General features: G+C 74.9%; 60 protein-coding genes (2 of these 60 cut by a window edge). 32 read left to right on the top strand and 28 right to left on the bottom strand.

Going from position 1 to position 53,592, the window contains the following annotated elements:
* Together ACFQ8Y_RS01145 and ACFQ8Y_RS01140 are read right to left on the bottom strand one after the other, a co-directional pair.
* Positions 1-6, bottom strand: partial view of an MFS transporter gene (locus ACFQ8Y_RS01145; protein WP_430584328.1) — the 5' portion only. The gene continues 1,269 nt to the left of window position 1, outside the view; 6 of the gene's 1,275 nt are visible here — the first part of the coding sequence; its start codon is at positions 4-6; the stop codon falls past the left edge of the window.
* Positions 7-67: 61 nt separating this feature from the next.
* The gene (locus tag ACFQ8Y_RS01140) at positions 68-1,603 is read right to left on the bottom strand and encodes an alpha-N-arabinofuranosidase (protein ID WP_430584538.1); all 1,536 of its coding nucleotides are present in this window, start codon (positions 1,601-1,603) and stop codon (positions 68-70) included.
* Between the two features lie 84 nt (positions 1,604-1,687).
* Between ACFQ8Y_RS01140 and ACFQ8Y_RS01135 the strand changes: the two genes are divergently transcribed.
* Entirely contained in the window at positions 1,688-2,647 is a 960-nt protein-coding gene (locus tag ACFQ8Y_RS01135; RefSeq protein WP_430584327.1) for an alpha/beta hydrolase, read from the top strand.
* A gap of 32 nt (positions 2,648-2,679) precedes the next feature.
* Here ACFQ8Y_RS01135 and ACFQ8Y_RS01130 read toward each other — a convergent pair whose 3' ends face one another.
* Both ACFQ8Y_RS01130 and hpaD read right to left on the bottom strand, forming a co-directional pair.
* Entirely contained in the window at positions 2,680-3,381 is a 702-nt protein-coding gene (locus ACFQ8Y_RS01130; protein WP_430549204.1) for an aldolase/citrate lyase family protein, read from the bottom strand.
* Entirely contained in the window at positions 3,381-4,385 is a 1,005-nt protein-coding gene (hpaD, locus tag ACFQ8Y_RS01125) for a 3,4-dihydroxyphenylacetate 2,3-dioxygenase (protein ID WP_430564775.1), read from the bottom strand. The genes ACFQ8Y_RS01130 and hpaD overlap by 1 nt, the downstream gene beginning before the upstream one ends.
* Positions 4,386-4,487: 102 nt before the next feature.
* Here hpaD and ACFQ8Y_RS01120 point away from each other — a divergent pair, with 102 nt between their 5' ends.
* The 4 genes from ACFQ8Y_RS01120 (at position 4,488) to ACFQ8Y_RS01105 (ending at position 7,137) form a co-directional block, all read left to right on the top strand.
* Positions 4,488-5,417 (top strand): LysR family transcriptional regulator, encoded by a 930-nt coding sequence (locus ACFQ8Y_RS01120; RefSeq protein WP_430549202.1) that lies wholly within the window; start codon positions 4,488-4,490, stop codon positions 5,415-5,417.
* 92 nt (positions 5,418-5,509) lie between these two features.
* Positions 5,510-6,190, top strand: coding sequence for a GntR family transcriptional regulator (locus ACFQ8Y_RS01115; RefSeq protein ID WP_430549201.1), 681 nt, complete (start codon positions 5,510-5,512; stop codon positions 6,188-6,190).
* A gap of 83 nt (positions 6,191-6,273) precedes the next feature.
* Positions 6,274-6,567 carry a hypothetical protein gene (locus tag ACFQ8Y_RS01110; RefSeq protein WP_430584326.1) on the top strand — a complete coding sequence of 98 codons (294 nt, stop codon included), beginning with the start codon at positions 6,274-6,276 and terminating at the stop codon, positions 6,565-6,567.
* 9 nt (positions 6,568-6,576) lie between these two features.
* Positions 6,577-7,137, top strand: coding sequence for a phosphotransferase family protein (locus tag ACFQ8Y_RS01105; RefSeq protein WP_430584325.1), 561 nt, complete (start codon positions 6,577-6,579; stop codon positions 7,135-7,137).
* A gap of 7 nt (positions 7,138-7,144) precedes the next feature.
* On the opposite strand, the gene ACFQ8Y_RS01100 is transcribed toward ACFQ8Y_RS01105, so the two are convergent.
* The 6 genes from ACFQ8Y_RS01100 to ACFQ8Y_RS01075 all read right to left on the bottom strand — a co-directional run bounded on the left by ACFQ8Y_RS01100 (position 7,145) and on the right by ACFQ8Y_RS01075 (position 14,863).
* Positions 7,145-8,422 carry a DUF3500 domain-containing protein gene (locus ACFQ8Y_RS01100; protein WP_430584324.1) on the bottom strand — a complete coding sequence of 426 codons (1,278 nt, stop codon included), beginning with the start codon at positions 8,420-8,422 and terminating at the stop codon, positions 7,145-7,147.
* A complete protein-coding gene (locus tag ACFQ8Y_RS01095; RefSeq protein WP_430584323.1) occupies positions 8,419-9,294 on the bottom strand; it encodes an ATP-binding cassette domain-containing protein in 876 nt (291 codons plus the stop codon). Before ACFQ8Y_RS01095 ends, ACFQ8Y_RS01100 begins: the two co-directional genes overlap by 4 nt.
* Positions 9,291-11,165 carry a dipeptide/oligopeptide/nickel ABC transporter permease/ATP-binding protein gene (locus ACFQ8Y_RS01090; protein ID WP_430549197.1) on the bottom strand — a complete coding sequence of 625 codons (1,875 nt, stop codon included), beginning with the start codon at positions 11,163-11,165 and terminating at the stop codon, positions 9,291-9,293. The genes ACFQ8Y_RS01095 and ACFQ8Y_RS01090 overlap by 4 nt, the downstream gene beginning before the upstream one ends.
* Entirely contained in the window at positions 11,162-12,106 is a 945-nt protein-coding gene (locus ACFQ8Y_RS01085; protein WP_430584322.1) for an ABC transporter permease, read from the bottom strand. Before ACFQ8Y_RS01085 ends, ACFQ8Y_RS01090 begins: the two co-directional genes overlap by 4 nt.
* 1 nt (position 12,107) lies before the next feature.
* Complete coding sequence (locus ACFQ8Y_RS01080) at positions 12,108-13,706, bottom strand: ABC transporter substrate-binding protein (protein WP_430584321.1); 1,599 nt, start codon at positions 13,704-13,706, stop codon at positions 12,108-12,110.
* 110 nt (positions 13,707-13,816) lie between these two features.
* Positions 13,817-14,863 carry an amidohydrolase family protein gene (locus ACFQ8Y_RS01075; protein WP_430584320.1) on the bottom strand — a complete coding sequence of 349 codons (1,047 nt, stop codon included), beginning with the start codon at positions 14,861-14,863 and terminating at the stop codon, positions 13,817-13,819.
* 445 nt (positions 14,864-15,308) lie between these two features.
* On the opposite strand from ACFQ8Y_RS01075, the gene ACFQ8Y_RS01070 reads away from it, so the two are divergent.
* From ACFQ8Y_RS01070 to ACFQ8Y_RS01050, 5 genes are read left to right on the top strand one after another with little or no spacing between them, the layout of a single operon-like run.
* Positions 15,309-16,067: a dienelactone hydrolase family protein gene (locus ACFQ8Y_RS01070; protein WP_430549193.1), complete on the top strand. Its 759-nt coding sequence runs from the start codon at positions 15,309-15,311 to the stop codon at positions 16,065-16,067.
* Between the two features lie 41 nt (positions 16,068-16,108).
* A complete protein-coding gene (locus ACFQ8Y_RS01065) occupies positions 16,109-17,404 on the top strand; it encodes an FAD-dependent monooxygenase (RefSeq protein WP_430549192.1) in 1,296 nt (431 codons plus the stop codon).
* An 11-nt stretch (positions 17,405-17,415) separates the two neighbouring features.
* Positions 17,416-17,931: a nuclear transport factor 2 family protein gene (locus ACFQ8Y_RS01060; protein ID WP_430584319.1), complete on the top strand. Its 516-nt coding sequence runs from the start codon at positions 17,416-17,418 to the stop codon at positions 17,929-17,931.
* Positions 17,928-18,809: a fumarylacetoacetate hydrolase family protein gene (locus ACFQ8Y_RS01055; RefSeq protein ID WP_430584318.1), complete on the top strand. Its 882-nt coding sequence runs from the start codon at positions 17,928-17,930 to the stop codon at positions 18,807-18,809. The genes ACFQ8Y_RS01060 and ACFQ8Y_RS01055 overlap by 4 nt, the downstream gene beginning before the upstream one ends.
* Positions 18,810-18,811: 2 nt before the next feature.
* Complete coding sequence (locus tag ACFQ8Y_RS01050; protein WP_430584317.1) at positions 18,812-19,198, top strand: RidA family protein; 387 nt, start codon at positions 18,812-18,814, stop codon at positions 19,196-19,198.
* 1 nt (position 19,199) lies between these two features.
* On the opposite strand, the gene ACFQ8Y_RS01045 is transcribed toward ACFQ8Y_RS01050, so the two are convergent.
* The 6 genes from ACFQ8Y_RS01045 to ACFQ8Y_RS01020 all read right to left on the bottom strand — a co-directional run bounded on the left by ACFQ8Y_RS01045 (position 19,200) and on the right by ACFQ8Y_RS01020 (position 24,385).
* Entirely contained in the window at positions 19,200-19,490 is a 291-nt protein-coding gene (locus ACFQ8Y_RS01045) for a DUF1905 domain-containing protein (RefSeq protein ID WP_430549188.1), read from the bottom strand.
* A gap of 37 nt (positions 19,491-19,527) precedes the next feature.
* Entirely contained in the window at positions 19,528-21,144 is a 1,617-nt protein-coding gene (locus ACFQ8Y_RS01040) for an alpha-amylase family glycosyl hydrolase (RefSeq protein WP_430584316.1), read from the bottom strand.
* 39 nt (positions 21,145-21,183) lie between these two features.
* The gene (locus ACFQ8Y_RS01035; protein WP_430584315.1) at positions 21,184-21,933 is read right to left on the bottom strand and encodes a VIT family protein; all 750 of its coding nucleotides are present in this window, start codon (positions 21,931-21,933) and stop codon (positions 21,184-21,186) included.
* A gap of 71 nt (positions 21,934-22,004) precedes the next feature.
* Positions 22,005-22,922: a cation diffusion facilitator family transporter gene (locus ACFQ8Y_RS01030; RefSeq protein ID WP_430549185.1), complete on the bottom strand. Its 918-nt coding sequence runs from the start codon at positions 22,920-22,922 to the stop codon at positions 22,005-22,007.
* The gene (locus tag ACFQ8Y_RS01025; protein WP_430549184.1) at positions 22,919-23,290 is read right to left on the bottom strand and encodes an ArsR/SmtB family transcription factor; all 372 of its coding nucleotides are present in this window, start codon (positions 23,288-23,290) and stop codon (positions 22,919-22,921) included. The genes ACFQ8Y_RS01030 and ACFQ8Y_RS01025 overlap by 4 nt, the downstream gene beginning before the upstream one ends.
* A 132-nt stretch (positions 23,291-23,422) precedes the next feature.
* On the bottom strand, positions 23,423-24,385 hold the full coding sequence (locus ACFQ8Y_RS01020) for an oxidoreductase (RefSeq protein ID WP_430584314.1): 963 nt from the start codon (positions 24,383-24,385) through the stop codon (positions 23,423-23,425).
* A gap of 98 nt (positions 24,386-24,483) precedes the next feature.
* Between ACFQ8Y_RS01020 and ACFQ8Y_RS01015 the strand changes: the two genes are divergently transcribed.
* Positions 24,484-25,137, top strand: coding sequence for a DNA-binding response regulator (locus ACFQ8Y_RS01015; RefSeq protein WP_430564709.1), 654 nt, complete (start codon positions 24,484-24,486; stop codon positions 25,135-25,137).
* Between the two features lie 7 nt (positions 25,138-25,144).
* On the opposite strand, the gene ACFQ8Y_RS01010 is transcribed toward ACFQ8Y_RS01015, so the two are convergent.
* The 3 genes from ACFQ8Y_RS01010 to ACFQ8Y_RS01000 form a co-directional block, all read right to left on the bottom strand.
* The gene (locus tag ACFQ8Y_RS01010; RefSeq protein ID WP_430549181.1) at positions 25,145-25,726 is read right to left on the bottom strand and encodes a dihydrofolate reductase family protein; all 582 of its coding nucleotides are present in this window, start codon (positions 25,724-25,726) and stop codon (positions 25,145-25,147) included.
* Between the two features lie 62 nt (positions 25,727-25,788).
* The gene (locus tag ACFQ8Y_RS01005; protein WP_430584313.1) at positions 25,789-26,445 is read right to left on the bottom strand and encodes a response regulator; all 657 of its coding nucleotides are present in this window, start codon (positions 26,443-26,445) and stop codon (positions 25,789-25,791) included.
* Positions 26,442-27,608 (bottom strand): sensor histidine kinase, encoded by a 1,167-nt coding sequence (locus ACFQ8Y_RS01000; RefSeq protein ID WP_430584312.1) that lies wholly within the window; start codon positions 27,606-27,608, stop codon positions 26,442-26,444. The genes ACFQ8Y_RS01005 and ACFQ8Y_RS01000 overlap by 4 nt, the downstream gene beginning before the upstream one ends.
* A gap of 136 nt (positions 27,609-27,744) precedes the next feature.
* Here ACFQ8Y_RS01000 and ACFQ8Y_RS00995 point away from each other — a divergent pair, with 136 nt between their 5' ends.
* The 15 genes from ACFQ8Y_RS00995 (at position 27,745) to ACFQ8Y_RS00925 (ending at position 39,751) form a co-directional block, all read left to right on the top strand.
* Positions 27,745-28,209, top strand: a complete 465-nt coding sequence (locus ACFQ8Y_RS00995; RefSeq protein ID WP_430584311.1) for a hypothetical protein — start codon at positions 27,745-27,747, stop codon at positions 28,207-28,209.
* Positions 28,206-29,816: a multicopper oxidase family protein gene (locus tag ACFQ8Y_RS00990; protein ID WP_430584310.1), complete on the top strand. Its 1,611-nt coding sequence runs from the start codon at positions 28,206-28,208 to the stop codon at positions 29,814-29,816. The genes ACFQ8Y_RS00995 and ACFQ8Y_RS00990 overlap by 4 nt, the downstream gene beginning before the upstream one ends.
* Positions 29,817-29,833: 17 nt before the next feature.
* On the top strand, positions 29,834-30,745 hold the full coding sequence (locus tag ACFQ8Y_RS00985) for an arginase family protein (RefSeq protein WP_430549176.1): 912 nt from the start codon (positions 29,834-29,836) through the stop codon (positions 30,743-30,745).
* Between the two features lie 51 nt (positions 30,746-30,796).
* Positions 30,797-31,369, top strand: a complete 573-nt coding sequence (locus tag ACFQ8Y_RS00980) for a GNAT family N-acetyltransferase (protein WP_430584309.1) — start codon at positions 30,797-30,799, stop codon at positions 31,367-31,369.
* A 52-nt stretch (positions 31,370-31,421) separates the two neighbouring features.
* Positions 31,422-31,868, top strand: coding sequence for a helix-turn-helix transcriptional regulator (locus tag ACFQ8Y_RS00975; RefSeq protein WP_430549174.1), 447 nt, complete (start codon positions 31,422-31,424; stop codon positions 31,866-31,868).
* A 14-nt stretch (positions 31,869-31,882) separates the two neighbouring features.
* On the top strand, positions 31,883-32,293 hold the full coding sequence (locus ACFQ8Y_RS00970; RefSeq protein WP_429763216.1) for a VOC family protein: 411 nt from the start codon (positions 31,883-31,885) through the stop codon (positions 32,291-32,293).
* Positions 32,290-32,766 (top strand): nitroreductase family deazaflavin-dependent oxidoreductase, encoded by a 477-nt coding sequence (locus tag ACFQ8Y_RS00965; RefSeq protein ID WP_430584308.1) that lies wholly within the window; start codon positions 32,290-32,292, stop codon positions 32,764-32,766. The genes ACFQ8Y_RS00970 and ACFQ8Y_RS00965 overlap by 4 nt, the downstream gene beginning before the upstream one ends.
* Positions 32,767-32,839: 73 nt before the next feature.
* The gene (locus tag ACFQ8Y_RS00960; RefSeq protein WP_430549172.1) at positions 32,840-33,274 is read left to right on the top strand and encodes a YdeI/OmpD-associated family protein; all 435 of its coding nucleotides are present in this window, start codon (positions 32,840-32,842) and stop codon (positions 33,272-33,274) included.
* Positions 33,275-33,313: 39 nt separating this feature from the next.
* On the top strand, positions 33,314-33,901 hold the full coding sequence (locus ACFQ8Y_RS00955) for an MOSC domain-containing protein (RefSeq protein WP_430584307.1): 588 nt from the start codon (positions 33,314-33,316) through the stop codon (positions 33,899-33,901).
* A 67-nt stretch (positions 33,902-33,968) separates the two neighbouring features.
* Entirely contained in the window at positions 33,969-36,371 is a 2,403-nt protein-coding gene (locus tag ACFQ8Y_RS00950) for an ATP-binding cassette domain-containing protein (protein WP_430549170.1), read from the top strand.
* 24 nt (positions 36,372-36,395) lie between these two features.
* Positions 36,396-37,175, top strand: coding sequence for an SDR family NAD(P)-dependent oxidoreductase (locus ACFQ8Y_RS00945; protein WP_430584306.1), 780 nt, complete (start codon positions 36,396-36,398; stop codon positions 37,173-37,175).
* Between the two features lie 57 nt (positions 37,176-37,232).
* Positions 37,233-37,517 (top strand): DUF6412 domain-containing protein, encoded by a 285-nt coding sequence (locus tag ACFQ8Y_RS00940; protein ID WP_430584305.1) that lies wholly within the window; start codon positions 37,233-37,235, stop codon positions 37,515-37,517.
* 133 nt (positions 37,518-37,650) lie between these two features.
* A complete protein-coding gene (locus tag ACFQ8Y_RS00935) occupies positions 37,651-38,439 on the top strand; it encodes a YidC/Oxa1 family membrane protein insertase (RefSeq protein ID WP_430584304.1) in 789 nt (262 codons plus the stop codon).
* Positions 38,440-38,443: 4 nt separating this feature from the next.
* On the top strand, positions 38,444-39,124 hold the full coding sequence (locus tag ACFQ8Y_RS00930) for a helix-turn-helix domain-containing protein (RefSeq protein ID WP_430584303.1): 681 nt from the start codon (positions 38,444-38,446) through the stop codon (positions 39,122-39,124).
* A gap of 63 nt (positions 39,125-39,187) precedes the next feature.
* Positions 39,188-39,751 (top strand): VOC family protein, encoded by a 564-nt coding sequence (locus tag ACFQ8Y_RS00925; RefSeq protein ID WP_430584302.1) that lies wholly within the window; start codon positions 39,188-39,190, stop codon positions 39,749-39,751.
* A 27-nt stretch (positions 39,752-39,778) separates the two neighbouring features.
* Here the strand turns inward: ACFQ8Y_RS00925 and ACFQ8Y_RS00920 are convergent, their stop codons facing one another.
* Positions 39,779-40,207, bottom strand: coding sequence for a GNAT family N-acetyltransferase (locus ACFQ8Y_RS00920; RefSeq protein WP_430584301.1), 429 nt, complete (start codon positions 40,205-40,207; stop codon positions 39,779-39,781).
* Between the two features lie 106 nt (positions 40,208-40,313).
* Between ACFQ8Y_RS00920 and ACFQ8Y_RS00915 the strand changes: the two genes are divergently transcribed.
* Positions 40,314-41,105 carry an SDR family oxidoreductase gene (locus ACFQ8Y_RS00915; RefSeq protein WP_430584300.1) on the top strand — a complete coding sequence of 264 codons (792 nt, stop codon included), beginning with the start codon at positions 40,314-40,316 and terminating at the stop codon, positions 41,103-41,105.
* A gap of 12 nt (positions 41,106-41,117) precedes the next feature.
* Here the strand turns inward: ACFQ8Y_RS00915 and ACFQ8Y_RS00910 are convergent, their stop codons facing one another.
* The gene (locus ACFQ8Y_RS00910; RefSeq protein ID WP_430564694.1) at positions 41,118-41,717 is read right to left on the bottom strand and encodes a GNAT family N-acetyltransferase; all 600 of its coding nucleotides are present in this window, start codon (positions 41,715-41,717) and stop codon (positions 41,118-41,120) included.
* 60 nt (positions 41,718-41,777) lie between these two features.
* Here ACFQ8Y_RS00910 and ACFQ8Y_RS00905 point away from each other — a divergent pair, with 60 nt between their 5' ends.
* Complete coding sequence (locus tag ACFQ8Y_RS00905) at positions 41,778-42,215, top strand: YybH family protein (protein WP_430549161.1); 438 nt, start codon at positions 41,778-41,780, stop codon at positions 42,213-42,215.
* 4 nt (positions 42,216-42,219) lie between these two features.
* Here ACFQ8Y_RS00905 and ACFQ8Y_RS00900 read toward each other — a convergent pair whose 3' ends face one another.
* The 3 genes from ACFQ8Y_RS00900 to ACFQ8Y_RS00890 all read right to left on the bottom strand — a co-directional run bounded on the left by ACFQ8Y_RS00900 (position 42,220) and on the right by ACFQ8Y_RS00890 (position 44,976).
* Positions 42,220-43,740, bottom strand: a complete 1,521-nt coding sequence (locus ACFQ8Y_RS00900; protein WP_430584299.1) for a hypothetical protein — start codon at positions 43,738-43,740, stop codon at positions 42,220-42,222.
* The gene (locus tag ACFQ8Y_RS00895; RefSeq protein ID WP_430564692.1) at positions 43,737-44,339 is read right to left on the bottom strand and encodes a SigE family RNA polymerase sigma factor; all 603 of its coding nucleotides are present in this window, start codon (positions 44,337-44,339) and stop codon (positions 43,737-43,739) included. Before ACFQ8Y_RS00895 ends, ACFQ8Y_RS00900 begins: the two co-directional genes overlap by 4 nt.
* An 85-nt stretch (positions 44,340-44,424) precedes the next feature.
* Positions 44,425-44,976: a GNAT family N-acetyltransferase gene (locus tag ACFQ8Y_RS00890; RefSeq protein WP_430584298.1), complete on the bottom strand. Its 552-nt coding sequence runs from the start codon at positions 44,974-44,976 to the stop codon at positions 44,425-44,427.
* 94 nt (positions 44,977-45,070) lie between these two features.
* Here ACFQ8Y_RS00890 and ACFQ8Y_RS00885 point away from each other — a divergent pair, with 94 nt between their 5' ends.
* Positions 45,071-46,216: a GNAT family N-acetyltransferase gene (locus tag ACFQ8Y_RS00885; protein ID WP_430584297.1), complete on the top strand. Its 1,146-nt coding sequence runs from the start codon at positions 45,071-45,073 to the stop codon at positions 46,214-46,216.
* Between the two features lie 15 nt (positions 46,217-46,231).
* Here ACFQ8Y_RS00885 and ACFQ8Y_RS00880 read toward each other — a convergent pair whose 3' ends face one another.
* From ACFQ8Y_RS00880 to ACFQ8Y_RS00870, 3 genes are read right to left on the bottom strand one after another with little or no spacing between them, the layout of a single operon-like run.
* The gene (locus ACFQ8Y_RS00880; protein ID WP_430584296.1) at positions 46,232-46,894 is read right to left on the bottom strand and encodes an MBL fold metallo-hydrolase; all 663 of its coding nucleotides are present in this window, start codon (positions 46,892-46,894) and stop codon (positions 46,232-46,234) included.
* 48 nt (positions 46,895-46,942) lie between these two features.
* Positions 46,943-47,845: an alpha/beta fold hydrolase gene (locus ACFQ8Y_RS00875; RefSeq protein WP_430549155.1), complete on the bottom strand. Its 903-nt coding sequence runs from the start codon at positions 47,843-47,845 to the stop codon at positions 46,943-46,945.
* Between the two features lie 45 nt (positions 47,846-47,890).
* The gene (locus ACFQ8Y_RS00870) at positions 47,891-48,853 is read right to left on the bottom strand and encodes an endonuclease/exonuclease/phosphatase family protein (RefSeq protein WP_430584295.1); all 963 of its coding nucleotides are present in this window, start codon (positions 48,851-48,853) and stop codon (positions 47,891-47,893) included.
* Positions 48,854-49,017: 164 nt separating this feature from the next.
* On the opposite strand from ACFQ8Y_RS00870, the gene ACFQ8Y_RS00865 reads away from it, so the two are divergent.
* The 3 genes from ACFQ8Y_RS00865 (at position 49,018) to ACFQ8Y_RS00855 (ending at position 52,527) form a co-directional block, all read left to right on the top strand.
* Complete coding sequence (locus ACFQ8Y_RS00865) at positions 49,018-49,566, top strand: hemerythrin domain-containing protein (protein WP_430584294.1); 549 nt, start codon at positions 49,018-49,020, stop codon at positions 49,564-49,566.
* 85 nt (positions 49,567-49,651) lie between these two features.
* The gene (locus tag ACFQ8Y_RS00860; protein WP_430584293.1) at positions 49,652-50,044 is read left to right on the top strand and encodes a DUF3817 domain-containing protein; all 393 of its coding nucleotides are present in this window, start codon (positions 49,652-49,654) and stop codon (positions 50,042-50,044) included.
* Positions 50,045-50,199: 155 nt separating this feature from the next.
* Complete coding sequence (locus ACFQ8Y_RS00855) at positions 50,200-52,527, top strand: bifunctional metallophosphatase/5'-nucleotidase (RefSeq protein ID WP_430584292.1); 2,328 nt, start codon at positions 50,200-50,202, stop codon at positions 52,525-52,527.
* An 84-nt stretch (positions 52,528-52,611) separates the two neighbouring features.
* Here ACFQ8Y_RS00855 and ACFQ8Y_RS00850 read toward each other — a convergent pair whose 3' ends face one another.
* On the bottom strand, positions 52,612-53,592 hold the final stretch of the coding sequence (locus tag ACFQ8Y_RS00850; RefSeq protein ID WP_430584291.1) for a hypothetical protein. Its footprint extends 1,323 nt past the window's final position; only the last 981 of its 2,304 coding nucleotides appear in the window; its start codon lies off the right edge, out of view; the stop codon is at positions 52,612-52,614.

The raw sequence follows: 53,592 nt of genomic DNA, 5'->3' as shown, positions 1-53,592 counted from the left end.
GGTCATGCCCCAGGTCTACACCCGTCGTCCGGTCAGTGGGACCGTCTGTCTCAGATAGTGGCACGCGCTACGACGCGAGCGTGAGGCGCACCGTCGCGAACGCCGCCGGCGGCAGCTCCGCCGTGAGCACGCCGTCGGTCACCGTCACCCCGTCGAGCGGGCGCGGCGCGACGGCGTCGGGCGCGTCGAAGGTGTTGTGCGCGGCCGGGTCGTCGGCGGCGAGCACGGTGGCGACGGGGTCGCTCACCGCCCGCCCGCGCAGGTCGACGCGCACCGTGGCCGGGGCGTCCGGGTCGAGGTTGGTCAGCGAGACCAGCACCGCGCCGTCCTTCGTGGACGCCGAGGCCGACACCGTGCCGACGGGTGTGCCGTCGACGTCGTGCGTGGCGCGCGCGACGCGCTCGCGCACCGGGAGGCTCGCGGCGTCGTGGTGGCCCGCGCTCATCGCGAAGGCGTGGAACGTGGGGGTCTTGATCATCTTCGCGCCGTCCGTGAGGAGCATGGACTGCAGCACGTTGACCGTCTGGGCGATGTTCGCCAGGCGCAGCCGGCGGGCGTGGTCGTGGAAGGCGTCGAAGTGCACCGACGCGACGAGGGCGTCGCGCATGGCGTTCTGCTGGTACAGGAAGCCGGGGTTGGTGTCCCGCTCCACGTTCCACCAGGTGCCCCACTCGTCGAGCGCGAGCCCGAGCCTGGCCTCCGGGTCGTAGGCGTCCATCACGGCCGAGTGGCCGGCGATGATGCGGCGCACGTCGAGCGCCTTGCGCATCGTGGCCCAGTACTCGTCGCGCGTGAACTCGGTGGCGGCGCCCTTGTCCCCCCACGTCCCGGCGAACGTGTAGAAGTGGAACGAGACCATCTGCCACAGGTCGCGCGGCTCCGCGTCGCCGAGCTTCGCCACCTGCTGCATGAGCGTCTCGGTCCACGCGTAGTCGTCGTCCGACGCGCCCGCCGCCACCCGCACGAGGCGGTTGCCGCCGTGGTCGCGGGCGTACGTCGCGTGCTGGCGGGCGAGCGACGCGAACTGGTCGGCGCGCAGGTTGCCGCCGCAGCCCCACGGCTCGTTGCCGATGCCGAAGAACGACACGCCCCACGGCTCGTCACGACCGTGCTCGCGGCGCAGGCGTGCCATCGGCGAGTCGTCGCCGCGGGTCAGGTACTCGACCCAGTCCGCCGTCTCCTGCACCGTGCCGGAGCCGACGTTCCCCGAGATGTACGGGGCCGTGCCCAGCAGGTCGCACAGCGCCATGAACTCGTGCGTGCCGAACGCGTTGTCCTCGACGACGTCGCCCCAGTGCGTGTTGACGATGCGGGGGCGGTCGGCCGCCGGGCCCACGCCGTCGCGCCAGTGGTACGTGTCGGCGAAGCAGCCGCCCGGCCAGCGCAGGTTGGGGATCGCCAGCTCGCGCAGCGCCTCCACCACGTCGGTGCGGATGCCGCCGACGTTCGGGATGTCGGAGTCCTCGCCCACCCAGAAGCCCTCGTAGATGCACCGGCCGAGGTGCTCGGCGAAGTGGCCGTACAGGTGGCGGCTGATCGTGGGGCCGGGGACGTCGAGGTCGACGACGGCGTCGAGGGCGAGGTCGGGCGTGGTCGTGGACAGGTCGGTCACGGGGGAATCCTCCAACGTTGCAGGTGGCGGTCAGACGATACCTGCGGAGTCCCGCGCGGATGCCAGACTCCTCACGTGCCGAACACCCCGGATCCCGCCCCCGCCTGGCTGCGCGTCGCGACGCTCGCCGTCGCGGCTGCCGCCACGGTCGTCGTCGTGTGGGCGTGCGCGACGGCGTGGGGGGCGGTGGTGCACGGGCACCCGGCGTACGCGGTGCTGCTGGCACTGACCCTGGTCGGCGCGGTCGGCGTCGGGGTGCGGGCGCTGCGCCGTCGCCCCTCGCGACCCGGCTGGCGGCGCGCGGGACGGGTGGCGCTGCTCGTCCTCGGGGCCGTGGGGGTCGTGCTGGTCGCGTGGCTGCGCCCCTTCGGCGCGGTCGAGCCGGCGCTCGCGGCGATGCGCTCGGACGACACGGTGACGGTGACCGAGGGCGCCACCCGGTACGCGCTGGCCCCGGCGGACGGCGGGGACGGCACGGCCGTGTTCTTCCAGCCGGGCGCGCGGGTCGACGCCCGCGCGTACGCGGCGGTGCTGCGGCCGCTGGCCGAGGCGGGGCACACCGTCGTCGTCGCGAAGCAGCCGCTCGGCATCGCCTTCCTCGCCACGGGGGCGTTCGACGACGCCCGCGCGGCGTTGGACGCGGACCGCTGGGTCGTGGGCGGCCACTCGCTCGGCGGCACCGTCGCGGCCATGGCGGCGGACGCCGCGGACGACGACGCCGAGGCGCCCGCGGCCGGGCTGCTGCTGTTCGCCTCCTACCCGGCGGACGACATGAGCGGGACGCTCACGGCCGCCGTCGCGTCCGTCTCCGGCAGCGAGGACGGCCTCGCGACGCCGGCGAAGATCGACGCCTCGCGGGCCGACCTGCCCGCCGACGCGGTCTTCACCGTCGTCGAGGGCGCCGGGCACGCGTTCTTCGGGGACTACGGCCCGCAGCCCGGCGACGGCACCCCGACCATCTCCCACGACGACGCCCGCGCGCAGATCTCCGCGGCCGCCGTCGCCTTCGTCGACGGCCTCACCCCCGCGAGGTAGCCCAGACCCCCGCGAGGTAGTGGACCAGTCCACTACCTCGCGGGGACTCGGACTACCTCGGCGAGAGCTGGACCAGCGAGACGGGCGGCGAGCCTCGTCGTCTCGCGGGCGAGGAGGGTGACTTCGTCCCCCACGACGACGAACGACGCGCCCGCCTCCCGGCAGGCGTCGGCGACGAAGGGGTCCGACGCGTCGACGCCGACGACGCCACCCGCCGCGCGCACCGCGCGGACGGCCTGGAGCGCGGCCGCCACGACGTCCGGGTGGGCGTGGCCCGACCGGCCCAGGGCGGCGGCGAGGTCGGGGGTGTCGAGGAGGACGCCGGCGACGCCCTCGAGGGCGACGAGGCCAGCGGCGGCCGCCAGGGTCTCCGGGGTGCCGACCTGGACGAGCACCGTGCCCTGGCCGCGGGTCGCGCGCCGTACCGCTCCCGCGACCTCCCCGGCGTCGTCGACGGAGGCGACGGGCACGACGACGTCCCGGACGCCGGCGTGCAGCAGCGCGTGCAGCGTCGCGTCGTCGGGCGCCCGGACGAGCGTCGTCACCGGGTAGCCCTGCGTCGCGCGGACCTGGGCGAGCGCGGTCTCGACGGTCGGCCCGGTGCCGCGCGGGTCGTGCTCCGGGTCGACGAGCAGCAGGTCGAGGCCGGAGTCCGCGCACGTCTCCGCGAGCATCGGGCTGCCGCCCGCCAGCCACAGGCCCGCGAGGGCCCGGTCGGCCCCGTCGCCGCGCATCAGTGCAGGCCCAGGAAGGCCTCGAGCGTGGGCGGGGTGGCGTGCAGCAGCGGCTCGTGGACGGGCTCGCCCGGAAACTCGCTGGCCTCGAAGAACCAGCGCTCGGACGCCGGCATGCCCCACTGCTGCGCGCGGCGCGGGTCGCTCACGTCCCACCGGATCGCCTCGCTCTCCAGGTCGATGAGCTGGTAGTGCGTGGTGAACAGCTCGATGCGGTGCTGGTCGGGGTCGCGCACGTACAGGAACAGGGCGTTGCTGATCCCGTGCCGCCCGGGCCCGCGGTCGATCTCGTGGCCCAGGCCGAGCGACCCGGTGACGTCGGCGGCGTGGATGAGCGACGTCGCGTCCGGCACCGTGTAGGCGAAGTGGTGCAGGCGCGGCCCCCGGCCGTTGGTGAACACGAGGTCGTGCGTGTTGCCCTTCACCTCCATCCAGGTGCCCCAGAGCTCGTCGGTGCCGTCCTCGCGGTACTGGCCCGTGTACTCCGACGTCCGCATCCCGAGCCCGGTCCAGAACTCGGTGGCGGTGCGCACGTCGTGGGTGACGGCCTGGAAGTGGTCGATGCGCTGCGGCGCGCCGGCGCGGAAGTCGTGGAAGTCCGCCATCTTGCGCGGCACCAGGTCCATCGACGACGTGAGCTCGACGCGGGTGCCGACGGCGTCGCGGAAGCGCAGCGTGGGCCCCTGGTGCGGGCGCTCGACGCGCTCGTGCTCGATGCCGGTCGCGGCGAGGTGCCGCTCGGCGGCGGTGACGTCGGCGTCGGTGCGCACGCGCAGGCCCAGGCAGACGGCCTTCGCCTCGGTGGCCTGCTCGAGCACGAGGCTGTGGTGGGCGTCCTCCTCGAGCCCGCGGAGGTAGACGGCGTCGTCGGTTTCCGCGGTGACGACGAGGCCGATGACGTCGCGGTAGAAGTCGCGGCTCGCGGCGAGGTCGGTGACGGCCAGCACGACGTGGCTGGCGCGCGTCAGCGTGAACGGGGGAGCGGGGGCTGTGGTCGGGAGCATGCCTCCGAGTCTGCTGACGAGGACCCGTCCGCGGAACTACCGATGTCCTCTCGCTGCCATATCTCAGAGGTATGGCGAGGCGTCCGACTACCCTCGGAGACTATGGAGCTGCGTCATCTGCGGTACTTCACCGCCGTCGTGGAGGCCGGGTCGATCACGGCCGCCGCCGCGCGGCTGCACCTGTCGCAGCCGCCCTTGAGCGTCGCGATCTCGAAGCTCGAGGCGGACGTCGGCGTCCCGCTGCTGGTCCGTACCCCGCGGGGCGTGGAGCCGACGAGCGCCGGCCGCTACCTGCTCGACGCGGCGTCGCGGGTGCTGGGGGAGGTGGACGACATCGTCGCGGCGTTGGGCCGGTTCGGCGCGGGCACCGCGGGCTCGCTGACCGTGGCCGCCGTGCCGGTGCTCATGTGGCACCGGCTGCCGGCCCTGGTGCGGGCGCACGCCGCGGCGGCCCCCGACGTCGAGGTGCGCCTCGTCGACCCGCCGCCGTGGACGGCGATCGACATGCTGCAGCAGCGCGCGGTCGACGTGGCGGCCGTGATGGTCGCCGACCCGCGCCGGTTCGTCGCCCGCCATCGTGAGGTGCTCGACGTCGTCGACTGGGGCGAGGTGCCGCTCGTGGCGGCGCTGCCGCCGGACGCTCCCGGCGCCGGTGCCGAGGGCGAGCCGCTCCCGCTGCGTGCGTTCGACGGCGAGCTCCTGCTGCTGCCGCGCCGCACGGCCGCCGTCCCCAGCCTTCCGGAGGCGGTGGAGGCGGCGCTGCGCCGGTGGGGGGTCGCGCCGTCGTCGATCCGCACGGTGGAGACGATCCAGGCGGGGCTCCCGCTCGTCGAGGCGGGCGTGGCCCGGGCGATCCTGCCGGACCCCGACCGGGCGAGCCTGGCGCGGTTCGACCTCACCGTGCGCCGGATCGAGCCCGAGCCGGCGGGCCTGCGCGCGCTGGTGCTCACGCGGCCCGGGGCTGCGGCACGTGACCCGAAGGTGGCACGGTTGCTGGAGACCGTCCGCGCGACCCTGCCAGATCCTGTGTGATCTCCGATATGATTCCCGGGACGACTGACGACGGGGCGGTCCGCCCGCGCGACGACGCGACGGGGCACCGCCGACCCACCGAGGAGGCACCTGTGGCCGTGGCCGTGAGCAAGGCCGAGCAGTGCTACGAGATCCTGCGCAAGGGGATCATGGAAGGCACGTTCGCGCCCGGGCACCGGCTGGTGATCGACCAGCTCGTGCGGGACTACGGCATCAGCTCCGTGCCCTGGCGCGAGGCGGTGCGGCGGCTGGAGGCCGAGGGCTGGGTCGACATCGTGCGCAACGCGGGCGCGGTCGTCAAGACGTTCGACACCGGGTCCTGGGAGCGCACCATGCAGCTGCTCGCCCGGCTCGAGGGCTACGCGACCGCCCTGTCCGCGCCGAACCTCTCGCCCGAGGACCTGGAGCGCGCCCGCACCCTCAACAAGGAGATGGCCGCCGCCCTGGCGAACTTCGAGCCCGCCCGGTTCGGTGCGCTCAACCGCGAGTTCCACCAGCTGCTGTGCTCCCGCTGCGACGACGAGCGCCTGGCCGGCCTGGTCGAGGACGAGTGGACGCGGCTCGAGCTCATCCGCCGCTCGGCGTTCTGGTACGCGCCGGGGCGTGCGCACGCGTCGCTCGCCGAGCACGACGGGCTCGTCGACCTCATCGAGGGCGGTGCCGACCCCGACATGATCGAGACCGCCGCCCGCCGGCACGAGCTCAACACCGTGACGGCCATCGCCGAGCACGAGGCGCAGCTGGCGCAGGAGTCGGCGCCGCAGGCGCGGTAGGCGCCGCCCGACGGACGACCGCGCCGAGAGGCCCTGTCGAAAAGCCTCGTCGTCCACCGTGTCCCGGTGCCACGATCCTTCGTGTGGACAGGCCCGATCTCGAGCGCGCGACCGATGCCGCGACCGCCGTCGTCCGGTCCGTGGGCCTGCCGGTCGACGTCGCCACCGTGCTCCACGACTCCAACAAGCTCGCGCTGCGCCTCGAACCGTGCGGGGTGCTGGCGCGGGTCGCCCCCGTGGGGCACGAGGTCGCACGGATGGAGCTCGGGCTGGCCGGACAGCTCGCCCGCGCCGGGTCGCCGGTGGGCGCCCTGGAGCCCCGTGTCGCCCCGCGGGTGCACGTGCGCGACGGCTTCGCGGTGACCCTGTGGGTCTAATACGAGCCGGTGGCCCCGGTCGTGCCGCCGGACGACTACGCCCGGGCGCTGGAACGCCTGCACGCCGGGATGCGGGGCGTGGAGGGCCGCTTCCCGCGGTTCACCGAGCGGATCGCCGAGGCGGAACGGATCGTCGCCGACCCGGCGCTCTCTCCGGCGCTGCCCGACGTCGAGCGCCGGTTCCTCGGCGATCGGCTGCGACGGCTCCACGAGGCGGTCGACGGGGCCGGGCGCGAGCAGGTGCTCCACGGCGAGCCCCACCCGGGCAACGTGCTGAGCACGCAGGACGGGCCGCTCTTCATCGACCTCGAGACGTGCTGCCGCGGGCCCGTCGAGTTCGACCTCGCGCACGTCCTCGACGAGGTCTCCGGGCACTACCGGGGCGTCGACCGCGGGCTGCTCGACCGCTGCCGCGAGCTCGTCCTGGCGATGGTCGCGGCGTGGCGCTGGGACCGGGAGGACCAGTTCCCGGACGGGCCGCGGTTCGGGGAGGAGCTGCTGCGCGCGCTGCGTGCGGGGCCACCCTGGCCAGCCCTCGACGCCGTGGTCCGGCGGGTGGCCGGGCCGTAGCGCCCGATCAGCGCAGGTCCGCCGTCACGTACGCACGGCCGTAGTCGTTGCCGTGCGGCACGCGCAGGGTGGTGTGCACGTGGAAGCGCGCGGGGAGCTGGTTGCTCAGCCACACGCCGGCGTGGTGGTCCAGCTCGGTGAGCACGACGGGGCTGTGCACGCGCAGGTAGAACGGCTGCGTCCCGTCCGTGGCGCCGTACCAGGACACGAAGGTCTCGGCGCGGTGCGCGTCGACGTCGGCCATCGTCAGTGCGCGCTGCGGGGCGGCGAGCAGCAGGAACGCGTCCTCCACGATCGCCCGCAGCGTGGCCCACTGGTCGTCGTCGAGGTCGGAGGCGCGCAGGCCCTCGTACGGCACGACCCGGTTGTCGCGGAAGGCGCCGGCGACGTGCCGCTCGTCGGCGGGGTGCAGCCGTCCCGGCGGCATCGCCGGGTCCAGCACGGACGCGTAGACCACGGCCCCGGCGCGCTGCCCGGGGGTCCACGACGACGCGAGCTCCAGCGCGAGCCGCTGCCGTGCCGCGAACAGCGGGGGGCGGGCGCCGTCGGACTCCGCGGGCTCGGCCCCGAGAAACACCGGCGCGACGACGTGCCGACCCGCCACGGACACGAAGCTCACGGCCACGTGGTGGCCGAAGAGCTGCCAGCCCCACGCGCCGTCGGGCGAGGGCTCGCCGAAGAGCGCCACCCAGTAGCTGCGCTCGTTCATGAGGACGGGCAGGCCCACCAGGTCGCCGAGGAACGCGTTGAGGCCCATCGCCTCGCGGACGCGGGCGTAGCCCTCCGGGCTGAGCGACGCCTCGACCATCGCCAGGGCGGCGTCGACCGTCTCGGCGGGGAGCTCCTCCAGCCGGAGCCCCGTGCGGTGGATGACGAACTCCGGGTTGCTCCACGCCCGCCACTCGCGGGCGTCGACCGGATACGTGACGGCGTCCCGCTGCGCGTCGTCGAGCAGGCCCCGGAAGCGTCGCGCGGCCGCGGAGGGCGCGGGGTCGACGTCGACCACGGGCTCGAGGCGGTGCACGTCGCGGACCGTGCCGTCGGTGGTGACGCCGACCAACGGCTCGTCGTACAGCGCCCGCCACGACGCCAGCAGCTCCTGCACGAAGCCGGGCTCGCGCTTGCGGGCCGAGAACTCCTCGTAGCCGAGGCTGCGCCACTGCGCGAGCACCGGGTCGTCGAGGCGGTACAGGTGGTCGCGGTAGCTCTCCGTGCCGAACGTGGGCGCGTCGCCGCCCGTCGTGACGCGGGCGGTGGAGAAGAAGTCGTCGAGCTGCTCGGTCATGCCGCCTCCTGGGACAGGTCCTGGGCCGCCGCGGACCGGCGCGCGGCGCGCTCGGCACGCCGCTCCTCCCGGCCGTCGGGGTGCGACGACGGGCTCGCCGCGAGCAGGGCCCGGGTGTACTCGTGCCGCGGGCGGTCGAGCACCTGCCGCGTCTCGCCCTGCTCCACGAGCTCCCCGCCGCGCAGCACGCCGACGCGGTGCGCGACGTGCCGCACGACGCCGAGGTCGTGCGTGATGAACAGGTAGCTGACGCCGCTCGCGGCCTGCAGGTCGGTGAGCAGCGTGAGGATCTGGGCCTGCGTGGACAGGTCGAGGGCGCTGACCGCCTCGTCGCACACCACGAGCCGCGGCCCCAGCACCAGCGCCCGCGCGATGGCGACGCGCTGCAGCTGCCCGCCGGACAGCTGGGACGGGTACCGGGCCAGGTGGCCGGTCGTGAGGCCCACCTGCTCGAACGCCTCGGCGGCACGACGCCGCCGCTCGTCGCGGTCGCCGAGCCCGTGCCGGGCGAGGGTCTCGGTGAGGGCCCGGCCTACCCGGTGGCGCGGGTTCAACGACGCCGCCGGGTCCTGGTAGACCGCCTGGACGTCGCGACGGTAGGAGAGCGGGGTGCGCCGCCCCAGCGCGGCCACGTCCCGGCCGTCGACGAGGACCTGGCCGCCGCTGACGTCCGCCAGGCGCAGGATGGCGCGGCCGGTCGTGCTCTTGCCCGAGCCGGACTCGCCGACCAGCCCGTACGTCTCGCCGGCCGCGATGGTGAAGCTGACGCCCTGCACGACCGTCAGGGTGCGGCGTCGCCACCCCGCCGCACCCGCGACGTCGTAGTCCACGCGCAGGTCTCGGACGTCGAGCAGGGGCTGGGAGTCGTTCACGCGATCACTTCCACGTCGTGGTCGGCCGTCGGGTGCGCGGCGAGCAGCGCCGCGGTGTACGGGTGCTGCGGCTGGTCGAAGAGCGCGACGACGCCGGCCACCTCGACCAGCTCGCCGCGGTACAGCACGGCCACGCGGTCGCAGGTCTCGGCCGCGACGCCCAGGTCGTGCGTGATGTTGACGATCGCCATGCCGAGTCGGTCGCGCAGGTCCAGCACGAGGTCGAGCACCTGGCTCTGCGTCGTGACGTCGAGGGCCGACGTCGCCTCGTCGAGGATGAGCAGGTCCGGCTCGCCGGCCAGCGCGATGGCGATCGCGACGCGCTGCGCCATGCCGCCCGAGAACTGGTACGGGTACTGGTCGAGCCGTCGCTGCACGTCGTTCACGCCGACGAGGTCGAGCAGCTCGGCCGCCCGGGCCCGCGCGTCGCGCCTCGACAGCGGGTGGTGCGCGCGCAGCACGTCGACGAGCTGACGACCCACCGTGTGCACGGGGGAGAGGTTGGCCTGCGGGTTCTGCAGCACGACGCCGAGCCCGGTGCCGCGCACGGCGCGCAGCTCGCGCTCCGTGCAGCCCGCCAGCTCGGTGCCGTTCAGCCGGACCGACCCCTCGGCCAGCCGCACGCCCGGCGGCAGCAGCCCCAGCACCGCCTTCGCGAGCATCGACTTGCCCGAGCCGGACTCGCCCAGCAGGCCGAGGATCTCGCCGCGGCGCACCCGCAGCGAGACGTCGTGCACGAGGGTGACGGTCGTGCCGTCCGGACGGTCCGCGACGATCGTCGCGCCGCGCACGTCGAGCACGGTGTCTGCGGCGGCCTCGAGGTCGTCGTCGGGCGCGGCGACGGACGGTGCGGCCGCGGGAGCGGGCCCGACGGGCGCGGCGTCCTGGGACCACCCGGCCGCCCCTGCCGCACGGACCTCGGCGAGCGTGGGTGACGCGGGCGGGCGCAGGCGGCCGAGCAGCGCGGTGCGCCGGCGGCCGGTCGTCCGACGGCCCGACAGCGCGTCGTTGATGCCGTCGCCGAGCAGGTTGAACGCGAGCACGGTGAGCAGGATCGCGAGGCCGGGGGCCACGGCCATGAGCGGCCGATCGGCCTGGTGCTCGGCGGCGGCGCCGAGCATGCCGCCCCACGACGGCTGGTCGTCGCCCAGCCCGAGGCCGAGGAACGACAGCGCCGCCTCGACCTTGATCGCGGAGCCGAGGAAGACGGCGGCCTGCACGGCGAGCGGGCCGGCGAGGTTGGGCAGCACCTGGCCGAACACGATCTGCCGCTCGCGCAGCCCGGACACGTGCGCCGACTCGACGTACAGCTTCTTGCGCTCGGTGAGCGTGATGGCGCGCGTCATGCGGGCGAAGTTCATGCAGAACACCAGCCCGATGGCGAGCACCAGCACCGCCATGCCGCGGCCCAGGACCGCGATGACGACGAAGCCGACCATGAGGCCGGGCAGGGCGTCGGCGATGTCGAGCCCGCGCGAGCCGATCCGGTCGTACCAGCCGCCCTTGTACCCGAGCAGGAGGCCGACGGGCACGCCGATGAGCATCGCGACGAGCACCGAGCCGCCGGCCACGACCAGCGCGGTGCGGGCGCCGTAGATCAGTTGGCTCAGCAGGTCCTGCCCGAGGTCGGCGGTGCCGAGCGGGTGGTCCGCCGTCGGGCCGGAGAGGGGCGCGTCGAAGTCCGTGGCCGCCGGCGCGTAGGGCGCGAGCAGGGGCGCGGCGACCGCGACGACGACGAGGACGGCGACCACGACGACGGCGAACAGCGTCGACGGCTGGCGCCGCAGCCGGTGCCACGCCTGGGCGACGCCGCGCGCCTGCGCGCCGGCGGGGGACCGGTCGGCGGGGTCGAGGATGACGGCGTTGCTCACTGGGGCCTCGCTTGCGGGTTGATGAGTCCGTAGCAGATGTCGATCACGAGGTTGACGACGATCACGAGCGTCGCGGTGACGAGCACGACGCCCTGCACGACGGGGAAGTCCTGCCCGATGACGCTGGTGAGCATGAGGCTGCCGAGCCCGGGCAGCGCGAACACCTTCTCGACGACGAAGCTGACGCCGATGAGGATGGCGAAGGTGACGCCCGTCGACGCCAGCACCGGTACGAGCGCGTTCTTCACGCCGTAGCGCGCGATCTGCGTGCGGCGGGGCACGCCCGCCGCGGTGAGCGTGTCGGCGTACGGCGCCGCCATCGAGGTGACCATCGCGGCCCGCGTCTGGCGGGCGATGATCGCCCCGCCCGTGACGCCCAGGGCGAGCGACGGCAGGACGAGGCCGCGGAGCCAGGCGAGCGGGTCCGCCGTCAGCGGCGTCCACGCGACGATCGGCACCCAGCCGAGCTGCACCGCGAAGAGAGTCGTGAGGAGCAGCCCGAGCCAGAACTCGGGGATCGCGAGCCCGAGCACGGTGCCGCCCGTGACCAGCCGGTCCGCGAGGGTGCCGGGGCGGGTGCCGGTGAACACCCCGGCCCCCACGCCCAGCACCAGCGCCACGACGATGCCGCCCGCCACCACCGACAGGGTGGCCGGGAGCCGCTGCGCGAGCAGGTCGGTCACCGGCATCCCCGCGCGGAACGACGTCCCGAGGTCCCCGGTGAGCATCGCGCCGAACCACTCGACGAACCGCTCGAGCGGCGGCCGGTCGAGGCCCAGCTGGGCCTCGACGTGGGCGATGGCCTCGGGCGTCGCGGACGTGCCGAGCATCGCGGCGGCGGGGCTGCCGGGCACGAGGTACGTCAGCGAGAACACCAGGATCGAGATGACCAGGAGCTGCGGGACGGCGAACAGCAGCCGGTAGGCGACGAGCTTGTCCATCTCAGCTCGCCGGGCGCAGCGCGCGGTAGTTCACGAGGTTGGTCTCCCACGGCTGCGTGGGCGCCTCGACGTCCGTCACGGTGGTCGTGTTCCAGGCGATCAGCTCCTCGCCGGCCACGTGGGCGCAGGTCAGGGCCTCGTCGGAGATGATCTTGGTGACCTCCGCCCACAGGGCGTCCGCCTCGTCGCCGGTGCCGGCCGCGATGGCGGCGTCGGCGGCGGCCTTGAGCTCGTCGCTCTCGACGCCGGACGGGTTGCCCGGCGCGTCGGCGGCGAACCACGCCCGGTACCAGTCGAAGGGCGTCAGCTCGTCGTTGCCGCCGAGCCCGAGCGGGTACTTGCCGCTGTTCCACTCGGAGAAGTACTGGGGCGGCGGGGCGCTCTGCACGGTGACCTTCATGCCGATCTCGCCCATCTGCTCGGCGTAGACCTTCATCTGGTTCTCGTTGAACACGGTGGCGAGCATGTCGGCGTCGACGGGCGGGTTGCCGGCGGAGTCGTACAGCTCCTGCGCCTTCGCGGCGTCGTGCGTGTACCCGGCGATGTCCGGGTTGTAGCCCTGCTCGCCCTCCGCGAAGTGCTGCGTGCGGACCGTCCAGTCCGGCTCGAGCTTCGCCAGCACCTCGGTGTCGATGGCGGTGCACGCGGCCTGGCGCACGGCCACGTCCTCGAACATCCCGCCCGGGCCGCGGTCGAAGAAGATCGGGTTGTTCCGGATGGCGGGGTACGACAGGCGGTCGACGCCGGGCGTGCCGTCCAGGGTGGTGAACTGGTTGGTCTCGGTGTCGGTGATGTCGATCTCGCCGTTGCCCAGCGCCGCGGAGGCCGCGTTGTCCTCCGGGATCGCGACGAGCTGCACGGTCTCGAAGCCCACCGGGTCGCCCCAGTAGTCCTCGGCGGGGCCGAAGACGAGGCGCGTGCCGGGCACGGAGGCGGCCTCGTCGTAGGCCCAGGGGCCGGTCCCGACGGGGACCTGGGCGATGGTGCCGGCCTCGATCGCCTTGGGGCTCGCCATCGGCGCCGCCCGGGTGGTCAGCGTGGTGAGGAGCGACGGCGTCGGCTCGCTGAGGTTGAGCCGCACCGTCTGCGCGTCGACCACGTCGATCGACGAGATCACCTGGAACGGCCCGGCGTACGGCCCGGGGGTGCCCTTCACGGTCTCGAGGTTGACCTTGACGGCCTCCGCGTCGAACGGCGTGCCGTCGTGGAACGTGACGTCGTCGCGCAGGGTGAGCGTGAGCGCGTCGTCGGTCTGCTCCCACGTCGTGGCGAGGACGGGCTCGATCTCGCCGTCCGCGCCGAGCGCGACCAGGTTCTCGTAGGGGATGCGCAGGAACCCGGCCTCCATCTCGGCGCCGGGGGCCCAGCTCTCGGGGAAGCCGCCCCAGTTGACCCGCAGGACGGAGCCGGGCACGGGGCCCGAGCCGGCGCTCGCGGCGGGAGAGGCGCCGGGGTCCTCGGCGGCGCCGCCGCCGGAGGTGCAGGCGGTGAGGCCCAGCGCGAGGATCGCCGCGGTGGCCAGGCCCCGCACCAGGAAGGCGGGCCTCGGGTGCGACGTCGGTGCGGACTTCGGCAGGGGCCTTGGCGTGGACATCGACATGGTGGGGGCGCCTCCTTGCGCCGGCATGCACGGGTTCGAGGGGAGGCCGAGGCGGGGGCACCGGCGCTGGCGCCGGGCCCCCTCTCGGGCTGTCGGGTCGGGTCTTCGGGTCAGAGGGGGAGGTTGAACAGGCGGGCGGCGTTGCCCGAGAGCACGAGCTCGCGCTCGGCGTCGGTGATCTCCAGCTCGTTCTTGACGAACTCGACGCCCTGGCTCATCCAGCCGTAGAACACGGGGAACGAGGACCCGAACAGGTAGTGGTCGGCGCCGCCGATCGCGATCGCCGCCTCCACCTGCTGCTTGCCCCACGAGTGGGGGTGGGTCATGTCGAAGAAGAGGTTGTTGTCGAGGTAGCTCTTGATCTTGTCGCCACCCGTCGGGTCGAGGCGGGTGAGCGACTCCGCCTTGTTCGACGCGTGCGGCATGAGCAGCGCCTGGTTCGCGAACCAGTTGCCGCCGAACATGGTGTGGATGAAGCGCAGCCCGGGCATGCGGTCGAACATGCCGCTGAACAGCTCGCGCCCGACGGCGGTGGCCTGGTCGACGATGCGGCCGTACTCGCGGCGCAGGTTGGTGTAGTCGACCACCGACCGCCACTCGACCGGCAGGGGAGTGTGGTGGGCGATGACGGGGATGTCGAGCTTCTCGATCTCGCGCAGGTAGGGCTCGAAGACCGGGTCGTCCAGGTAGAGCTGCCCGTAGTGGCAGGCGAGCTGGACGCCGACGGCGCCGAGGTCGATGCAGCGCTTGAGCTCGTCGATGTTCTCCTTGCCGCCCCACGGCGGCACGCAGGCGGTGAAGAACAGCCGCCCGTTCGACCGCTTGACGATGTCGGCCGCGTTGTCGTTGACGGCCTTGCAGGTCTCGAGGTCGAGCCACTCCTGCCAGACGGGCACGCGCATGACGCCGTAGTCCACGCCGGCGTCGTCCATCGCGGCGAGCTTCGCCTCGGCGGAGTAGTCGCCCTCGACGTAGTTGAGGTTCTGGTGGCCGGCGGGCTTCTCCAGGATGAGGTGCTTCTTGCCGCTGGCCATCGTCTCGACGCGGGCGATCTCCCCGAAGCCGCGCGGGGCGCTGTTCAGGAAGCCGTTCAGGATCTTCTCGTTGGTGAACAGGTCCTCGGGCAGGTGGTGGATGTTGATGTCGACGACGGTCATGTCGCTGGCTGCTCCCGTCTAGCGGTCGTTCCCTGAAGCACATCGGCGTGCGACCCGCACCGGCGCGGTGGGCTCTTGCGTTCAGGAGGTTCGCACGGCGCTCGCAGCATCGCGGGCGTCGTGCCTGTGGTACTCATGAGCGACCCGACGGACCGTCAGATCGTGTGAGAAATCATATGCAGATCCGTCGAGGCGGATCAACCCCCTGAGGCGCGGAGTCGCCGGGTGAAGGTCGTGAGACGCCTGCGTTCCTGCCGTTGAGGGGCGCGAAGTTCCCTGCCGTGACCCACATTTCTGAGCTTTGGCCGTCGTTCCACACTTGAAATCGTGTAGGAAGTGTTCCTACGATCGGCGCACGCTTCACCGTCGAGCGAGGACCCGCACCGCTGCGGGCCGTCCGCCTCCTCGACCCCTCCCGGACGACGAGGCCCCAGGAAGGCACCCGATGAACGACCTGATCGCACGCGACGTCGAGTACTCCCACGACGGCACCCGCATGATCGGCGCGCTGCGCGCGCCCGCCGGCGGGGAGGCGGCGCCCGGCGTGCTGCTCCTGCACGACGCCTTCGGCCTGAGCGACGACATGCTCGCGGTCGCCGAGCGGCTGGCCGGGCTCGGGTACGCCGTCCTCGCCGCCGACGTCTGGGGGGAGCGGGCCCGCCCGCGCACGCAGGACGAGATCGGGCCGCTCATCGGCGCCATGGTCGCGGACCGGGCGCGCTGGGCGGCGCGGGTCGCGGCGGCCCACGAGACCGCGGCCGAGCAGCCCGAGATCGACGATGACGCGATCGTCGCCCTCGGGTACTGCTTCGGCGGCTCCTCGGCGCTCGAGCACCTGCGCACCGGCGGCGCGGTGCGCGGCGTGGTGAGCGTGCACGGAGGCCTGGACCTGCTCGACCCCGACGCCGGCTGGGGCGCGTGCGATCCCACGGTCCGGGTGCTGCTGTGCACCGGCGACCAGGACCCCATGGCCACCGCCGCGCAGCGCGACGCCCTGCAGCGGGCCATGACCGGCGCGGGCCTCGACTGGGAGACCGACCTCTACAGCGGCACCCGGCACGCCTTCACCAGCCCGCACGCCCGCTTCTCCCCGACGCCCGAGGCGGTCGCGTACCACCCGCGCAACGCGGAGCGCGCCTGGGTCGCCACGACCCGCTTCCTGCGCGAGCTCGCCCACGACCTGAGCCCCGCCGTCGTCGGCTGACGCCGCGGCCCCGAACCACCCCACCAGAGACGAGGACGTCCATGCCAGATCCCCAGCTCGACATCGCCATCGTGGGCGCCGGCCCCGCCGGCCTGGCCGCCGCGCTGCGGCTGCACCAGCGCGGGTTCCGCCCGCGCATCTACGAGACCGTGGCGGAGCTCCGTCCGCTCGGCGTCGGCATCGACGTCAAGGTGTACGGCACCAAGGAGCTCGAGGAGCTCGGGCTGCTCGAGGAGTTCCGGGCCATCTCCGTCGACGCGCGCGACTCGATCTTCTACAACAACCACGGCCAGGAGATCTACGCCGAGCGCTGCGGCGTGCACATGGGCTACCTGCACGAGCAGCGGTTCGTGCACCGCGGCCGCCTCCAGATGCTGCTGTACCGCACGGTGCTCGAGCGGCTCGGCCCGGACTCCGTGGTGCAGGGCGTGCGGACCCTCGGCTACGCGCAGGACGGCGACGGCGTCACGCTCGACGTCGAGCGCGCCGACGGCTCGCGCGGCGAGGTCCGCGCCGACGTCGTGGTGGCCGCCGACGGCATCAACTCGGTGGTGCGGCGGCAGATGCACCCCGAGAGCGCCGAGCCGCACTACTCCGGCATCACCATGTACCGCGGCACCACGCTCATGGAGCCGTACCGCGACGGGCACACGATCCTGCACATCGGCGCCCCGCAGATCGCGACGATGATCGTGTACCCGATCGCCGACGACTTCGAGGGCACGGGCAGGACCCTGGTCAACTGGGTGGTGGAGCGCGAGCGCGACGAGACGGTCGAGGACTGGAACGCCGTCGGCGACGTCGCCGAGATCGTGCCGCTGTTCGACACGGTGAAGCTGCCGTTCCTCGACGTGCAGCAGATGCTGCGCGACGCCCGCGAGGTGTACCTGTTCCCGCTGATCCGGCACGACCCGCTGGAGAGCTGGACCGACGGGCGCGTGGTGCTGGTCGGCGACGCCGCCCACGCCATGTACCCGCGCGGCGGCAACGGCGCCTGCCAGGCGATCGTCGACGGCGCCGTGCTCGCCGAGAAGCTCGCCACGATCGACGACCCGGTCGCCGCGCTCAAGGCGTTCGAGGCCGAGCGGCTCGCCAAGGTCAACGGCATGGTCATGGCGCACCGTGGCGAGGGGTACGAGGTGATCCGCCGGATCGTCGCCGACCGCACGCGGTGCGAGCCGTTCGAGGACATCGAGGCGGTGCTGCCGCTGGCCGAGGCCGACGAGATCTTCTCGAAGTACCACGCGATGGTCGGCCAGCCGCGGCCCGGCTTCGAGGCCGGCGAGACCACCGGCTTCCGCACCGACCACGCGCTGACCGCCGCCCGGCCGGCCTGAGGAGGACCGCCATGCCCCACGACAACCACCCTGCGCCCAGTCCTGCGACAAGCCCTGCGCCCAGCGGGGTGACCGTGGCCGACGCCGCGAGCCGCGCCGAGATCCTCGCCCTGGAGGAGCGCCGTCGGGACGCCCTGGTCGCCGGGGACGTCGACGCCCTGGACGCGATGTTCGACGACGCCCTCGTGCACGTGCACGCCCCCGGGCTGGTGCACACCAAGGCGCAGCTCCTGGAGCACGTCGCCACGCGGCGCGCGTACGTCGACGTCGTGCGCGACGACCTCCTGGTGCGCCTCGTCGGGGACGTCGGCGTCGTCACCGGGCGCATCGTCAACCACATGCGGGGGCCGGACGGCGCGCCCCGGGTGCTCGCCGGCGTCGTCACCCAGGTCGTCGTGCGCGGCGACGACGGCGCCTGGCGGTTCGTCAGCTTCCAGATGACACCCGACGGCGAGCAGGTGTGGGGCGCGCTGCCCTCGGAGCAGCAGGCGCCCGCCGAGGACACGAAGGACGGGAACGACAGATGAAGATCGCACGGTTCCGGCTCGGGGAAGGCCCCGTCCGGCTGGGGCGGGTGGACGGCGACGCCGCCGACCCCGGCTCGCTCACGGTCACCGACGTCTCCGCCGTCGCGGGCACGTCGCTGCGCGCGATCCTGCCGGACCTCGGCGCGCGCCGCGACGCGGTCGCCGGGGCGGCGGGGGAGCGGCACGCGCTGTCCGACGTCGTGCTCGAGGCGCCGGTGGACGACCCGCAGAAGTACCTCGGCATCGGCATGAACTACGCCGCGCACGCCGAGGAGGCGCGGCAGGCGGGCATCCCGGTGCCCACCAGCCAGCTGTGGTTCAACAAGCAGGTCTCGTGCATCGTCGGGCCGCACGCCGGCATCGTGAAGCCCGCCGTCTCCGACGAGCTGGACTACGAGATCGAGCTCGCCGTCGTGATCGGGAGGCGGTGCAGGCACGTCCCGGTGGACGACGCGCGGTCGGTGATCGCCGGCTACACGGTGGCGAACGACGTCTCCGTGCGGGACTGGCTGCAAAAGCGGTCGCCCACGTTCACGCTGGGCAAGTCGTTCGACACGCACGGCCCGCTCGGCCCGTGGCTCACCACGGACGACGAGGTGGCCGACCCGCTCGACCTGGGGATGCGGCTCACCGTGAACGGCGAGGTGCGCCAGGACTGGCGCACCGACGACATGATCCACGACCTCTACGAGCAGATCGCCTACCTCACGCAGGTGATGACGCTCGAGCCGGGCGACGTGCTGGCCACCGGCACGCCGTCGGGGATCGGCGCGCCCACCGGCCGCTTCCTCAAGGTCGGCGACGTCGTGCGCGCCGAGATCGAGGGCCTGGGCGCCCTCGAGAACACCGTCGTCGCCGAGCCGGAGCGGGAGGCCTGACGGTGGGCCGCCGCACGACCGTGGACGTGCCCGGGTTCGCGCACGCGAACCCGGTGCCGGTGGCGAGCCGGATCGGTCCGTTCCTCGCCACCGGCGCGCTCACGGGCCGCGACCCGGGCACGCGGGAGATGCCGGAAGGCCTCGACGCGCAGTGCGCCAACGCCTTCCGGAACGTGCGCGCCGTGCTCGCGGCGGCGGGCGGCGGCCCGGGCGACGTCCTCAAGCTGACGGTGCACCTCGCCGACCCCGCCGACCGGGAAGCCCTCAACCGCGAGTGGACGGCGCTGTTTCCCGACCCGGCGGACCGGCCGGCGCGTCAGGTCGTCGCCGCCACGCTCGGCGGCGGCGCGCTGGTGCACGTCGACCTGCTCGCCGTCCTCCCCGGATGACTCAGACGCCGTCGAGCGTCAGGCGCAGGACGACCTCGTCGCCGTCGTCCACGCCCTCGGGCCGGCGCACGGCGTCCTTGAGCGGGACGAGGTAGCCGCCGTCCTTCGGGAACAGGGACGTGGTGAACGTCGTCGCGCCCAGGCGGCCCGTCACGGGGATCACGCCCCAGCCGTAGGTGACCAGAGGCGCGACCGCCGCGATCTGCTCCGCCTCGGCGTCGGGCACCGCGACGTAGTAGTACGGCGCCGGGCCGCGCCACTGGAACACCTCGCCGCGCACCTCGAGCTCCATGCGCCCAGGGTGCCGCGACCTCCTGACACGGACCAGCTCACGCGAGGTCGAGGACGGCGTACCCGTGACCGTCGAGGTGCACGACGTCGCCCTCGACGCGGTGCCCCCGGACCTCGATCTCGCGCGCACGGGCCGCCCCGGGCACCGCGACCGACACGGCGGCGCGGCCCGGGTTGAGCACGACGGCGAGCGTGCCGCCGCGCACGTACGCGAACGGGTAGCCGGTGGCCAGCACGTCGACGTCGGCGGCGGCGTCGAGCCGCGGGTCCGCCGTGCGCAGGTGCGCGAGGCGGCGCACCAGGTGCAGCACCGAGCCCTCGTCGTCGAGCTGGGCGGCCACGGTCGGGCGGTCGGGGTCCGGGTCCTGGGGCAGGTAGCGCGACTCCGCGACGTCGGGGCCGAGCCGCCCGGCCGGCACGTCGCCCCACTGCATCGGGGTGCGCGAGCCCGCCCGGTCGTAGGTCGGGTTGAGGCGCGAGCCCTCGAGCGTGGGGGTGTCGGGGACGAAGCGCATGCCGATCTCGTCGCCGTAGTAGACCGACGGCATCGACGGCCAGGTGAGGGTGAGGACGAGGGCCGCACGAGCCTGCTCGGCGTCGCGCGCCCCGGCCACCAGCCGCGTGAAGTCGTGGTTCGACGTCGGCAGGCCGGTGAGCCCGCCACGCCCGGCGGCCGCGATGGCCCCGGTGGCCTCCTCCCAGGCGCGGACGAACGTGCCCGCGTCGCCCTGCGCCTCGGCGTCGGCCCAGCTCGGCACCTCGCCCCACGACGGCTGCACCGTGCCGGCGCCGTTGTTCCACAGCGAGCGCAGCGGCAGGCCGTCGTCGTCGCCCCCGAACTGCAGGAAGAAGTCGGCGTGGAAGCCCGACGGCACGGAGACGCGCGGGTCGCCCCACTCGCTGATCAGCACGCGGCCCGGGTAGGTCGCGTCGAGCCAGTCGCGGTTCTCGCGCCACAGGCGGCCGGTCTCGACGAGTCCCGGGTCGTCCTTGACGAGCGACGCCGCCATGTCGACGCGGAACCCGGCGACGCCGAGGTCGAACCAGTGCGCCATGATCTCGCGCAGGGCGGCGCGGTTGGCCTGCGGGCCGGCGGCGTCGACCGGGCTGCGCCACGGCTCGTCGGGGTCCTGGCGCGCGTAGCCGAAGTTGAGCGCCGGCTGCACGGGGAAGAAGTTGGGCAGGTAGAACCCGCCGCGGCGGCCCGGGCCGGGCTCGAAGCCGTCGACGGGGGCGTCGCTCCACACGTACCGGTCGTCGCCGGGGTCGTCCGCCGACGCCGTGAACCACGGGTGCTGGTCGGACGTGTGCCCGGCGACGAGGTCGAGCAGCACGGAGATGCCCCGCCGGCCGGCCTCCTCGGTGAGCTCCGCCAAGTCGTCGTTGGTGCCGTAGCGGGGCGCGATCGTGAGGAAGTCGGCGACGTCGTAGCCGGCGTCGGCGAACGGGGACACGAAGCACGGGTCGAGCCACACGGCGCCCACGCCGAGCCACCGCAGGTAGTCGAGCCGGGCGGTGATCCCGGGGAGGTCGCCGATCCCGTCGCCGTTCCCGTCGGCGAAGCTCTGCGGGTAGAGCTGGTACAGCACGGTCCGCCCGAGGCGCGGGGCGAGGTCGGTGGCGGCGTGCGGGGACGTGGGCGTGGGGGTCGGCACGGAGGCTCCTTGCGGGTCGGGTACGGGGGCGGGGGCGGGTCAGACGACGCCGGTGGTGCCGAGCAGCGAGCCGAGGGCGAAGGTGACGCCGAGCGCCAGCGCGCCGCCGACCACCACGCGCACCACGGACCGGGAGCGGGACGACCCGCCGATCCACGCGGCGATCGAGCCGGCGGCGCCGAGGGCGGCGAGGACGACGACGAACGTGCCGGCGACCTTCCACGGCTCGGGGATGAGCAGCACGGCCAGCATCGGCAGCACGCCGCCGCACAGGAACGCGAGCAGCGACGCCCAGGCGGCGTGCCAGGGGCTGACGACGTCGTCGGGGTCGATGTTGAGCTCGGCGGACAGGTGGGCGCCGAGGGCGTCGTGGTGGGTGAGCTCGGTGGCGACCTGGCGGGCCGTGCCCTCGCTGAGGCCCTGCTGGCGGTAGAGGCCGACGAGCTCGTCGAACTCCTCGTCCGGCATGGTCGCGAGCTCGTGCTGCTCCTTGGCGATGAGCGCCTTCTCGCTGTCCGACTGGCTGGACACCGACACGTACTCGCCGAGCGCCATCGAGATCGCGCCGCCCACGAGGGCCGCGAGCCCGGCCGTGAGCACGGGCGCCCGCTCCGGCGTCGCGCCGGCGACGCCCACGACGACGGCCGCCACGGAGACGATGCCGTCGTTGGCGCCCAGCACGCCCGCCCGCAACCAGTTCAGCCGCTGGGCGAGGCCGCCGGCGTGCGGCTCGCCTGGGTGGGGCTCGCCAGAGTGGGCGGTCGGGGTGGTGTCGGGGCGGCTGGACATGTGCCCAGCACAGCATCGGTCGGGGGGTGCCGCCAGCACGACGCGCGCCCGGCGCGGCCCGGGCCGGGGGATCAGGCGTGCGTGGGGTGCTCGTGCTCGGGGTGGGTCTCGGGCTCGACCTGGAACGTGGAGTGCTCGACGGCCACGTCGAAGTGGGTGGCCACGCACTCCTGCAGCTCGTCGAGGATGCGGCCGGCGTGCCCGTCGGTGAAGCAGCCCGAGTCGACCACGACGTGCGCCGACAGGATCGGCAGGCCGGTGGCGATGAGGGAGGCGTGCACGTCGTGCACGTCGCGCACGTGCTCCACCTTCAGCAGGTGCGAGCGCACCTCGTCGAGGTCCAGGCCGGGCGGGGTGGACTCCAGCAGCACCGAGCCGGCGGCCCGCAGCAGCTTCACCGCGCGCGGCAGGATGAGGGCCCCGATGAGGAGCGCGGCGACGGCGTCGGCCCGCTGCCAGCCGGTGGTGGCGATGACGATCGCGGCGACGATCACGCCCACCGACCCGAGCGCGTCGTTGAGCACCTCGAGGAACGCGGCCCGCAGGTTGAGGTTGGCGTCGCGGCGGCTCGCCAGGACCGCCATCGAGGCGAGGTTGCCCGCGAGTCCGATGACGCCGAAGACGACGAGCTGCGTAGACGGGATCTCCGGTGGCTCGGCGAGGCGCAGCACCGCCTCCACCAGCACGTACACCCCGACCACCAGCAGCACGGCCGCCTGCGCCAGCGCGGCCAGCACCTCGGCCCGCCGGTAGCCCCAGGTGCGCTGCGGCGACGCCGGCCGCAGGGACAGGTGCGCGGCGAACAGGGCCAGCGCGAGGCCCCCGGCGTCGGTGAGCATGTGGGCGGTGTCGACCAGCAGCGCGAGGCTGCCGGTGAGCCACGCGCCCACGGCCTGCGCCACGAGGATCGTGGCCGTGATGCCGAACGCGATCGCGAGGCGCCCGCGGTGGTCGGCGGCGACCTGCGCGTGGTCGTGGTCGTGGGTCACGCGGCGTCCTGGGAGCCGGTGGGCCCGTGGGCGGCGGGCGTCGCGCACGTGCAGTCCGGGCCGCAGCAGTCCGGGTCGACGACGAGCGCGAGCCGCAGCATGTCGCCGAGCGCGTGCGCGAGGTGCGGGTCGGACAGCCGGTACTCGGTGCGGCGCCCGTCCTGGCGCCCCACGACGAGGCCGCAGCCGCGCAGGCACGCGAGCTGGTTGCTCATCACCTGCTTGGAGACGCCCAGCGTCGCGGCGAGGTCGGAGGGGTAGGCGGGCGCGTCGCGCAGCGCGAGCAGGATGCGTGCGCGGGTGCCGTCCGACAGGGCGTGCCCGAGCCGCGCCAGCGCGGCGGTGTGGGTGAGCGTCACGGTCTCCATGAGCGCGACGGTACATGGTGTCGTGTACTCATGCCAGGCTGCCGCCGGACGACGAGGTGCCGAACAGGCGGTTGTGCACCTTCTGAGACGTCAGAAGGTGCACAACCGCCTGTTCGGCGGTGCTCGGTGGGGTCAGGCGATCGCGTCGAGGACGGCGAGGTCGTCGTCGGTGAGCCGCAGGGCCGCGGCGGCGACGTTCTGCTCCAGGTGCGCGACGCTCCCGGTGCCGGGGATGGCGAGGACGTGCGGCCCTCGGTGCAGGGTCCACGCGAGCCGCACCTGGGTCGGCGTCGCGTCGTGCCGTGCGGCGACGGCGGCCACCTGCTCCGCACCGGTCTCGTCCGGGGTTCCTCCCGGCACCGCCCCGGGAACGGCCGCTCCCATGGAGAAGAACGGCACGAACGCGATGCCGAGCTCGCCGCACCGGGCGAGGAGGCCGTCGTCGGCCCGCTCCGTGAGTCCGTACCGGTTCTGCACGCACACGACGGGCGTGATCTCCAGCGCCTCCTCGAGCTGCTCCGGCAGCACGTTGGAGACGCCGACGTGCCGCACCAGGCCCGCGTCGCGGAGCTCGGCGAGGGCGCCGACGTGCTCGGCCACCGACCCGGGCTCGCGCCCCAGGCCGGTGCCCCAGCGCAGGTTCACGACGTCCAGCTGGTCCAGTCCGAGCTGGCGGATGTTCTCCTCGACCTGGCTGCGCAGCTGGTCGGGCCGCGCGTACGGCTCGAAGGCGCCGTCGCGGGACTGGGAGGCGCCGATCTTCGTGGTGATCACCAGGTCGTCGGCGTAGGGCTGCAGGGCGGCCCCGATCAGCTCGTTCGCGGACCTCGTCGGGAAGAAGTAGAACGCGGCGGTGTCGACGTGGTTCACGCCCAGCTCGACGGCGCGGCGCAGCACGGCGATCGCGTCCTCGCGCGGTCGGGGGGTCGCGGACCCGAAGGAGCCGACGAGCCGCATGGCGCCGAGGCCGAGCCGGTTCACGGTGCGGTCGCCGAGCTGCCAGGTGCCGGCAGCGGCGGCGTCGGGAACGGCGGCGGACACCGTGGTGGGGGTGGTGGCGGTGGTGGTGGTGGTGGCTGTGGTCGAGGTCGTCATGCCGTCCAGCCTCGCCGCGGTCACGCCGGGACGGACGCGGATGGCAGCTTGTTGCCGCCCCTGGCAGGACCTTGCCACCCGGGTGCAGGATCGAGGGCATGCAGACCGGAGAGGCCGTCACGATCGTCCGGGGCGAGGAGGAGCTCCTCGCCCGCACCGCGCACCTGTTCGCCACCGCGACCGACGTGGCGTGCGCCGCCAACGACCTGTTCACCTGGCAGGCGGCGCACCGGGCGGAGGGGCTCGCGGCGGAACGTCCGCCGCGGGGCGCGGCGACCGTCCGCAAGGTCTACCGGTCCGGCGTCCTGCTCGACCCCGTCGCCACCCGGCACCTCAAGCTGCTGCGCGACCGGTACGGCGCGCAGGTGCGCATCACCACCGACGAGATCAACGAGACGATCGTGCTGGACCGCCGGCTCGTGATCCTGGCGGGCGACCTCCAGGCCGGACGCCGCTCCTACAGCGTGATCACGCAGCCCGAGGCGGTGCAGGGCGTCACCTCGTTGTTCGACGCGGCCTGGCGGTCGGCGACCGACCTCGCCGTCTTCGACGCCGGCATCGCCGAGATCCGCGCGATCGCGCCCCAGGTGCTCGACCTGCTCGGTCAGGGCGTCAAGGACGAGACCGCCGCCCGTGCCATGGGGATGGGGGTGCGCACGTACCGCCGCCGCGTCGCCGAGCTGATGGCGGCCCTCGGCGCGGGCTCGCGGTTCCAGGCGGGCGTGCGGGCGCGGGAGCTCGGCCTGGTCTGAGCGGTCCTCAGCCGTGCCGGGTGGGCACGTACACGAGCTCCTGGGTGCGGCCGTCGAGCGTGCGCGTCTCCACGAGCTCGAGGTCGAAGTCCGCGGCCCCGCGGAACAGCGGGTCGACGCCGGTCTGCCCGGTGATCACCGGGAACAGGGTCACCCGGAGCTCGTCGACCAGGCCCGCGGCCATCAGGGCCCGGTTGAGCGACAGGCTGCCGTGCGACCGCAGGGGCACGGGGGACTCCTGCTTGAGCCGGCCGACGACGTCGACCGCGTCGCCGGCGGCGACGGTCGCGCCGCCCGGCCACTCGAGGGGTTCGCGCAGGGTGCTCGACACCACGGTCGCGGGCGTACGGACCATGCGGGTGACCCACGGGTCGCGCACGTCGGAGTCGGCGGTGCCCGCGGCGAGCATCTGCACGAACGCCCGGTACGTGGTGGCGCCGAGGACCATCCGCTGCTCGGTGTCGAACAGGTGGAGCCGGTGCTCGAGCAGCTCGGGTCCCTGCTTGCCCCAGTAGCCGGTCCAGTCGCCGTGCGCGGCGCCGAACCCGTCCAGGCTGGAGAAGACGTCGAACGTGTAGGTCGTGGCCATGGTCAGCTCCTCGGTCGGCAGGCCGCCGCAGTTCTTGAACATGACTGTACGACTTCGGCGTCCTAGCCGCCCGGGCGCACGAGTCCCGTCTCGTAGGCCAGCACGACGAGCGCAGCGCGGTCGCGGGCGTCGAGCCGCGTGAGCAGCCGGCTGACGTACGTGCGCGCGGTGGCGGGGCTGAGGTACAGGTCGCGGGCGATCTCGTCGTTGGTCAGCCCGCGGCCCACCCGCACGAGCACCTCGCGCTCGCGCTCGGTGAGGCCGGCGACGGCGGCGTCGTCGAGCCGGCGCGGCGCGGCGGCGACGGCGCGCATCGCCGCGGCCGTGACGGCGGGGGACAGCAGCGAGTCGCCGGCGGCCACGGTGCGGATCGCGGCGCGCAGGTCGTCGGGGGAGACGTCCTTGAGGAGATAGCCGGCCGCGCCCGCGCGGATCGCCTCGACCACGTGCTCGTCCTCGTCGAACGTGGTGAGGACGAGCACGCGGACGTTCCGCAGCGCCGGGTCCTCGACGATCGCCCGCGTCGCCCCGATGCCGTCCAGGGCGGGCATCCGCACGTCCATCAGCACGACGTCGGGCCGCAGCTCGCGCACCCGCGACAGGCCGGCACGGCCGTCGGCCGCCTCGCCGACGACCGTGATGTCGCCGTCGAGCTCCGCCAGCGGGCGCAGCCCGGCGCGCACCAGCTCCTGGTCGTCGACGAGCACCACCCGGATCATGCGTCCAGCCTCGCCGGGAGGTCCGCGACGACGGCGAACCCGCCGCCCGGCGCGTCGCCCGCGGTGAGCCGGCCGCCCAGCAGGCCCGCGCGCTCGCGCATCCCTGCCAGCCCTGCCCCGGTACCGGGGGACGCACCGGTGCCGCGGCCGTCGTCGGTCACGGCCAGGCGGAGGCGTCCGTCGTCGACGTCCGCCTCGACCCGGACGTGCCGGGCGTCCGCGTGGCGCAGCACGTTGGTCAGCGCCTCCTGGGCGATGCGGTACGCGGCGGCGTCGATCGCGTCGCCCAGGGCGCCGGGCGCGACGGCGTCGACCACCTCGACGTCGACGCCCGCGGCCCGCACCGGTGCGACGAGGCCGTCGAGGCCCGCCAGGCCGAGGGCGCCGCGCGGCGCGGCGCCGGGCGCGGGCTCGCGCAGCACCTTCACCGTGGCCCGCAGCTCGTCGAGGGTGCCTGACGCCGCCTCCCGGACGCGGGCGAGCGCGTCGCGCGCGGCGACGTCGTCCCGCCCGACCGCCTCGTCCGCGACGCCGGCGTGCAGCGCCACCACGGACAGGTGGTGCCCGACGGTGTCGTGCAGGTCGCGGGCGATGCGCAGCCGCTCCGCCTGCAGCCGCTCCTGCGCGGCGTGCGCCTCCTGCTCCGCCGTGAGCTCGCGGACCAGCGCGGCGCGTTCACGGGCCTCGCGCGCCAGCCGGACGGCGACGCCGAGCGCGACCGCCGCCGCGGTGAGCGCGACGTTGGTGACCAGGTCGTAGGCCGTGAGCGCGGCGCTCGGGTCGACGTCGTCGCCGGTGACGCGGAACCAGGTGGCGACCGCGACGAGCACGACGCCGGTACCGGCCGCCCAGCCGGTCCGGCCGCGCTCCGCCGCCGCGTACAGCGCGGTGACCGCGGGCAGCACCATGCCGATCGGCGCGAAGCCGAGGGCGTAGTACGCGCACACGCCGAGGAACGTGAGCACGAGCATCGTGCGCGGGGCGACGCGGCGCAGCAGCACCAGCGCGCCGAACCCCACCGCGAACAGGTAGGCCGCCGCGCCGGCGTCGCCCTGGCCCGACGGGTCGGCCGCGATGACGACCGCGACGACGAGCGTCGACGCCAGCGCCAGGACGACGTCGGTCACCCACGGACTCGGCGGCGCCGTCACGGACGAGGTCATGCCGCCAGGCTAGGCGCCGCCACTGTTCGGCGGCGGGGTGGTCCGGGTCCGGTCAGGGTCGGTGTCGCCCCCGGGCGACAGCAGGAGACGCTCCCGGGCCGATGTGGCGCCCCCGGGCGACGGGGATCGTCGGGGCATGACCTCGAACCAGCACCTTCCCCAGCCCGCTCCCCAGCCCCGCCCCCAGCCCTCGGCGCCGCCCTCGACGACGGCGCCGCCGCGCGCCGGCATCTCCTGGCCGCTCGTCGCGGGGCTCGCGTCGATGGCGCTGCTCTGGCCGCTCACCGGGCTCACGGGCCTCGGCGGCACGGGCGCGCCGCGCGCGCTCGGCATCGTCGCGCTCACCGCCGTCGTGTGGATCGGGGTGGTCGGGTTCGGCCGCGTGCCCCGGCCGGTCGCGACCCTGACCCTGACGGGCCTCGCCTTCGGCGTCGTCGCCCTGCTCGTCTCGACCGTGTTCGGCGGCGTGTCGGTCGGGTTCGGCGACGACGGCGCCCCGGCCTGGACGGCGCTCCCCGCCCTCGCGATGGACGCCGGCTGGGGCGCGCTCGCGGGCGTCGTCGCGCTCGGCGTCCAGAAGGCCCGCGGCGGCGCCCGATGACGACGCCGGCACGACGACCGACGCGCCGCGCGGTGCTGCGCGCGGCGGCGCTCGCCGCCGTCGTCCCCCTGGTGGCCTCGGGGTGCGGCGCGATCCCCGGCTCCGTGACGCCGGTGGACGAGCCGGCGTTCGACCGCGCGCTGCCGGTCCCGCCGCTCGCGGAGTCCGACGTGGTGGACGGCGTGCGGACGTTCCGCCTCACCGCGCAGGAGGGCACGGCCGAGCTGCTGCCCGGCACCCGGACCCCGACCTGGGGCTTCGACGGGCCGTACCTCGGCCCCACGCTCCGGGCGGAGCGGGGCGAGAAGGTGGCCGTCGAGGTGACCAACGACCTCGACGTCACGACCTCCGTGCACTGGCACGGCATGCACCTGCCCGCCGCGATGGACGGCGGCCCGCACCAGCCCGTGGAGCCGGGCGCCACGTGGCGGCCCACCTGGCGGATCGACCAGCCCGCCGCGACGCTCTGGTACCACCCGCACCCGCACGGCGAGACGGAGGAGCACGTGTACCGCGGCCTGGCCGGGCTGTTCCTGCTCGACGACGACGCGTCGCGGGCCGCCGACCTGCCGCAGGAGTACGGCGTCGACGACGTCCCCGTCGTCGTGCAGGACAAGGTGCTCGACGACGCCGGGCGGCTCGTGCTGGAGGACGACGGCGGCGAGCCGGGCACGCTCGGCGGCACGGTCGTGACGAACGGCGTCGCGGGGGCGTACCAGCAGGTCACGACCGATCGGGTGCGGCTGCGGCTGCTCAACGGGTCGACCGCCCGCACGTACTCCCTCGGGTTCGCGGACCGGGGGATGGTCCTCGTCGCGACGGACGGAGGGCTCCTCGACGCCCCGGTGCGCCTCGACCGGGTGCGGCTCGCCCCGGGCGAGCGGGCGGAGGTGGTGGTCGCGATGTCGCCGGGCGAGACGACGCGGCTGCGCTCCGCCGAGACGGACCTGGGCAGCGTCGCCGCGCCGTTCGCGATGGGCGGCAACGACGCGTTCGACGTGCTGGAGCTGCGTGCCGCGGACGAGCTCGCGCCCTCGCCGGTGCCGTCGTGGGGGCCGTCGGAGCACGCCGCCGAGGACGCGCTGCACGAGGAGGACGCGACCGTGACCCGCACGTTCGACCTCGACGAGCGCACCATCAACGGCGAGCGCATGGACGCCGGGCGCATCGACGAGGTCGCGACCGTCGGCAGCACCGAGGTGTGGGAGGTGCGCAACACCATCCCCATGCCGCACAGCTTCCACGTGCACGACGTGCAGTTCCGCGTCCTCACGGTCGACGGCCAGGCGCCGCCGCCCGAGCTCGCGGGCCCGAAGGACACCGTCTACCTGGAGCCGCGCCGCACCTACCGGCTGCTGATGCGGTTCGAGGACTACACGGACGACGTGCTGCCGTACATGTACCACTGCCACATGCTGCTGCACGAGGACGAGGGGATGATGGGCCAGCTCCTCGTCGTCGAGCCGGGGTCCGACGCCCGTCCCGGGCCGTCGGCGGCGCTGTCGGGTCGCGACGGCGGGCACGACGGCGGGCACGACGCCTCCGGTCCGGTGGTGGGCGACGGGTACGGGCCGCGGGGCGCGGCCGCGGCGCACGAGCACGGGTGACGTGCCACGCTGGCCGCGTGATCGCGCTGCTGTCGGCCCCGACGAACCTCGGCCTGCGCCCGCCGGCCCCGGGCAGGGCGCCGGGCACCTGGCGCGCGCCGGAGGCGCTGCGCGCGGCGGGCCTGCACCGGCGCCTGGAGGCGGCGGGGGCCGTCGACGCGGGCGTCGTCGAGCCGGCCCCGTACGTGGACGACGACGGCCGCCGCCCGCCCGGCACGATCCGCAACCAGGCGGCGGTCGTCGACCACGCGCGGCGTCTCGCGCGGCGGGTCGTGGAGCTGGTCGACGGCGGGCGGGCGCCGCTGGTGCTCGGCGGCGACTGCAGCCTGCTCGTCGGCGCCGGCCTCGCGCTGCGCTCGGCCGGGCCGGCACGGGGCGGCGGGCTGGTCCACGTGGACGGCCACACCGACTTCCGGCACCCGGGCAACAGCGACGCCTGGGGCAGCCTGGCGGGGGAGGACCTCGCGGCCGCGGTCGGGCTGCACGTGCCGGAGGTCGCGGACGTCGACGGGCTCGGGCCGTACGTCGACCCGGCCCGTGCGGTGCACGTGGGGTGCCGGGGCGACGACGAGCACGCCGCCGAGGCGCGCGGGCTGCTGGCCGGCGTCGTCCCGGCCGCGGAGGTGGTCGACGCGGGCGGGGCGGCGGTCGCGGACCGGGTGCTGGCGGTCGACGGGATGCGGGACGGGTTCTGGCTCCAGCTCGACGTGGACGTGCTCGACCCGGCGTGGATGCCCGCCGTCGACAGCCCGGACCCCGGCGGGCTCGACCCGGACCAGCTCGTCGAGCTGCTGCGGCCGCTCGCCCCGTGGGCGGTGGGCGCGTCCGTCACGGTCTTCGACCCCGAGCTGGACCCGGACGGACGGTACGCCGCCACCGTCGCGGACGTCGTCGTGCGCGGCCTGGGCGCCCTGGGTTCGCGTCGCTGAGCAGCGCGAACGGGCTGGCGCACCGGTCGACGACGGTGCCAGGATCGCCGCATGCCCACCCTCCTGCCCGTGACGTTCGCGCCGTTCTCCGCCCCCGAGCAGCCGGCGCTGGAGGTACCCGCCGTGGGCGCCCGGCTGCGGCCGTGGCGGCCCGAGGACGCCCCGGCGGTGCGCGCCGTGTACGCCGACGACGCGATCCAGCGGTGGCACGTCCGCGTCCTGGGGTCGGACGACGAGGCGCGCGAGGTGCTCGACGGCTGGCGCGCCGGCTGGGCCGACGGGCGTGAGTCGAGCTGGGCGGTGGCGGACGCCGCCGCCGACGCCGTCGTCCTGGGCCGCATGGTCATCAAGACGTTCGACCCGCACGGCGTGGGCGTCGTCGCGTACTGGACGGCCCCGGCGGCGCGCGGACGCGGGGTCGCGCCCGCCGCGCTCGACGTCGCCGCCGCGTGGGCGTTCGAGGCGGGCTTCCACCGGCTCGAGCTGGTGCACTCGATGGACAACGCGCCGTCGTGCCGTGTGGCCGAGAAGGCGGGGTTCGAGGCCGAGGGCGTGCTGCGGCAGTCCGTGCGGCACCTCGACGGCTGGCACGACATGCACGTGCACGCCCGGGTGGCGGGCTGACGCCCGCGGCGGACGCCGGGCGGGCGTGGGTGGGTCGTGGAAGCATCGCACCGTGACCAGCAGCGACGCGGACCGCCTGCGCGACCTCGCTTTGCTGCGTCGTGTGCGCGACCGGATGGACCGGGAGTTCGCGCAGCCGCTGGACGTCGAGGCGCTGGCCCGGGGCGTGCACATGTCGGCCGGGCACCTGAGCCGGCAGTTCAAGGCCGCGTTCGGGGAGTCGCCCTACAGCTACCTCATGACGCGGCGCATCGAGCGGGCGATGACGCTGCTGCGCCGGGGCGACCTGAGCGTCACCGAGGTGTGCTTCGAGGTGGGGTCGTCGTCGCTCGGCACGTTCAGCACGCGGTTCACGGAGCTGGTGGGGATGGCCCCCAGCGAGTACGCGCGGCGGGCCCGGTCGTCGGCGGCGGGGGAGCTGCCGTCGTGCGTCACGAAGCAGGCGACCCGACCGGTCAGGAATCGAGAAGCGCCGGCCGTGGACCTCCACCTAGCGTGAATTCCATGAGCGACATCGACATCACCATCCACACGACCTTCCTTCCGCACACCGACCCGGAGGCCTCCCTGGGCTTCTACCGCGACCTGCTCGGCTTCGAGCTGGTCCAGGACGTCGGGCAGGGCGAGATGCGCTGGCTGACGTTCGTCTCGCCGGCCCAGCCCGAGACCCGCCTCGTCCTCAACCCGCCCGCCGCCGACCCCGGCATCACCGAGGACGAGCAGCGCACCATCCGCGAGCTCATGGCCAAGGGCAGCTACCAGTCGATCATCCTCGGCACCAAGGACCTCGACGGCGTCTTCGCCAAGCTCCAGGCCGCCGACGCCGAGGTGGTCTCCGAGCCCACCGAGCAGCCGTGGGGCGTGCGCGACTGCGCGTTCCGCGACCCCGCGGGCAACATGGTCCGCATCGACCAGGTCGGGTGAGCGCCGTGACCCAGCAGCAGGCGACGAAGCGCCCGAAGGGCACCCCTGGACCGCTGTCCCTGTGGATCCAGCGGCAGGCCAACGCCAGCACCGCCAAGAAGATCCGCCGCAAGGGCGGGCAGATGATGGGCATGGAGCTGCTGGTCCTGCACACCGTCGGCCGCCGCACCGGCGAGGCCCGCGAGAACCCGCTGGCCTGGTTCGACGACGGCGCGGGCGGCCGGCTGGTCGTCGCGTCGGGCGGAGGCAGCCGGCACCCCGGCTGGTTCGCGAACCTCGTCGCGCACCCGGAGCAGGTCGCCGTCGAGCTGCACGGCACCGGGACCACCCCGGTGACCGCGCACGTGCTCGACGACGCCGAGCGCGCCCGGGCGTGGCCGGCGATCGCGGCGGCCGCGCCGACCATCGACAAGCACCAGAGCAAGAGCGACCGGCAGTACCCGGTCGTCCGCCTCGTCCCGGCCGGCGCCTGACGTGTGCGTCCCCGGGATCCCCCGCCTCACCCGGACGACCACCACCCGGGCCGACGGCAGCGAAGGAGTGGCCATGAGGTTCCGTGCCGTCGTCGAGCCCGCCCAGAAGATGCAGGGTCTGGAGGTGCCGCCGGAGGTCGTCGAGGCCCTCGGCGGCGGCGCCCGGCCACCGGTGACGATCACGGTGAACGGTCACACGTGGCGCAGCCGGGTCGCGATCATGCGGGGCCGGCACCTGCTCGGCCTGAGCCGGGCGAACCGGGAGGCCGCGGGCCTCGAGGTCGGCGCCGACGTGGAGGTCGAGCTGGCGCTCGACACCGCGCCGCGCGTCGTCGTCGAGCCCGACGACCTCGCCCGGGCGCTCGACGCCGACCCTGTTGCCCGTACGGCGTACGATGCCCTTCCGCCGGGCCGCCGGCGCCGCCTCGTGCTCGACGTCGACGGGGCCAAGCAGGCCTCGACACGCGCCCGCCGCATCGACAAGGCTCTTGCCGAGCTGCACGCCTGAGCCGCGCCGCACGACCCACCGACCGAAGGAGATCTCCCGGTGACCGTCACGGACCCCGCGACCGCCGCCACGACGTCGACCCGCCCCGCGGTGGGTCGGGTCGACGCCGTGCACGCGAGCCGCGACCACGGCTTCAGCAAGCCGACCGTCGACCGGGTCGTGCTGGTCGAGGGCGTCGGGGTGGAGGGCGACGCCCACGCCGGGGTCACCGTGCAGCACCGCAGCCGGGTCGCCGCCGACCCGTCGCAGCCGAACCTGCGTCAGGTGCACCTCATCCACGGCGAGCTCTTCGACCGGCTCGCCGCCGCCGGCCACGCCGTGGCCCCCGGGGACCTGGGGGAGAACGTCACCACCCGCGGGATCGACCTGCTGGCGCTGCCCGTGGGCACCCGGCTGACGATCGGGGCAGCCGTCGTGACCGTCACCGGGCTGCGCAACCCCTGCCGGCAGATCGACGACTTCCAGCCCGGCCTGCTCAAGCAGGTGCTGCGCCGCGGGGCCGACGGCGGGGTCGAGCGGCTCGCCGGGGTGATGGGGATCGTGTCGCGCGGCGGCACGGTCCGCCCCGGGGACGCGATCGGCGTCGAGCTGCCCGCCCCGCCGCACCTGCCGCTCACCCGCGTGTGACCCCACCCGAGGACAGCACGAGCACATCCACGGCGCACCCGAGCCGCCACGACCGAAGGAGCCCCCGGTGACCGCCACCGAGTCCCGCGCAGAGTCCCCCGCCACGACGTCCTCGTACGCCGCCGACGCGCACGACGTCATCCGCGTGCAGGGCGCCCGCGAGAACAACCTGCGCGCCGTGGACGTCGAGATCCCCAAGCGCCGCCTCTCCGTGTTCACGGGGGTGTCGGGTTCGGGCAAGAGCTCGCTGGTGTTCGCGACCATCGCCGCCGAGTCGCGGCGGCTCATCGACGAGACCTACTCGACGTTCGTGCAGGGCTTCATGCCGTCGCTGCCGCGCCCGGACGTCGACGTCCTGGAGGGCATCACCACCGCGATCCTGGTGGACCAGGAGCGGATGGGCGCCAACGTGCGGTCCACGGTCGGCACGGTCACCGACGCGAACGCCATGCTGCGCAACCTGTTCAGCCGCGTCGGCGAGCCGTACGTGGGCCCGCCGACGGCGTTCTCCTTCAACATCCCGACCTCGACGGCGAGCGGCGTGTTCAGCACGGGCAAGGCCGGGGGCGAGGTCGAGAAGAAGGTCGTGCGCAACCAGGTGTACCTGGGCGGCATGTGCCCGGAGTGCGAGGGCCGCGGCACCGTCTCCGACCTGGACCTGTCCGTCATCGTCGACGAGTCGCTGTCCCTGCGCGACGGCGCGATCCTCGTGCCCGGCTACAAGGCCGACGGCTGGATGGTGAAGGGCTTCTCGGAGTCGGGCTTCGTCGACGGCGACAAGCCGGTGCGCGACTACACGGAGGCCGAGCGCCACGACTTCCTCTACCGGGAGAAGGGCAAGGTCAAGGCGCTCGGGATGAACATGACCTACCAGGGCCTCATCCCCAAGCTGCGCGAGTCGCTGTTCAGCAAGGCGCCCGAGTCGCTGCAGCCGCACCTCCGGGCATTCGTCGAGCGGGCCGCGGTCTTCGTGCCCTGCCCCTCCTGCGACGGCACCCGCCTCAACGAGTCCGCCCGGTCGGCGAAGGTCAACGGCGCCGGCATCGCCGACGTGTGCCGCATGCAGATCACCGACGCGGCCGAGTGGGCGCGGGGGATCGACGACCCGGGCGTCGCGCCCCTGGTCGGCGCCCTGCTGCACCTGTTCGACAAGTTCGTCGAGATCGGGCTGGGCTACCTGTCGCTGGAGCGGCCCGCGGGCACCCTGTCCGGCGGCGAGGCGCAGCGCACCAAGATGATCCGGCACCTCGGATCCGCGCTCACGGACGTCACCTACGTCTTCGACGAGCCGACCGTCGGCCTGCACCCGCACGACATCGAGCGGATGAACGGCCTGCTCCTGGAGCTGCGCGACAAGGGCAACACGGTGCTCGTCGTCGAGCACAAGCCGGAGGCGATCGCGATCGCCGACCACGTGATCGACCTCGGCCCGGGCGCCGGCACGGACGGCGGCACCATCTGCTTCGAGGGCACGCTCGAAGGCCTGCGTGCGAGCGGCACCCTCACGGGCCGGCACCTGGACGACCGGGTCAGCGTCAAGGAGTCGGTCCGGGAGCCGTCGGGCGCGCTGGAGATCCGCGGCGCGTCGCAGAACAACCTGCGCGACGTCGACGTCGACGTCCCGACCGGCGTCCTGACGGTGGTCACGGGCGTCGCGGGCTCCGGCAAGAGCTCGCTGATCCACGGCAACCTCGCCGGTCGCGAGGGCGTGGTCGTCGTCGACCAGGGCGCGATCAAGGGTTCGCGGCGCTCCAACCCCGCCACGTACACCGGGCTGCTGGAGCCGATCCGCAAGGCGTTCGCCAAGGCGAACGGCGTGAAGCCGGCCCTGTTCAGCGCGAACTCCGAGGGCGCGTGCCCCACCTGCAAGGGCAACGGCCGCATCTACACCGAGCTCGGCTTCATGGAGACCGTCGAGACGCCCTGCGAGGACTGCGGCGGCAAGCGGTTCATGGCGTCGGTGCTGGAGTACACGCTCGGCGGCAAGAACATCGCCGACGTGCTCGACCTGTCCGTCGCGCAGGCGCACGCCTTCTTCCGCGAGGGCGAGGCGAAGATCCCCGCCGCGCACAAGATCCTGGCCCACCTGGAGGACGTCGGGCTCGGGTACGTGAAGCTCGGCCAGCCCCTCAACACGCTGTCCGGCGGCGAGCGGCAGCGGCTCAAGCTCGCCATGCACATGGGCGAGAAGGGCGGCACGTACATCCTCGACGAGCCCACCACCGGCCTGCACCTGGCCGACGTCGCCAACCTGCTCGGCCTCCTCGACCGGCTGGTCGACGCGGGCAAGACCGTGATCGTCATCGAGCACCACCAGGCCGTCATGGCGCACGCCGACCGGATCATCGACCTCGGACCCGGCGCCGGGCACGACGGCGGCACGGTCGTCTTCGAGGGCACGCCCGCCGACCTCGTGGCCGCCCGCTCCACCGTGACCGGCGAGCACCTCGCGGACTACGTCGGCGCCTGAGCCGGGACGGCGGGAGGGACGAGGATGGACCGCTTCGCGGGGCGCGTCGCGCTCGTGACGGGGGCCGCGCACGGCATCGGCGCCGCCGTCGTCCGCCGGCTGTCCGCCGAGGGGGCGGCGGTGGTGCTGGCCGACGTCGACACGGCCGCGGCCGAGGAGACGGCGGTGGCCCTCGGGCCCGACGCGCGCGAGCGCATGCTCGTCGTGCCCTGCGACCTCACGGACCCGGCGTCCGTCGACGCGGCCGTGGCCGCCGCCGTCGCGCGGTGGGGCCGCCTCGACGCGCTGGTCAACGTGGCGGGCGGGGCGCTGCCGCACCCGGACCAGCTCGACGGCGGCACCGACGCCGACTGGGCGGCCACGGTCGACCTCAATCTCGCCGGGCCGGCACGCGTCGTGCGCGCCGCCGCGCCGCACCTGACCCGGCCGGGCGGCGCCGTCGTGCTGGTCGGGTCGGTCAACGGCCTCGCGGCGTTCGGCGGCGACGCCTACTCGGCCGCGAAGGCGGGGCTGGGGGTGCTGGCGAAGAACCTCGCCGTGCGGCTCGGGCCCGACGGGGTGCGCGTGAACGTCGTCGCGCCCGCCACCGTCCGCACCCGCGTCTGGGACGACCAGGGCGGCCCCGACCGCCTCGCGCCGATGTACCCGCTCGGCCGCGTGGGCGAGCCGGAGGACGTGGCCGCCGCCGTCGCGTTCCTCGCGTCGGACGACGCCGCGTGGGTCACGGGCGTCACCCTGCCCGTGGACGGCGGCGTGCTCGCGGGGCCGCTCGCGACGTTCGGCCGCCTCGCCGACGAGACCTGAGGGCGCGCGCTATCGTGACGGGACGGCCTCAGGACCAGGACCACGAGGGGAGACGACGTGGGTGACGCCCTGCTCGTGCTGGCGCGCGACGTGTCGTCGTCGCTCGCGGTCCTGCTCGGCACGCCGACGCTGACGACCCTGCTCCTCCTGGTCGGTGCCGCCGGCCTGGCCGCGATGGCGCTGAGCTTCGTGGCTCGCACGACGGCGGTCGGACCGCGTCTGCTGCCCGTGACCGCGCCGGTGGTGCGGCGCGACGGCGAGCTGCCGCCGCTGGTCACCCAGAGCGATCCCCACGCCCCCGGCCGCCCCCGGCCCCGGGCTCCCGGCGTCCTCGCCGGCTGAGCTCCCCCCGAACCATCCCCTGACCGTCCCCGCCGGGGCGGCTCGACGTCGCGCGCCACGCGCGGCGACCCCGCACGCCCGCGGGGTGCTCGGCGAACGCGAACCCCTTCCGTTCGACCGAGGACGCACCCCCATGGATCTCTTCGCCCTGCCCCCTGTCGCCGCCGTGCTCGGTGGCGCGTACCACGCCCTGATGGGCCTGTCCCACCTGCTCGAACCCGCCTTCGGCGCCGGAGCCGCGGCGGCCGCCGTCGTCGCCGTGACGCTCGTCGTGCGGGCGGCCCTCGTCCCCGTCGGGGTCTCGCAGGCGCGTGCCGAGCGCATGCGGGTGCGCCTGGCGCCCCGCGTCGCCGAGCTCCGACGCCGGCACCGCAAGGACCCCGAGGCGCTCCAGCGCGCCACGATGCAGCTCTACGCCGACGAGGGCACCACGCCCCTGGCCGGTTGCCTGCCGCTGCTGCTGCAGGCCCCGGTGGTCGGGGTGATCTACGCGGTGTTCGTCCACGCGGAGATCGCCGGCGGGGCCAACGCCCTGCTGGGCCACACCCTGTTCGGGGTGCCGCTCGGCAGCAGCCTCGTCGGAGTGCTCTCGGGTGGGGCGCCGGGCGTCGCCGCGGTCGTCGTCCTCGGCGCGCTCGTGCTCGCCGTCGCGCTCGTGGGCGAGCTGACGCGGCGCGCCGCGCTGCCCGGCGGCCCGCTCGCCGTGCCCTCGGCGACCCCGGCGTCGGTGGGGGCGCCGGGGATGCAGCGCGCGCTCGGCGCGCTCCAGTTCGTCACCGCCGCCGTCGCCTGCGTCGTCCCGCTCGCCGCGGGGCTGTACCTCCTGGTGACGGTGGCGTGGACCCTGGTCCAGCGGATCCTGCTGCGGCGTCGCTTCCCGCTCGACCCCGCGGCCCCGGGCGGGGGACCGGCGATACCGTGACGTCATGTGGCTCGAACGGCCGGGTTCGACCCCTGCGGTGCGCACGGTGTGGCGCGCGACCGTGGAGGAGCAGGGGGAGTACCTCGTCGCGGGCTCGGAGTACTGGGGCATCTCCTTCATCCGCCGCGCCGACGGGAGCCTCGGTGGCGAGCTCGACGGGCCGAGCCTGAGCGCCCGCAGCACGACGAGCGTCGTGGGGGAGAGCTACTGGGGCGTGGAGCTGGCGCCGTTCGTGGTGGTCACGGGCGTCGACAAGCAGCCGGTGCTGGGGGCCACCGTCGACCTGCCGGTGCGCTCCGGGCAGGTCCGGCTCGGGGAGCGGTGGACGACGCTGCCGGCCTTCGACGAGCTCGAGGACTGGGTGGAGGAGATGGTGCGGCTCGGCCCGCTGGGCGTGGACGACGGCGTGCGCGCGGCGCTCGACGGGCAGCGGGACGGCGCGTCGCCGCGCACCTGGCAGCGCCGCTACCGGCGCACCGTCGGGCTGACGGCGGGGCAGGTGGAGCAGGTCAGACGGGCCGAGCGGGCCTACGCCCTCCTGCAGGGCGGCGTCGCGCCGGCGGAGGCGGCGGCGCGGGCCGGGTTCGCCGACCAGGCGCACCTGACCCGCAGCCTGCGCCTCATCCGCGGGCGGACCCCGGCGGCGGTGCTCGCGGCCGCCGCCCGCCGACGGCCCGCCGGGTGACGTTCTCGTTCAAGACCGGGCCCCGGCCGGCGCGGTGTGATGGCGGGGACGAAAGGAGCCACCATGGCCGTCCCCCCAGGATTCTCGACGATCAACCCGTTCATCATCAGCCGCGACGTCGAGAACCTCATCCTCTTCCTCGTCGACGTGTTCGACGGGGTCGAGCACCCCGACGCGCGGACCGTCGACCACGACGGGCTGCTGCTGCACGCCGAGCTCCAGATCGGCGGAACCACCGTCATGTTCGGCGAGCGCAAGCCCGGCTGGCCGTTCACCCCGTCCCTGCTGCAGGTCTACGTCGAGGACGTGGACACGGTGCTCCAGCGGGCGCGAGCCGGTGGCGCGGACGTCGTGACGGAGCCCACCGCGTTCTTCGGCGAGGTCTTCTCCCGCTTCGTCGACCCCTGGAACAACCTGTGGTGGGTCTACAGCACCCCGCAGGACGACGCCGCGGGCGGGTGGGAGGAGGCCGGCGACGGTGCCGAGACCGACGCCGAGACCGGCGCCGAGACCGACGCCGAGAGCGGCGCCGAGACCGATGCCGAGTGGGAGCCGACGCCGGAGCTGACCTACATCCGCGACACCCTCGTCGCCACCCTGCCCCGCCTTCAGGACCCGGCCGCCTGAGCCGCGGCCACGTCCCCGCCCGCCGCCTCAGGGCCGGACGTAGACGCCGATGCGCTGCGCGGGACGGAACCCGTGCGCCTCGTAGAACGCGGCCGCGGGGCCGTCCCGCATCGTCAGGAGGTACCAGTGCTCGACGTCGGGCAGGCGGTCCTCCAGGGCGGCCAGCAGCCGGGACCCCCAGCCCTCGCGCTGACGGTCGGGCGCGACGCACATCTCCTTGACCAGCAGGTGGTCCTCGGGGCCGACCCGTTCACGGTGCCCGAGGACGAAGCCGACGACGGCCCCGTCGTCCGCGACCGCGCACACGCCCGCGGAGCGCGGCGTCGCCAGCAGGTCGCCGAGTCGTTGCGCGGCGTCCGCCTCCGTCCACTCCTCGTGCCACGGGGGTGCGGAGAACGTGCGGACGAAGAGCCGCGCGCAGTCCTCGAGACGGTCGGCGGTCAGGTCGTCGATCACCCGCGGAACATAGCAGCGCCGTCGGGGGCGGCGGTCACGTCCTCGTCCGTCGTCTCGTCGGGGGTGCAGGACGCGCCGTCGGGGCGCGGCGACGGAGGAGGACGGCATGGCACGCATCCTGGTCACCGGTGGCACGGGGCACCTCGGCAGGCTGGTGGTGCCGCGGCTGGTGCGGACGGGCGCGGACGTTCGGGTGGTCAGCCGCGGCCCGCACCCGGAGGGCGACGGCGTGCGGTACGTCGTCGCGGACTGGACGACGGGAGCGGGGCTGGCGCAGGCGGTGGGCGACGCCGAGGTGGTCGTGCACCTCGCCGGCGACCAGCTCCACAACGAGCCGATGGCGCGGGCCCTGGTCCGGGCGGTCCGGGACGCCGGGACGGAACCCCACCTGGTCAACGTGTCGGTGGTGGGCGCCGAGAAGGTGCCGGTGAGGTCCGGCTTCGACCGCCGCGCGCTCGGCTACATGGTGAGCAAGCTGGCCCAGGAGCGGGTGCTGGAGGAGTCCGGGATCCCGTGGTCCAACCTGCGCGCCACCCAGTTCCACGAGCTGGTGCTCATCGCGGCCCGGGCGCTCGCGAAGCTGCCGGTGGTGCCCACGCCGTCCGGCTGGCGGGCGCAGCCGATCGCGGCCGACGAGGTCGCGGAGCGCCTGGTGGAGCTTGCGCTCGGCGACCCGCAGGGCCGCGTGCCCGACGTCGCCGGGCCGGAGGTGCTCACGTTCCGCGGGATGGTGCGGGACTACCTCGACGCGGTCGGGTCGCGGCGCCCCACGATGCCGGTCCGCGTGCCGGGCGCGGCGTCGCGGGCGTACGCGGCGGGCGGCAACCTCGCGCCCGACCGTGCGGTCGGCAAGCAGACGTGGGGCGAGTTCCTCGCGGAGCACGTCGAGCGACGCTGAGCGGTGCCGGGCTCAGAGGTCGACGCGCATCACCGCGCGCCGCGGCGTCGGGCGGCTGACCTCGCGGAACCCGGCGGCCTCGAACACCGACGCCACCCCCACGAACAGCGTGCCCGTGTCGTCCGCGCGACCCGGCTCGACCACCATGGGATAGCCCTCCACGGCGCGCGCCCCGCGGGAGCGCGCATGCTCCACCGCAGCGGTCGTGAGCGCCGCGCTGATCCCGCGGCGGCGGTACCCGGCCCGGGTGACGAAGCAGACCACGGCCCACACGCCGTCGTCGTCCTTGTCCTCGTCGCGGCCGGACCACGGCACGCGCGCGGTGCGCAGCCGGGCGTACGCGGTGCGGGGCTCGACGGCGCACCAGCCGGCCGGCTCGCCGTCCAGCCAGGCGACGAGGCCGCTCGTCGTGGCGGCGCCGGGCTCCCCGCAGCGGGTGTCCCGGCGCAGCTCCTCGGCGCGCTCCTCGCGCGTCGTCTCCAGCCACCGCGAGCCGGGCGTCTGGTACCACCGGCACTGGCAGCGTGCCCCCTCGCCGCGCGGGCCGAGCACGGTCTGCAGGTCGTCCCACGACGCCTCGTTCGCCGGGCGGACCACGATGTCGGACGTCATCGCCCCATCGTGCCCCGCCCGGCCCTACCGAGCGCGGGCGGACCGAGGTTCAATGCGGCCATGACGGCGGGCACGGGCGACCGCGAGGACTTCCTCGACTGGTTCCGCACGACGTGGCGGGCGGCGGAGTCGGCGCTGCACGACGGCGACGCCCGCCCCCGCGACCGCACCTGGTCCCGCCGCCCGCCGGTGACCCTCTTCGGCGCCTGGATGGAGGCCGACGGCCCCGAGGAGGTACGGGAGGTGTTCGCGCGGCTGGCCGCGTCGTTCTCGGACGTGGCGTCCGCCGAGGTCGACCTCGTCGCCGCCGACGTCGGCGGCGACCTGGCCTACACGGTGCACCGGGAGGTCACGTCGACGTCGGTCGACGGCCGCCCGCGCGACTACGTGCTGCGGGTGACCCAGGTCTACCGCCGGGAGGCCGCCGGCTGGAAGGTGGTGCACCGGCACGCCGACGGCGGGCCGACGCGCGAGGCGCGACGACCCGCCGAGGGGTGAGGGCTCAGCTCCCGGCGACCCGGAGCGACCGCACGATGCTGCCGAACCGCTCCCGCGAGTCCGCGCCGCGGGGGCCGCTGTACGACAGCACCACCGTGTCGTCGCCGGTGCGCAGCTCCACCGTCCCCAGGAAGCGGGGCGTCCCGTCCGTCGTGACGTCGTCGCCCTGCTGGATCACGGCGCCGCCGTCCGCTCCCGGCACGTCGTGCCGGAACCCGTACGACGGCTCCTCCTCGACGGCCGCCGGCGCGCGCGTGCCGACGGAGAGGGTCTCCGCGCCGCCCTCGGAGCCCCAGCCGGCGCCGTCGGGGGTCTCGGCCGGGGCCCATCCGCGCGGCAGGTCGAGGCGGACGTCGCCCCGCTCCACTGTGTGCCAGCCGTCGGGGACGGCCGTCGTCGGGAGCTGCGGCAGGTCGTCCGGACCGGGCACCTGGGCCCCGGCGGCGAACCCGAGCGTGCCCAGCAGCCGGCGGGCCAGCTCGCGCCCGTCCGGGGTGGCGGGCGCCTCGACGGTCACGACGTACCCGCGACCGCCCTCGTGCCGCAGGTACGCGGTGGTGCGGTCCGTGCCGTCCTCGGCCCGCGACCCGACCTGGACCACGTCCGCGCCGTCGAGCGGGAACGTGGACGCCGGGTCGAGCGGCGACGGCGCGATCGAGCCGGGCCACCCCGCGGCTCCGGAGGCCTGGCGGATCGTGAGGCCGGCCGTCCCGTCGGCGCTGGCGGACCGGACGGTCGCGCCGGCGGGGTACGCGTCGGCGACCTCCCGGTCGGCGGCCCAGCCGGGCGGCACCGCGTACCCGAGGCCGACGAACTCCGCGCTCTCCCAGCCCTCCGGGACGCCGGCGGCGTACCCCTCGAGGGGCTGCAGGGCGGCGGCCGCCCCCTCCGGGGCCGGCAGGGAGCCGGGGTCCTCGTCCACCGACACCGAGCCCACCAGGTCGGCGAACACCTCGTCGGCCTCGGCGCCGTCCACCCAGACCAGGCTCACCTGCACCACGTCGCCCGACTCCAGGGTCACCTGGAGCCGCCCGACGAAGTCCTGGTCGGACGACGGGTCGTCACCGTGGTCCTCGGTGACGTACCGGGCCGACTCCGCGCCCGGGACCCTGACGTCCGTCGGCGTGAGCCCCGAGCCCGGCGGCACGAGCGGCATGCCCGCGGACTGCTCCACCTGCACGAAGTCCCCGCCCTCGTCGGCCGGGCCCTGCTCCCAGACGCCGTCGACGCTCGGCTCGAGCCCGGGCGGCACGGCGAGCCGCACGCCGCCGACGGCGACGGGCGTCCAGCCCGCCGGCACGTCCTGGGACGCCGGGCTCACGACGTCGTCCGGCGACGTGCCCTGCCACACGCCCGCGACGGCGCCCGCGGCGGCGAGCGCACCGACGCCGGTCAGCGCGGCGCGCCGGGCCCGCACCCGGCGGACGGCGCGGCGGCCCATCGCCGCACCGTCGAGCGCGGCGACTGGCTCGACCCGGTCGGCCGCGTGCCGGAGCTCGGTCACGAAATCGTCCTGGAGGGTCATCGGACCGTCCCCTTCCTCGTCGGTGCCGGTGTGTTGTCGTGGGTGCCGTCGGCGGCCAGCAGCTCGCGCAGCCTCGCCAGGCCGCGGGACCCGCTCGACTTCACCGAGCCGGTCGAGATCCCCAGCTCGTCCGCGGTCTGCGCCTCCGAGCGGTCGAGCAGGTGGCGCAGGACGACGACGCGCCGCTGCGCCTCGGGGAGCTGCCGCAGCGCGCGGACGAGGCGGTCGCGGTCGACCACCGTCCGGGTCGCGTCCGGCACGGGCGCGGGGCGCAGGTCGGCGGGGTCGGAGAGCACGTCGTGGCGGGTGCGTCGCCACCCGTCGATGCGGGCCGTGGCGATCACGCGGCGCGCGTACGCGAAGGGGTCGCCGTCCTCGATCCGCCCCCAGGCCCGGTAGGTCCGTTCCAGCGCGAGCTGGACCAGGTCGCCCGCGCGGTGCTCGTCCCCGCACAGGAGGTACGCGATCCGGGAGAGCGCGGGGGTGCTGGCCGCGGCGAACGCCGTGAAGCGGTCCGCCGGGGTCTCGCCCGCCGCCACGACCCGGAACGGTTCGGCCCTCGTCTCGGCGACGAGCGGCACGGCGCCGTCGGCTGTCATGGGTGCTGCCTGTCTCGTGTGTTCACGGGACATAGACGCCGACGGCGCGACAAAGGTTGTCGGGCGTCGCCGCCCGGAGGCGGCGTCAGGTCGTGCGGTCACCCTGGAGGACGCCGTAGACGAGCGTGTCCGTCCACTCGCCCTTGGACCACCAGTCCTGCCGCAGGTGCCCCTCGCGCCGCATCCCGACGCGCTCGCACAGCCGGGCGGACGGCTCGTTGCGGGCGTCGAGCTGCGCGACGACGCGGTGCATGCGGTAGAAGCCGAACGCCAGGTCGAGGACGGCACGCACGGCCTCGGTCGCGTAGCCCTGGCCGGTGTGGTCGGGGTGGAAGACCCAGCCGATCTCGCCGCGGGAGACGGTGTCGCCCGTCGTCCACAGGGCGACGTCGCCGACGACCTGGCCGTCGTGCTCGACGACGAGCGCGAGGGCGGAGCCGGGCTCGTCGATGCTCGTGCGGGCGAGCCGCTTCGCGAGCTGCGCCTCGCCGACGTCGGGCGTCCACGGCTCCTCGAGCAGGTAGCGCGCCACCTCGGGGTCGGCGTAGTAGGCGAGCAGGGGCTCGAGGTCCTCCGCGCGGTGCGCGCGCAGGACCAGTCGGCCCGTGGTCACCGGCAGCGGGGTCTCGGTCGTCACGGTCAGGCACCCTACGCGCCGGGGCGGGCGAACCGCGACGTCGGCCCCCGAAAAGCACGTGACGCGGACCCCCGCCGCGGCGCACCGTGGAGGCATGAGCACCCCCGCGCCCGCACCGGCGTGGCGCCTGGTCGAACCGCCCCGCGCCGACGGCCTCGACGTCGCCGACGCCTGGGCGTACCACGGCGTCGCAGCGCTCGAGCGGGCCGTGGGGCTGGCCGACCTGGGGCACGACGACCTTGCGCCCAGGGCCGTCGACCTGCTGGTCGGCGACCGCCACCAGGAGCACGCGCGGTGCCACCGGCTCGTGGCCGTGGACGGCGAGGCGACGCCTGGCGTGCCGCGCGTCGTCGGGCACGGCGAGCTCGTCCTGCCCGTCTCCGACAACCGCCACCTCGCCGTCGTGCGCATCGCGGTGCTGCCCTCCCATCGCGGGCGGGGGATCGGGTCGGCGATCGCGGACCGCTTGCGTCGCGTCGCGCTCACCGAGTGCCGCACCACCCTGTTCGCGGAGGTCGAGCTCGCCGTCGAGCCGCCCGCCGACGCCCCGGACGCGCTCGCGCCCCGGGAGGGACCGGGGCACGTCTCCGCCGACCTGCCGGGCATGCGGTTCGCCCGCCGGGCAGGCCTGGGCCTGGAGATCGTGGCGCGCCGCTCCGTCCTCGACGTCCCGCTGCCGGGCGACGTCGTGGACCGGTTCGCCGCCGACGCCGCCGACCGGGCCGGGGACGCCTACCGCCTGCACACCTGGCAGGACCCGGCGCCGGAGCGGTGGGTGGACCAGCTCGCGGCGCTGGAGCACAGCCTGTCCGAGGACGAGCCGAACGGCGGTCTCGCGCTCGAGGCCGAACGGTGGGACGGCGCGCGCATCCGCCTGGAGGAGACGAAGCGGGCCGAGAGCGGCCGGACCGGCCTCGTCACCGTCGTCGAGCACGTCGCCACCGGCACGCTGGCGGGGATGACGCTGCTCGTCGGGGACGACGACCGCCCCGAGCTCACCGAGCAGGACAGCACGGTGGTGCTGCCCGGGCACCGCGGCCACCGCCTCGGGATGCTCCTCAAGGCGGTGAACCTGCGCGAGCACACGCGCCTGCGCCCCGCCGCGCGCCGCATCTCCACGTGGAACAACGAGACGAACGCCCCGATGCTGGCGATCAACGTGGCCCTGGGGTTCCGGCCCGCGGGCGGGTCGGCGGAGCTGCAGGCGCCGCTCGCCGACGTCGTGCCCCTCAGCCGCTGACGGCGGACGCGGAGGTCACGCCGTGCGGACCTCCAGCGGCTCGCCGGGGGCGAGCCGCCGGTACCCGTCGCCGCCGAGCCCGCCCGCGACGCGGTCGACCAGCGCCAGGCCGGCGTCGTTGAGGATCGCGTCGTGGATCGGCACGGCGACGCGCGGCGACACCTGGCGCACGTAGTCGACCGCCTCCGCGAGCTTGAGCCACGGCGCCGCGACGGGCAGCGCCAGCACGTCGACCCGCACCCCGCCGGGGGCGGGCGTGAACGAGTCGCCGGGGTGCAGCACGGCGCCGTCGACGAGGTAGGCCACGTTGGCCGGCGGCGGCAGATCCGGGTGGATGGCCGCGTGCACCTGGCCGAGGGCCTGCACGGCGAACCCGGCCGCGTCGAACGACGCGCCGCCGTCCACCGCGTGCAGCCGCGCGGCGGGGGCGCCCGCCCCGGTCAGCAGCTCGACGACCGGCGCCGGGGCCCACAGCTCCGGGCCGCCTTCGGGGGCCAGCGCGGCCGCCACGCGGGGGACGTCGACGTGGTCAGGGTGCTCGTGCGTGACGAGCACGGCGTCGGCGCCGTCGAGGATGCGCGGGTCGGTGAACGTGCCGGGGTCGATGACGAGGACGTGGTCGTCGCGCTCCAGGCGGACGCCGGCGTGGCCCCAGGTGGTGAGGATGAGGGAGGACATGCCGCCATCCTGGCCCTCATCCCCGGGCAGGCGCTCGCCGGTCGGCCCTCAGGCGGGGGCCGAGGTGTGGGCGAGGAGCGCCGGGAGGAGCACGTCCCACGACGACGGCGGCGCGACCTGGTGGCCGACGCCGTCGAGCACCAGCAGCCGTGCGCCGGGGATCTCCGCGGCCAGCGCCGCGCCGTGGCCGGGGAACAGCGGGTCCTCGCTGCCGTGCACGACCAGCGTCGGCACCGTCAGGTCGGCGAGGGTGCCCTCGAACGGGGCCCCGGGCTCCGCGGCGAAGTGGTTGGTCCCTGCGGTCGGGTCGGTGGACCGCTCGACCGCGCGGGCCGCGAGGGCGCGGGTGCGGGCCTCGTCGAAGTCGCCCCGCCCGGTGAGCGCGCGGTCCTCGGCGACGACGGCGGCGACCTGCGCGGCCGTGTCCGCCGGGTCGGGGGAGGGGCCGTCCCACAGGCCGTGCAGCGCGGGGTCGGACGGCGGCAGGGCGGCGTCGTCGGGCCCGGCGAACGCTCGCGTCGTGGACATCAGGGTGGCCGACGCGACGCGGTCGGGGTGCTCGAGCGCCAGCTCCTGCACGATGGCGCCGCCCATCGACAGGCCCACGAGGTGCGCCCGGTCGGCGCCCACGGCGTCGAGCACGCGCAGCGCGTCCTCCGTGACGTCGCGGCCGGTGTAGTCCGGCGCCCCGGGCGGGCAGGTGGTGGAGCGGCCCGTGTCCCGGTGGTCGTACCGGACGACGTGCCGCCCGCCGTCGGCGAGCGCCACGACGAGGTCGGCGGGCCACCAGTCCATCGACGACCCGACGCCGCCGACCAGCAGGACGGTCGGGTCGGCCGGGTCGCCGACGGCCTGGAAGCACAGCCGCGCCGTGCCGTCGGTGAAGCGTTCCGGACCGAGGGCGTCGCCGTCCGCGGGCCCGACGGGCGAGGCATCGGAAGGTCGCGTCATGCAGGAGGGACGGCGCGGCGCGGCCGGACTCATCGCTCCACGGCGTCACGGCAGGCGCAGCAGCGCCTGCACCGGGGTGTGGTCGCTGGGCCAGCGGCCGTCCTGCGTCCACGTGTTGATGGTCGCGGCGAGCACCTCGGTGCCGCCGGTGGCGAGCACCCAGTCGATGCGGTCGTTGCCCGGGACCGGCTCGCCGTAGTTGGGGAACGTGCCGACGTCGGGGGTGAGCCGGCGGTCGGCGGCCACCCACGTGTCGAGCAGGCCGCCGTCGGTGACGAGCACGTCGTAGGGCGCGGACCGCCCGGCGGGCGCGTTGCAGTCGGCGGTGAAGACGACGGGCAGCCCGAGCTCCGCGACGAGGTCGCGCACCACCTCGGCGCTGCGCACGCGGGCGTTCTCGGACTGGTGGTCGAAGTGCGAGTTCACGTGCACGAGCTCGGAGCCGGTGCGCTCGTCGCGGAACCTGGCCCAGGTGACGATGCGGGTCACCGAGTTGCCCCACGTGGCGGAGCCGATGACGTCCGGCGTGTCCGACAGCCAGAACTGGTCCCACCACAGCAGCGTGAGGCGGCGCGCGTCGTAGAAGATCGCCGAGTACTCGCCGTCCGCGCCGCCGGACCGGCCGTAGCCCACGGTGCGGTAGTGCTTGCCCAGCCCCTGCTCGACGGCGACGAGCTGCTGGAACTCCGCCTCCTGCACCCCGAGGATCGTGGGTTGCTCGAGGGCGAGGAACGCGGTGACGAGCGGGGCACGGTCCGGCCAGTGGTCGGGCTCGCCGGGCTGGGTGGCGTCCTCGCGGTCCAGGCGGATGTTGAAGCTCATCGCGTGCAGCGTCGACCCCTTGGCCGGGCCGATCAGCGCGCCCCTGGCCGGTCGTGCGGCGGTCGTGGCGGCGGCGCCCGGCGCGGCCAGGGCGCCGGCGACGCCGAGCGCGCCGAGCGCGCCGGCGGCGGTGAGCGCGCCGCGACGGGTGATGCCGGCCGGGGCGGCGGAGCTGCGGTGGTCCATGTCGTCTCCAGGGGTCGGGATCGGTCGTTGCCCGACCATCCCATCGGCCGCACGTGGCCGCCCGGCGGACGCCAGGTGGACGGCGGGCGACGGCGCCGTGACCAGGGCCTCGACCGCCGCGCGGCGCGTCCTCGGCGGCCCGCTCCGACTAGGCTCGGCGCATCGTGACCGACCCGCACCGAGAGACCACCGCCCCACCCACCGATCCTTCCGATCCCACCGCCCGCCTCGTGGCGTGGGGGCAGGAGCTGCTCGCCGTCCACGCCCGCCTCCGCGACGCCCTGGAGGTCGCGCGGGAGGCCGTCGACACCGCCGACGGCGCCGCGCCCACCCCGACCGGCGGAGCCGACCCCCGCCGCCTGATCGGCCTCTACTGCCACGGGTTCTGCCAGGCGCTGGAGGGTCACCACCGCGGCGAGGACGGCAGCGTCTTCACCGCGCTCCTCCAGCTGCGCCCGGACCTCGCGGGCGTCGTCGCCGAGCTGCAGCAGGACCACCGCGTCCTCGACCACCTGCTCGGGGCGCTGTCCCACGCGGTCGACGCCGGCGCGGACGCAGCCACCCTCGACCGGCACCTCGACGGCATCGACGCCGTCATGGAGACGCACTTCCGGTACGAGGAGAAGCGGCTGGTCGACGCGCTCGACGAGCCCGCGCTCGCGGTCGCGCTGACCGGCACCGACCGGCGCGCCGCCCTGGGTCCGCTCGCCTGACCCGACGGACTGTCACCTCCCCGCGACGGCGGTGCGCCGACGTCGTGCAGACTGGCCCGACCGCCCGCGTCCCGAGAGGTCCCTCATGCCTGCCGCGTCCCTGTCGCCCGCCCGCCAGCCCCTGTCCCGCACCGGCCGTGTGTACGCGGTGATCGCCGTGATCGAGGCGTTCACCTGGGCGGGCCTGCTGGTCGGCATGTTCCTCAAGTACGTCACGGAGACGACGGAGGCGGGCGTCTGGCTGTTCGGCCGGCTGCACGGGGCGGCCTTCGTGGCGTACGTGGTGATCGCGCTGGTCGCGGCGGTGAAGCTCCGCTGGGGCTGGTTCCGCACGCTGGTGGCGCTCGCGGCCGCCGTCCCGCCCCTGACGACGCTGCTCGCCGAGTGGTGGCTGCGCCGCACGGGGCACCTGAGCGACCCGGCCGCCCGCCTGTCCGCGGCACCGGAGCCCGAGCCCGAGCCGATCTCGGCGAGGTAGTCCCGCACCCGCCGAGGTAGTCCGGCACCCGCCGAGGTAGTCCCCGAGCCGCGTGGAAGGTGCCGTTCTTCCCCGGTTCTCGCGGTCGTCATGCCGCTGTCGCACGGCCCCGCTACGGTGACGCCCACCACAGTCACTGTCACCGGGAGCGTCCCATGACCTCTGCTCGGCCCACCCTCCGCCGGCGGACCGCCGGCGTCGCGTGCGTGTCCCTCGCCTTCGCGGGGATCGCCACCACCGGCGCCGTGTCCGCCAGCGCCGACCCGATCGTCGACGTCCAGATCCTCGCCACCAACGACTTCCACGGCCGCATCCAGGCGAACGGCACCGAGGCCGGCGCCGCGGTGCTGGCCGGCGCGGTGCAGCAGCTGCGCGCCGAGAACCCGAACACCGTCTTCGCGGCGGCGGGCGACCTCATCGGCGCCTCGACGTTCGAGTCCTTCATCCAGCACGACAAGCCCACGATCGACGCCCTCAACGCCGCGGGCCTCGACGTGTCGGCGGTCGGCAACCACGAGCTCGACCAGGGTTACGACGACCTCGTGAACCGGGTGATGGCGCCCTACGACGCCGAGACCAACCCGTACGGCGGCGCCGAGTGGCAGTACGTGGCCGCGAACCTCAAGGTGAAGGCGACCGGCGACGACGCCGTCCCGGCCACGTGGATCAAGGACTTCGGCGACGTGCAGGTCGGCTTCGTCGGCGCCGTCACGGAGGAGCTGCCCGCCCTCGTCAGCCCGGCCGGCATCGCGGACCTCGACGTGCGAGGCATCGTCGACTCGGTGAACGAGGAGGCCGACGCGCTCAAGGCCGAGGGCGCCGACCTCGTCGTCATGCTGGTGCACGAGGGCGCTGAGTCCACGGACTGCGCCGCGATGCCGACGGCGGACAACGCGTTCGCGAGCATCGTCAACGACGTGAGCCCCGAGGTGGACGCCATCGTCTCCGGGCACACGCACCTCGCGTACGACTGCAAGTTCCCGGTCGACGCGTGGTCCGGCGAGGCCGTGACGGAGCGCCCGGTCGTCTCCGCGGGCCAGTACGGCTACAACCTCAACCAGCTCACGTACTCGGTGGACGCGGCGACCGGCGAGCCGGTCGGCGTCGAGACCGGGATCCTGCCGCTCGCCGGCGCCTACCCGGCGGACCCCGACGTCGCGACGATCGTCGCCGACGCGGTCAAGGAGGCCGACGTGCTCGGCGCGGAGCCGCTGGGCGAGATCGGCGGGGCGTTCAACCGCGCCAAGCTGTCCTCGGGAGCGGAGAACCGCGGCGGCGAGTCCACGCTCGGCAACCTGGTCGCCGAGGTGCAGCGCTGGGCCACCGAGGCCCCCGAGTCGGGCGAGGCGCAGATCGCGTTCATGAACCCGGGCGGCCTCCGCGCTGACATGGTGGGCTCCGGCACGGACGCCTTCCCGCGCACGCTCACGTACAAGCAGGCCGCGGCCGTGCAGCCGTTCGCCAACACGCTCGTCAACATGGACCTCACGGGCGAGCAGCTCAAGGCCGTCCTCGAGCAGCAGTGGCAGCGCGACGCCGACGGCAACGTGCCGTCGCGGCCGTTCCTGCGGCTCGGCGTCTCGGAGGGCTTCACCTACACGTTCGACGCGAACCGTGAGGAGGGTGACCGCGTCACCGGCATGTGGCTGGACGGCGATCCGATCGACCCGGCCGCGTCGTACTCCGTCACGGTGAACTCGTTCCTCGCGTCGGGCGGCGACAACTTCCGCGCCTTCGCGGACGGCGCGAACGCCCGCGACACGGGCAAGGCCGACCTCGCGGCGTTCGTCGACTACATGGCGACGCACGCCGCCGGCGAGCCGCTCGCCGTCGACCCGAGCCAGCGCGCCGTCGGCGTCTCGTTCCCGGCCGACGCCCCGGAGGCGTACGAGCCCGGCGCGACCGTCGCCTTCGACGTCTCGTCCTGGTCGATGTCCGCCCCCGGCGACGTGACCGACCCCGAGCTCACGGTGTCCCTCGGCGACACCGAGCTCGGCACCGCCGCCGTCACCACCGCGGCCGGCACGGCGCCGGACGACACGATCGGCACCGCCTCGGTCGCCGTCGAGCTCCCGGCGGACGCCCCGGCCGGTGCCACCGCCCTCACCCTCACGGGCGCGGCGACGGGCACCGAGGTGACGGTGCCGATCGAGGTGACCGAGCCCGCGAAGGCCACCCCGACCCTCACGGTCGACGCGCCGAAGACGGTCGTCGCGTGGCTCCAGCCCGCGCGCCTCGACGTGTCGGTCGAGACGCCGGACGGCACGCCGACGGGCAAGGTCACCGCGTGGGTCAAGGGCAAGAAGGTCGACACCGACGCCCTGAACAAGAAGGGCGACGCCCGCCTCTGGGCGGGGCCGTTCCAGTCCGGAACCGTCGAGGTGGAGCTGCGCTACTCCGGCGACGACGCCACCGAGGCGGCCACGACGACCACCACCATCCGGGTGAAGAGCCTGTGGGAGGTCATCTTCGGCGCATGGTGACAGACCAGCGCTGACGCGACGACGGCCCGGCCCGACGCTCCCCTGAGCGTCGGGCCGGGCCGTCCTTGCGCCGGCGTGCGGACGTCAGGAGCGACGCCGGACGTGCAGCGCCGTGGCGGCCACGGCCGCCAGCAGGCCGAGGGCGAGCAGGATCCCGCCGCCGAGCGCGGCACCCCCGGCGGGGCTGGACTCCATCTCGGACCTCATCGTGCCGGTGCCGTCCGCGAGCTCGGTCGTCCCCGCGGCGAGTGTGGCCGCCCCGTCCGCGAGTTCGGTGCTGCCCTCCGAGAGTTGCGTCGCGCCCGTGGCGAGGCGCCCCGCCCCGTCCGCGAGGTCGGCCGAGCCGTCCGCCAGCGTCCCCGCACCCTTGTCGAGGTCCTGCGCGCCGGTGTCGATCTTGCGGATGCCGACCGCCGCGTCGTCCGCGCCGTCCGCCAGCTTGCCGAGACCCGTCTCGAGCTCGCCCGCCCCGCTCTGCGCGTCGCCGAGCTTGGTCGTCAGGCGAGCTGCTCCGGAGGAGACCCGTGCCGAGCCGTCCACCAGATCCGGCAGCTTGCCGGCCAGCTCGGCCGCACCGTCATTCGCGCGGACGGTGCCGGCAGCGACCTCGGCGGCTCCGTCGGCGAGCGTGGGGAGCCCGCTGGCGAGCGCGGCTGCGCCGTTGTCGGCGCTGACCGTGCCGGCGGCGACCTCGGCGGCTCCGTCGGCGAGCGTGGGGAGCTTGCCGGCGAGCTCAGCTGCACCGTCGCTCAGCTCGGCGGTCTTGCCCGCCAACGTCGTCACGCCTGAGTCGAGATCCGACGATCCCTGGGCGAGCGCCGTCGCGCCCTCACGAGCCGAGGCGGCGCCTGCCTGGAGCTCCGAACCGCCTGCAAGGAGATCGCCGATCCCGTCCCGGACCCGCGCAGCCCCTGCGTCCACCTGCTTCGCGCCGGCGTTGAGACGGACGGCGGCGTCGGCGAGCTGTCCAGCGCCGGACGCGATCGACTCCGTGCCGTTCGCCACGGAGGCTGCGCCGGTCTGCACGGCCGTCGACCCTGCGACGAGGCCCTCTTCTCCGTCGAA

The sequence above is a fragment of the Isoptericola sp. NPDC056605 genome (genome assembly GCF_042792795.1).
Classification (GTDB): domain Bacteria; phylum Actinomycetota; class Actinomycetes; order Actinomycetales; family Cellulomonadaceae; genus Isoptericola.
Note: the sequence above shows the minus strand (reverse complement) of the source record. Positions and strands in the feature narration are given on the sequence as shown.

Excerpts from the sequence above, each read along its gene's own strand:
- ACFQ8Y_RS00980 (WP_430584309.1), top strand. The coding sequence starts at position 30,797 with ATGCCCACCCTCCTGCCCGTGACGTTCGCGCCGTTCTCCGCCCCCGAG.
- ACFQ8Y_RS01000 (WP_430584312.1), bottom strand. The coding sequence starts at position 27,608 with ATGACCTCGTCCGTGACGGCGCCGCCGAGTCCGTGGGTGACCGACGTC.
- ACFQ8Y_RS01130 (WP_430549204.1), bottom strand. The coding sequence starts at position 3,381 with ATGCGCGGCGACGGGGCCGACCGGGCCCTCGCGGGCCTGTGGCTGGCG.
- ACFQ8Y_RS00905 (WP_430549161.1), top strand. The coding sequence starts at position 41,778 with ATGACGGCGGGCACGGGCGACCGCGAGGACTTCCTCGACTGGTTCCGC.
- ACFQ8Y_RS00945 (WP_430584306.1), top strand. The coding sequence starts at position 36,396 with ATGGACCGCTTCGCGGGGCGCGTCGCGCTCGTGACGGGGGCCGCGCAC.
- ACFQ8Y_RS00870 (WP_430584295.1), bottom strand. The coding sequence starts at position 48,853 with ATGGACCACCGCAGCTCCGCCGCCCCGGCCGGCATCACCCGTCGCGGC.
- ACFQ8Y_RS00930 (WP_430584303.1), top strand. The coding sequence starts at position 38,444 with ATGTGGCTCGAACGGCCGGGTTCGACCCCTGCGGTGCGCACGGTGTGG.
- ACFQ8Y_RS01065 (WP_430549192.1), top strand. The coding sequence starts at position 16,109 with ATGCCAGATCCCCAGCTCGACATCGCCATCGTGGGCGCCGGCCCCGCC.
- ACFQ8Y_RS01100 (WP_430584324.1), bottom strand. The coding sequence starts at position 8,422 with ATGACCGAGCAGCTCGACGACTTCTTCTCCACCGCCCGCGTCACGACG.
- ACFQ8Y_RS01010 (WP_430549181.1), bottom strand. The coding sequence starts at position 25,726 with ATGGCCACGACCTACACGTTCGACGTCTTCTCCAGCCTGGACGGGTTC.
- ACFQ8Y_RS00995 (WP_430584311.1), top strand. The coding sequence starts at position 27,745 with ATGACCTCGAACCAGCACCTTCCCCAGCCCGCTCCCCAGCCCCGCCCC.
- ACFQ8Y_RS00990 (WP_430584310.1), top strand. The coding sequence starts at position 28,206 with ATGACGACGCCGGCACGACGACCGACGCGCCGCGCGGTGCTGCGCGCG.
- ACFQ8Y_RS01075 (WP_430584320.1), bottom strand. The coding sequence starts at position 14,863 with ATGACCGTCGTCGACATCAACATCCACCACCTGCCCGAGGACCTGTTC.
- hpaD (WP_430564775.1), bottom strand. The coding sequence starts at position 4,385 with ATGCTCCCGACCACAGCCCCCGCTCCCCCGTTCACGCTGACGCGCGCC.
- ACFQ8Y_RS01020 (WP_430584314.1), bottom strand. The coding sequence starts at position 24,385 with ATGACGACCTCGACCACAGCCACCACCACCACCACCGCCACCACCCCC.
- ACFQ8Y_RS00960 (WP_430549172.1), top strand. The coding sequence starts at position 32,840 with ATGAGGTTCCGTGCCGTCGTCGAGCCCGCCCAGAAGATGCAGGGTCTG.
- ACFQ8Y_RS00885 (WP_430584297.1), top strand. The coding sequence starts at position 45,071 with ATGAGCACCCCCGCGCCCGCACCGGCGTGGCGCCTGGTCGAACCGCCC.
- ACFQ8Y_RS00855 (WP_430584292.1), top strand. The coding sequence starts at position 50,200 with ATGACCTCTGCTCGGCCCACCCTCCGCCGGCGGACCGCCGGCGTCGCG.
- ACFQ8Y_RS00925 (WP_430584302.1), top strand. The coding sequence starts at position 39,188 with ATGGCCGTCCCCCCAGGATTCTCGACGATCAACCCGTTCATCATCAGC.
- ACFQ8Y_RS01055 (WP_430584318.1), top strand. The coding sequence starts at position 17,928 with ATGAAGATCGCACGGTTCCGGCTCGGGGAAGGCCCCGTCCGGCTGGGG.
- ACFQ8Y_RS00910 (WP_430564694.1), bottom strand. The coding sequence starts at position 41,717 with ATGACGTCCGACATCGTGGTCCGCCCGGCGAACGAGGCGTCGTGGGAC.
- ACFQ8Y_RS01035 (WP_430584315.1), bottom strand. The coding sequence starts at position 21,933 with ATGTCCAGCCGCCCCGACACCACCCCGACCGCCCACTCTGGCGAGCCC.
- ACFQ8Y_RS00915 (WP_430584300.1), top strand. The coding sequence starts at position 40,314 with ATGGCACGCATCCTGGTCACCGGTGGCACGGGGCACCTCGGCAGGCTG.
- ACFQ8Y_RS00860 (WP_430584293.1), top strand. The coding sequence starts at position 49,652 with ATGCCTGCCGCGTCCCTGTCGCCCGCCCGCCAGCCCCTGTCCCGCACC.
- ACFQ8Y_RS01015 (WP_430564709.1), top strand. The coding sequence starts at position 24,484 with ATGCAGACCGGAGAGGCCGTCACGATCGTCCGGGGCGAGGAGGAGCTC.
- ACFQ8Y_RS01045 (WP_430549188.1), bottom strand. The coding sequence starts at position 19,490 with ATGGAGCTCGAGGTGCGCGGCGAGGTGTTCCAGTGGCGCGGCCCGGCG.
- ACFQ8Y_RS00900 (WP_430584299.1), bottom strand. The coding sequence starts at position 43,740 with ATGACCCTCCAGGACGATTTCGTGACCGAGCTCCGGCACGCGGCCGAC.
- ACFQ8Y_RS01120 (WP_430549202.1), top strand. The coding sequence starts at position 4,488 with ATGGAGCTGCGTCATCTGCGGTACTTCACCGCCGTCGTGGAGGCCGGG.
- ACFQ8Y_RS01070 (WP_430549193.1), top strand. The coding sequence starts at position 15,309 with ATGAACGACCTGATCGCACGCGACGTCGAGTACTCCCACGACGGCACC.
- ACFQ8Y_RS00880 (WP_430584296.1), bottom strand. The coding sequence starts at position 46,894 with ATGTCCTCCCTCATCCTCACCACCTGGGGCCACGCCGGCGTCCGCCTG.
- ACFQ8Y_RS01005 (WP_430584313.1), bottom strand. The coding sequence starts at position 26,445 with ATGATCCGGGTGGTGCTCGTCGACGACCAGGAGCTGGTGCGCGCCGGG.
- ACFQ8Y_RS00895 (WP_430564692.1), bottom strand. The coding sequence starts at position 44,339 with ATGACAGCCGACGGCGCCGTGCCGCTCGTCGCCGAGACGAGGGCCGAA.
- ACFQ8Y_RS01025 (WP_430549184.1), bottom strand. The coding sequence starts at position 23,290 with ATGGAGACCGTGACGCTCACCCACACCGCCGCGCTGGCGCGGCTCGGG.
- ACFQ8Y_RS01085 (WP_430584322.1), bottom strand. The coding sequence starts at position 12,106 with ATGGACAAGCTCGTCGCCTACCGGCTGCTGTTCGCCGTCCCGCAGCTC.
- ACFQ8Y_RS00935 (WP_430584304.1), top strand. The coding sequence starts at position 37,651 with ATGGATCTCTTCGCCCTGCCCCCTGTCGCCGCCGTGCTCGGTGGCGCG.
- ACFQ8Y_RS01060 (WP_430584319.1), top strand. The coding sequence starts at position 17,416 with ATGCCCCACGACAACCACCCTGCGCCCAGTCCTGCGACAAGCCCTGCG.
- ACFQ8Y_RS00875 (WP_430549155.1), bottom strand. The coding sequence starts at position 47,845 with ATGACGCGACCTTCCGATGCCTCGCCCGTCGGGCCCGCGGACGGCGAC.
- ACFQ8Y_RS01080 (WP_430584321.1), bottom strand. The coding sequence starts at position 13,706 with ATGTCGATGTCCACGCCAAGGCCCCTGCCGAAGTCCGCACCGACGTCG.